Source organism: Sphingomonas faeni (assembly GCF_024273235.1).
GTDB classification, from domain to species: Bacteria; Pseudomonadota; Alphaproteobacteria; order Sphingomonadales; family Sphingomonadaceae; genus Sphingomonas; species Sphingomonas faeni_A.
In genome coordinates this window covers 1-57,671 of the sequence record NZ_JANBVH010000006.1, presented here as the reverse complement: position 1 = coordinate 57,671, position 57,671 = coordinate 1, and the positions used below count along the sequence as shown (strand labels likewise).

The following is a 57,671-nucleotide window of genomic DNA, read 5'->3' as shown; positions in this document are numbered from 1 at the left end:
CAGGGGGAGGTGGCAGGCGTAGCCTGACGGAGGGGGCGGTAAGCGGTAACCTTTGCATCTTATCCTCCCCCTCCGTCTGGCAAGAGCCAGCCACCTCCCCCTGGCGGGGGAGGATCGCGTAGTGCGCGTCTAGCTTATTCCCACTCGATCGTGCCGGGGGGCTTGGACGTGTAGTCGTAGGTCACCCGGTTGATGCCCTTGACCTCGTTGATGATCCGGGTCGCGACGCGCGGCAGGAAATCGCCGGGGAACTGGAACGCCTGCGCGGTCATGCCGTCGGTCGAGGTGACCGCACGCAGCGCCAGCACGTTGTCGTAGGTGCGGCCGTCGCCCATCACGCCGACGCTGCGCACCGGGAGCAGCACCGCGAACGCCTGCCAGATCGTGTCGTAGAGCCCCGCCGCGCGGATCTCCTCGAGATAGATCGCGTCGGCCTTGCGCAGGATGTCGCAGCGTTCCTTGGTCACTTCGCCGGGGATGCGGATCGCGAGGCCGGGTCCGGGGAACGGGTGACGGCCGACGAAGATCTCGGGCAGGCCGAGCTCGCGGCCGAGCACGCGGACCTCGTCCTTGAACAGCTCGCGCAACGGCTCGACGAGCTTCATGTTCATGCGCTCGGGCAGGCCGCCGACATTGTGGTGGCTCTTGATCGTAACCGACGGCCCGCCGGTGAAGCTGACGCTCTCGATCACGTCGGGATACAGCGTGCCCTGCGCGAGGAACTCCGCGCCGCCGAGCTTCTTCGCTTCGGTGTCGAACACATCGATGAAGGTCTTGCCGATGAACTTGCGCTTCAGCTCGGGGTCGGTGATCCCGGCGAGGCCGCTCAGGAACAGCTCCTCGACGTTCACGTGGATCAGCGGGATGTTGTAGGCGCCGCGGAAGAGGCTGACGACCTGCTCGCTCTCGCCGGCGCGCATCAGGCCGTGGTCGACATAGACGCAGGTGAGTTGCTCGCCGATCGCCTCGTGGATCAACACGGCGGCCACCGCCGAGTCGACCCCGCCCGACAGGCCGCAGATGACGCGGCCCTTGCCGACCTGTGCGCGGATCTCGGCGATCTTGTTGTCGCGGAACTCGGCCATCGTCCAGTCGCCGCTGAGTCCGCAGACGTGGCGTGCGAAGTTGGCGATCAGCTTCCCACCATCGGGGGTGTGGACGACCTCGGGGTGGAACTGCACCCCGTAGAAGCGCCGTGCCTCGTCGGCGACGATCGCATAGGGCGCACCGGTCGAGGTGGCGACGGGGGTGAAGCCGGGCGGGATCGCGTCGACCTTGTCGCCGTGGCTCATCCAGACCTGGTGGCGTTCGCCCTCGGCCCAGAGGCCATCGAACAACGCGCATTCGGACTTGATGTCGATGAAGGCGCTGCCGAATTCGCCGCCGTCGCCCGAAACGATCACGTTGCCGCCGAGCTGCGCGGACATGACCTGCTGGCCGTAGCAGATGCCGAGGATCGGGATGCCCGCCTCGAAGAAGCGCTGGGGCACGCGCGGGGAGTTCTCGGTGGTGACCGAGGCTGGGCCGCCGGAGAGGATGATGCCCTTGGGCTGCATCCGGTCGAACGCGGCCTCGGCGGACTGGAAGGGGGCGATCTCGCTATAGACGCCAGCCTCGCGAACGCGGCGGGCGATCAGCTGGGTTACCTGGCTGCCGAAATCGACGATGAGAATGCTGTCTGGGTGCTCCATGTCGGGCGCATAGCCGGATGGAGGCCGTAACGAAAGAGGCCGCGCCCATTGCTGGACGCGGCCCTTACGGTTTCCATGTTCTCCTGCGGACGCAGGAGCCCAGGGTAACGGACGATCACGCTTGTGATCCTGGACTCCTGCGTTCGCAGGAGAACGGATCAGGCGGCGTCGTCATACTCGTTGTCGGTCATCACCGGACCCGAATCCTGGCCCTTTGCCGAGACGTCGCGGTCGACGAACTCGATGACGGCCATCGGCGAGGCGTCCGACATGCGGATGCCGGCCTTGATGACGCGGGTGTAGCCGCCATTGCGATTCGCATAGCGGGTCGCCAGAACGTCGAACAGCTTGATCAACTGCGCATCGTCGAGCAGCTTGCCGTGCGCGAGACGACGGTTGGACAGGCCACCCTTCTTCGCGAGCGTGATCAACTTCTCGACGTACGGACGCAGTTCCTTCGCCTTGGCGACGGTGGTGGTGATCTGCTCGTGCTTGATGAGCGCGGCGCTCATGTTGCGGAACAGAGCAAGACGGTGGGCCGAGGTCCGCTGAAGCTTACGGCCGCCTACGCGATGGCGCATGTTTAATACCTTTTCGTTCGTTCAGGGGCCGTATGAGGTACCCGGGAGCCGGTGGGGACGGTGGCCCACCCGAATATCCGTCATCCCAGCGAAAGCTGGGACCCAGGGTAAAACACGCACCGTCCGTAACTCTGGATCCTGACTTTCGTCAGGATGACGGACGGGATTGCCTTACCCCATTATCTCTTGCTCGAGCTTCTTGGCCATCTCTTCGATGTTCTCAGGTGGCCAGCCGGGGATTTCCATGCCCAGGCGAAGACCCATCGACGACAGCACTTCCTTGATTTCATTCAAGGACTTACGGCCGAAGTTAGGCGTACGCAGCATCTCGGCTTCGGTCTTGCCGACCAGATCGCCGATGTAGATGATGTTGTCGTTCTTGAGGCAGTTCGCCGACCGCACCGACAGTTCCAACTCGTCGACCTTCTTGAGAAGGTAACGGTTGATCTGCTGGGTGTCGCCAGCCGGCTCCGCACCACCGGCAGCGGGTGCTGCCTGGCCGATCGGGGCCGACGAGCGCGTCACCGACGAATCGTCGAAGTGGACGAACAGCGCGAGCTGGTCCTGAAGGATGCGACCGGCATAGCCGACTGCGTCTTCCGGGGTGATCGTGCCGTCGGTTTCGATCGTCAGCGTCAGCTTGTCGTAATCCAGGTCCTGACCGACGCGAGTCGGGTCGACCTTGTACGAAACCTGACGTACCGGCGAGTACAGCGCATCGACCGGGATCAGACCGATCGGCGCGTCGGCCGGGCGGTTTGCGGTCGCGGGCACGTAACCCTTACCGATGTCGGCGGTCAGCTCCATGTTGAGCGTCGCACCCTCATCGAGGTGGCAGATCACGAGATCCTTGTTCATGATCTCGATGTCGCCCGAGACGGCGATGTCGCCAGCCTTGACTTCACCCGGACCCGTTGCCGAAAGCTGGAGGCGCTTGGGCCCCTCGCCCTGCATGCGGATCGCGATCTGCTTCACGTTGAGGACGATGTCGGTCACGTCCTCGCGGACGCCGGCCAAAGACGAGAACTCATGCAGCACGTTCTCGATCTTGATCGAGGTGACGGCCGCGCCCTGCAGCGACGAGAGCAACACGCGACGCAGCGCGTTGCCGAGCGTCAGGCCGAAGCCACGCTCGAGCGGCTCGGCGATGAAGGTCGCCTTGCGCTTGGTGTCGCCACCGGCCTTTTTCTCCAGGCCGCTGGGCTTCTTGAGTTCCTGCCAGTTCTTTGCGTTGACAGACACATGCTTCCCCTAATTTGGGGGCCGACGAAAAGGACTTCCGCCGGCCATTAAAATGCATCCGCGACGCGCGTTCGACCTGATCAGGGTCAACCGTGCGCGGACAACGTCGGAGAAATCAGACGCGACGACGCTTCGAAGGGCGAACGCCGTTGTGCGGGATCGAGGTCACGTCGCGGATCGACGTGATCTGGAAACCGACTGCCTGAAGTGCGCGCAGTGCCGATTCGCGACCCGAGCCGGGGCCCTTGACCTCGACTTCGATCGTGCGGACGCCGTGCTCGGCGGCCTTCTTGCCGGCGTCTTCCGCTGCGACCTGGGCCGCGTACGGAGTCGACTTGCGCGAGCCCTTGAAGCCCATTGCGCCGGCCGACGACCACGAGATCGCGTTGCCCTGGGCATCGGTGATCGTGATCATGGTGTTGTTGAAGCTGGCATTCACGTGAGCGACGCCAGAGGTGATGTTCTTGCGCTCGCGCCGCTTAATGCGCTGAGGTTCGCGTGCCATGGTGTATTTCCTGACCTGTATCTGCGTGACGCCGGGCGGTCGCTAAGGACCAGCGCCGGCGGAGTAATCCGTTGAAAAAGCGGATTACTTCTTCTTGCCGGCGATCGGCTTGGCCTTGCCCTTGCGGGTGCGCGCATTGGTATGCGTGCGCTGGCCGCGGACCGGGAGGCCCTTGCGATGACGCAGGCCGCGATAGCAGGCGAGATCCATCAGGCGCTTGATGTTCATCGAGGTCTGGCGGCGCAGATCGCCCTCGACGGTGTGATCGGCGTCGATCGTCTCGCGGATGTGCAGGACTTCCTGGTCGGTCAGGTCCTGGACGCGGGCGGTGTCGGCGATGCCGAGCTTCGCGACGATTTCCTTGGCCTTGGTCGAACCGATGCCGTGAATGTAAGTCAGCGCGATCACCACGCGCTTGTTGGTCGGGATATTAACACCCGCGATACGTGCCATGAACTTGGTTCTCCTGCTCCACGAGGTCCGGCATGGCTGCACGAACCCCATCTCTTAGCGATGAACCGAAACGCACAATAGCGACGAACGCAAACAAGCGCCGCCGGAACCGTCGTGTCGGGGAGAGTTCGAATAAGCGCGCGCCAACGCGCTGTCAAGCGAGCGGTTCCATGGGCGCGGGCACGGCTCGACGCATCGCCAGCCAGCGGCGGAACGAGACGACCGTCCAGATGATCTCGACCACCCCGAACGGCCACGCGCCTTGGAGGAAGCCGTAGATCGACCCGAGCACGCACCCGAACGCGAAGCCGAGCGTCCACCAGTGCGACCCGGCCTCCTTGGCGTAGCATAGCAGGGTGAAGGAGACCGCGGCTAGGCCGAATAGGGAGAGTGGGTCCATTTGCGGCGTTGTGCCCGGAATGGCACGATAATGCCACATCAGGCCTGACCTTATGCCTACTCCTCATGCCTACTCCGCGCATGCCCACTCTCTACGTGCGACCACGCACACCTAGCCGCCCCCGATTGCACAAACCCATCCGATGGGTTATTTGCAGCAATGGTTGTGGTTCATCGCGCTCTCGGCTTTCGGTTCGTGATCTACACCTTGGATCACGAACCCGCGCACGTTCACATCACCGGCGCAGGACAGGCGAAGATCAATCTGCTCGGTGCCGATGGCAAGCCGGAGATGGTCCAGAGCATCGGCATCAAGCGCACCGACATGCGCCGCCTAATGGCTGAAGCGATGGAGCATCAGGCGCACTTTCTCGCGGCATGGGAGACGATACATGGCTCAAAAGACTGACCCCCAGCTTGAAGCGCAGTTCGACGTGGCGGAAGCGCGCGGGCAGGACTTGATGACAACCGCGGTGCGGGCGGCAGAAGCCCGGTACGATCACGCAACCGGGCGCGTGACGCTCGAACTGACCAACGGCTGCGCCTATGCCTTCCCGGCTCAACTCGTCCAGGATTTGAATGGCGCGACCGACGATCAGCTTGCCGACGTCGAAGTCGATGGCATGGGGTTCAATCTCCATTGGCCGGCTCTCGATGCCGATCTCTACGTACCGGCGCTGGTGTCGGGCCTGTTCGGTACGCGCGACTGGATGACGCGCGAGTTGGCGCGACATGCGGGTCAGGCAACGTCGCCCGCCAAGGCCGCAGCAGCACGGGCGAACGGCGCGAAGGGCGGACGCCCCCGCAAGGCCGCATAAGGCCCCTTCACTTCCGCCCGAACAGCTTCTCGATGTCGCCGTGCGCGAGTTTCACCCAGGTGGGGCGGCCGTGGTTGCATTGGCCGGAATGGGGGGTGACTTCCATTTCGCGGAGGAGCGCGTTCATTTCTGGGACCGACAGGATGCGACCGGCGCGGACGGAGCCGTGGCAGGCCATCGTGCCGGCTACTGCATCGAGGCGCTCTTTTAGGGAGAGGGCTTCGTCGAAGGCGGCGAGTTCGTCGGCCAGATCGGTGACGAGGCCTTTGGGGTCGCTTTGGCCTAGGAGGGCCGGGGTGGCGCGGACCAGCATCGCGTGGGGGCCGAAACGTTCGAGGTCGAGACCGAATTCCGAGAGTTCTTCGGCGCGGGATTCGAGGCGGTCGCATGCCGGTTCGTCGAGTTCTACGACTTCGGGGATCAGGAGGGCCTGGCTTGCGATCGTGCCGCCGATCAGGGCTGCGCGCATGCGTTCGAGGACGAGGCGTTCGTGGGCGGCGTGCTGGTCGACCAGGACGAGACCGTCTTCGGCTTCGGCGACTATGTAGGTCTTGGCGACCTGGCCTCTGGCGACGCCCATCGGGAAAGCCGAGGTTTGCGGTGGGGGTGACCAGGCGGGTTCTGCGCGCGCCTGCGGAGGCGACGCGAAGAAGGTTGGGCGAGAGTCGTTGACCGCGCCGTAGCTTCTGTTCTCGAGCGCTAGTCTTTGGGGCGTGCCCTCGCCTTCCCATCCGCTTTGCGGACGGGCCCCTTCCTCTCCCCTTTCGGGAGAGGAGCTTTCCGGTTGCCACATCGAGAGGGCGGACTCGCTGGCGCGTTGGCTGCGATGGCCGGCGGCGTCGAGGGCGCGGCGCAAGCCCGAGACGATGAGGCCCCTCACCATTGCCGGGTCGCGGAAGCGGACTTCGGTTTTCGCGGGGTGGACGTTGACGTCGACCTGGTCGGTGGGGATGTCGAGGAACAGCGCCACCACCGCGTGGCGATCGCGCGGGAGCATCTCGGCATAGGCACCGCGGATCGCGCCCATCAGCAGGCGGTCCTTTACCGGGCGGCCGTTGACGAAGAGATACTGGTGGTCGGCGATGCCGCGATTGTAGGTCGGCAGGCTGGCGACCCCGCCGAGGACGAGGCCCTCCCTCTCGAGGTCGATCGCGACCGAATTATCGGCGAGCGCGCGGTCGGTGAGCGTCGCCACCCTGCCCGGCCGGTCCTCGACCTGCGTCGCCGACAACGCGCGGCGGCCGTCATGCTCCAGCGTGAAGCCGATATCGGGCCTAGCCATTGCGAGCCGGCGGACGACGTCAAGGCAGGCGGCGTATTCGGCGCGGGGGCTGCGGAGGAACTTGCGGCGAGCGGGGACGCGGGCGAAGAGGTCCTCGACCACTACCCGCGTGCCGGGCGGGAGCGCGGCGGGACCTTCGCGCTCGACCCGGCCATTGTCGACGGTCCGCGCCCAGCCTTCGGCACCGCGAATCCGGCTTTCGATCGTCAGCCTTGCGACGCTCGCAATCGAGGGCAACGCCTCGCCGCGAAAGCCCAACGTCACGACCGATTCGATAAACTCGTCGGGCAGCTTCGAAGTGGCGTGACGTTCAAGCGCGAGCGCCATGTCGGCAGGCGTCATCCCGCAGCCGTCGTCGGCGACTTCGATGCGCGAAGTTCCGCCTTCGACAAGGAGAATTGCGATGCGCCCCGCGCCCGCGTCGATCGCGTTTTCGACTAACTCCTTCAACGCGCTGGCGGGTCTTTCCACCACTTCACCGGCGGCGATGCGATTGACCAGATGCTCGGGGAGACGCCGTATTGACATGGGTTTGCGTCTAGACCAAGCGACGGCATCCCGCGACCCGCAAACGCCATTTAATACAGGCACCCGGTGCTCGACATCACCGGCGGGTCACGCGAGATGATGTGTGCGCAATACGTTTGAAACGATGTGCCGCCCGTCCGGCGGCCAGGATTACGGGACCCTGATTGAATGGCCTTCTACTCGCGTTTCTTCAAGTTCATGTCGCACGACATGGCGATCGACCTCGGCACCGCGAACACCGTCGTCTACGTCCGTGGCCGCGGCATCGTCCTGAACGAGCCGTCGGTGGTCGCGGTCGAGACGATCAACGGGATCAAGCGCGTGAAGGCGGTCGGCGACGACGCCAAGATGATGATGGGCAAGACGCCGGGCAACATCGAGGCGATCCGGCCACTCCGCGACGGCGTGATCGCGGACATCGACGTCGCCGAGCAGATGATCAAGTATTTCATCCAGAAGGTCCACGGTCCGCGCAAGTTCGCACGCTGGCCCGAGATCGTGATCTGCGTGCCCTCGGGCTCCACCAAGGTCGAGCGCCGCGCGATCCGCGATGCCGCGTCGAACGCGGGCGCGTCGCAGGTCTGGCTGATCGAGGAGCCGATGGCGGCGGCGATCGGCGCGGACATGCCCGTCACCGAGCCGATCGGCTCGATGGTGGTCGACATCGGCGGCGGCACGACCGAAGTCGCGGTGCTGTCGCTCCGTGGCCTCGCCTATACCACGTCGGTGCGCGTCGGCGGCGACAAGATGGACGAGGCGATCGTCAGCTATGTGCGCCGCAACCATAACCTGCTGATCGGCGAAGCGACGGCGGAGCGGATCAAGAAGGAGGTCGGCATCGCCAAGCCGCCGGTCGACGGCATCGGCATGATCATCCAGATCAAGGGCCGCGACCTCGTCAACGGCGTGCCCAAGGAGATCCAGATCAACCAGGGCCAGATCGCCGAGGCGCTGAGCGAGCCGGTCGCGACGATCGTCGAGGGCGTCCGCGTCGCGCTCGAGAACACTGCGCCGGAGCTCGCCGCGGACATCGTCGATCAGGGCATCGTGCTGACGGGTGGCGGCGCGCTGCTGCAGGGGCTGGACGAGGTGTTGCGCGACGAGACCGGCTTGCCGGTGACGGTCGCCGAGGATCCGCTGACCTGCGTCGCGCTGGGCACCGGTCGCGCGCTCGAGGACCCGTTGTTCCGCGGCGTGCTGATGAGCGGCTAAGAGGTTGGTTTTGCTTTAAGACACGCGGACACGAAATCGCGTCGTCCGAGTCGCGGGGGATCTGGCCCCTGCGCTTCGGCGGCGCCCGAGACAGGGGGACAGGCGCATGGCGCCAGCCCGCGACCGGCGCACGGGGTTTTCCCGACGTCGGCAATATGGTGTGTTCATGGGCTATGTGCTCGCCGTCGCCGGTGCGGTGGTGGGCCTGGTGCTGCTCGTCGCGTCCACGTTCAATCCGCCGGCGTTCTCGGCGCTGCGCATGGGTGTGGCGGGCGTGACCACGCCGGTCTCGACCGGCCTTGCCACGGTCGGGTCGTCGATCTCGGGCATCCCCGATGCGATCGGCAATTACTTCTTCGTGAAGCAGGAGAACGTCGCGCTGCGGGCGGATCGCGCGCGGACCCGTGCGCTGCTGATGCGGGCGCGGACGATCGCCTATGACAACCGACGACTTCGCTCGTTACTCGCGATCCGCGATCGTTCGCCCGAGCCCGTCGTGACCGCGCGGCTGGTGAGTTCGAGCGCGTCGAGCGGGCGGCGCTTTGCGCTGCTCAATGCGGGCCGGTGGAGCGGTGTGAAGCCCGGCATGCCGGTGCGCGGCCCCGATGGCCTGATCGGCCGCGTGGTCGAGACCGGGCCGAACGCGGCGCGCGTGCTGTTGCTGAGCGACGGCGACAGCATCGTCCCCGTCCGCCGTACCCGCGACGGCCTGCCTGCGATCGCGGCGGGGCGCGGCGACGGGATGATCGACATCCGCTCGGTCAACGCGACCAATGTCCGCTTCAACGCGGGCGACCTGTTCGTGACGACCGGCACCGGCGGCATCTACGGCCCCGGCGTACCGGTCGCCCGGGTGACCAGGGCAGGCTCGGATTCGGTGATGGCGCGTACCTTCGCCGATCCCGACACGCTCGATTTCGCGCTGGTCGAGAAGGTGTTCATGCCGGTCCCGCCGCCGCGCCCGATCGCCCCGCAGTGAGCGTGTCGCGATGAGCCGCCCCCGCGTCGTCGACAGCGTCGACTACAAGCCGTTCGAGACCAAGCTGCCGGCCAGCCGCGCACGGGCGATCCCGTGGGCGACGGTCATGGCGGGATCGCTGGTCACGATCATCCCGGTGGTCGCGACGATTCCGCTGCTGCCGCCATTCGGGTTCGTCATGCTGCTGGCGTGGCGGCTGCTCGCGCGGTTCGCGTTCCGGCCCTGGGCGGCGGCCCCGCTCGGGCTGTTCGACGATCTGGTCAGCGGCCAGCCGCTCGGCAGCGCGGTGCTGATGTGGTCGCTCGCGTTCGTCGGGATCGACATGCTCGAACAGCGCCTGGCGTTTCGCGACTATTGGCAGGACTGGCTGATCGCGAGCGGCCTGATCGCGGCGTGCATCCTGGGCGGGCGGTTCATCGCTGTACCGGTCGGCGCGCATGTCGATACCGTGCTGATCGCGCAGATCGTCGTCACGATGCTCTGCTTCCCGCTCGCCGCGCGGATCGTCGCGTTCATCCAGAACAAGCGGGGCGGCGAGTGAGGAACACCCCGCGGATCGTCACCGAGATGTCGCAGGCGTACACCTTCTCCAGGCGCGCCTGGATGCTGGGCGCGGCGCAGGGCGCGGTCGGGCTCATGCTCGCGGGGCGGATGGCGTGGCTGTCGGTCGCGCAGAACGAGCGCTACACGATGTTGTCGGAGAGCAACCGCGTCAACATGACGCTGTTGCCGCCCCGCCGCGGCTGGATCGTCGACCGCCACGGCGTGCCGATCGCCAACAACCGCACCGATTTTCGCGTCGACATCATCCCCGATCGCCTCCGCGACAAGGAGCGCGTGCTGCCGCTGCTCGGCCGCATCCTCCAGTTGCCGCCGGAGGAAGTCGAACGGATCGCGATCGACCTGGAGCACGCCGCCGGGTTCCAGCCGGTCCAGGTCGCGGAGAATCTCGACTGGGAGCGGTTCGCCGCGGTCAGCGTTCGATTGCCCGAACTGCCCGGCGTCGCCCCCACCCGCGGCTTCGCGCGCAACTATCCGGCGGGCGCCGCGGTCGCGCATCTGACCGGCTATGTCGGCGTGCCCAACGCCGAGCAATACAAGAAGACGCGCGACCCGCTGCTCGTGACGCCCGGCTTCAAGCTCGGCAAGGACGGGCTGGAGAAGATGCTCGAGGCGGAGTTGCGCGGCGTCGCCGGGGCCAAGCGTGTCGAAGTGACCGCGCGCGGCAAGCTGGTCGCCGAACTCGCCACCAAGCCCGACATCCCCGGCAAGACCGCCCGCCTGACGATCGATGTCGGCTTGCAGGAATACGCGGCAAGGCGCCTCGGCACCAACTCCGGATCGGTCGTCGTGATCGACACCCGCACCGGCGAGATGCTCGCGATGGTGTCGATGCCGGCCTATGATCCGAACAGCTTTTCGGACGGGATCAGCCATCTCGAATGGCAGATGCTCAGCGACGACGATCACGTGCCACTGATGAACAAGGTCACGCAGGGGCTGTATCCGCCGGGCTCGACCGTCAAGCCGATGAACGGCCTCGCGCTGATGAACGCGGGCGTCGATCCGTCGGCCCGCGTCAATTGCTCGGGCGCGATGCGGCTGGGGACCAGCGTGTTCCACTGCCACAAGAAAGGCGGCCACGGTCCGCTCGATCTGAAGAATGCGATCATGCAGAGCTGCGACATCTATTTCTACGAGATGGCGCGCCGGGTCGGCTACAACGCGATCGCCCCGGTCGCGCGCGTGCTGGGGCTCGGGCAGAAGTTCGACCTGCCCTTCTCGACGCAGCGTTACGGCACGATGCCCGATCCGGCGTGGAAGCTGAAGAAATATAAGCACGACTGGACCGTCGCGGATTCGCTCAACGCGTCGATCGGCCAGGGCTATGTGCTCGCCAACCCGTTGCAGCTCGCGGTGATGGCGGCGCGGCTCGCGTCGGGACGCGCGTTGCAGCCGAGCATCCTCGCGAACCATGTCCACCGCGACTCCCCTGCCCTCGCGATCGATTCCGAGCACCTCGCGCGCGTCCGCGACGCGATGTTCGGGGTGATCAACCAGGGCGGCACCGGCGGCGCGGCGAAGCTGCTCATTCCCGGCGTCGCGATCGCGGGCAAGACCGGTACCGCGCAGGTCCGCCGTATCACGATGGCGGAGCGGCGCTCGGGCGTGCTGAAGAATGGCCAGCTGCCGTTCAAGATGCGCGACCATGCGCTGTTCATCGGTTTCGCCCCCGCCGACAATCCGCGCTATGCGCTGGCGGTGGTGCTGGAGCATAACGGCCACACCGTGCGCAACCTCGACACACCGATGATCGCCCGCGACATCATGACCTATATGCTCGACCGCGAGCGCGCGCTGAAGTCGCTCGCCGAGGTCGAACCGACCTGGGGCGGCGATATTCGCACGCGCATGGCGGCGACCGCGGAGACGTACCGCAAGGCACAGTCCGCTCCACCCGCGGCGATCGCCACCAAGACCGACGCGATCGTCCCCAGCGACGCCCCGGCGGTGGTCAACGCCACCGATATGGCCAACGCGACGCAGGAAGCGCTCACCACGCCCGGCAGCACGGTTGCCGAGGACGATACGCGGGACCGCCAGCAATGACCCCCAACAGGCGCACGCGATGAACCGTATCGTTCCCGAGCCACTCGCCAAGCTGCCCTGGCTGGTCATCATCCTGGTCGTCGCGATCGGCTGTTTCGGGCAGGTCGTGCTGTATTCTGCGGCGGGCGGCTCGCTGCGGCCCTGGGCGCTGTCGCAGGGCATCCGCTTCTTCGTGCTGCTCGCCGGGGCGATGGGGCTGTCCTATATCCCCGAGCGCACGTGGAAGGCCGCCGCGCTGCCCGCCTATGCGCTGATCGTGCTGTCGCTGATCGCGGTCGAGATCCTCGGCAAGGTTTCGGGCGGGTCGCAGCGCTGGCTCGACCTCGGCTTCATCCGCCTCCAGCCGTCCGAGTTCATGAAGCCCGCGATCGTGCTGGCGGCGGCGAAATTCTACGACATGCTCCCGCCCGGCGAGACTCGCAGGTTCGGCGGAATCTGGCCCGCCGCGTTGCTGATCGCCGTTCCCGCGGCGATCGTGATGAAGCAGCCCGATCTCGGCACCGCGCTCATGATCTGCTCGGGCGGCGCGACCGTCATGTTCCTCGCGGGCGTGCCCCTGCGGCTGTTCGTGGGCGGCGCGATCGCCGCCGCGATCGCGATCCCGCTCTCGATCAACTTCCTGCTGCACGATTATCAGCGCAACCGCATCCTGATCTTCCTCGATCCCGAGAGCGATCCGCTCGGCACCGGCTATCACATCAGCCAGTCGAAGATCGCGATCGGCTCGGGCGGGATCTGGGGCAAGGGCTTCCTCCAGGGCACGCAGAGCCATCTCGACTACCTCCCCGAAGGCCATACCGACTTCGTCTTCGCGACTATGGCGGAGGAATGGGGGCTGGTCGGCGGCTGCCTGCTGATCCTCGCCTTCCTGCTGGTGATCCGCTGGGGGATCGAGGTCGGCCAGCGCGCCAACAGCCGCTTCGCGCGCCTCACCGCGGCGGGCCTCGCCACGACGATCTTCTTCTACGTCGCGATCAACCTGATGATGGTGATGGGCCTTGCGCCGGTCGTCGGCATCCCGTTGCCGCTGGTGAGCTTCGGCAGTTCGGCGCAGATGACCGTGCTGCTGTGCCTCGGCATCCTGATGTCGATCGACCGCCAGAACCGCAAGACGGTCGGCTGGTAGGCCGGATAATTCGGCTTATTTCGCGAAAAAGCGGCTCGATCGACGAAAACGGACTCGGATCGACGAAAAGGGGGTTGCGGCCCCCGATGAGTCTGCTAACAGCGCGCCTCCAGCAGCGGGGTGCCACACCAGGGCGCCACTCAAAACCGCCCCGGAATGGACGCATAGCTCAGTTGGTAGAGCAGCTGACTCTTAATCAGCGGGTCCTTGGTTCGAGCCCAAGTGCGTCCACCATTTTTCCTTGAATTGACTATTGTTGGTCGCCGTTCTCAGGCGCGTGCCCCCATCCCCCGCCACTTCGAAAAGTTCGGCCGGCCCGCGTCGGGCGCCAGATGCTTCGCCACATCGCGCATAGCAACGCGCGATGCTTGCCCGGTTCAGCACGGGCCACGCTCTGTGTGGCCGTCTGGGCGGCAGTTCGACCGAACGCTGGTGGTCGCGTAATCTAGCTATTGTTCCCGCAAGATCGGGTACGTCAGATGCGTGGTTTTGCGGTCGGGGAGGCGATCGATGAGCCAATCGAGCCGTGCTTCCGGGTCTCTGGCGAACGCGGGGTCATCCGCCAGTTTCGCGGCGAACGCGGTCCTGACGGTCTCGTCCGACGCCAGCAGCGCCTCGGCGAGTGGCGCGCGGACGAAGTCTTCCGCGCCCGGTGGAGACGAGAGCATCTCCGGGAAAAAGCCCCAGGCGAGCAGAGAGTCCGGGGCTTCCGGCTCCAGCAACGCGGCGGCGAGCAGGCCGAGCGGCTGATCCGACGGGACGCGGACCGTACCGGCGGGGAGCGTCTCGGTCACGGGCACGTGCTCGAACGATGCCTTGAGCGGCAGCCGCCCGTCCTGCGCGCGTTGCACCACCGCATCGCGCAGGTGGACGCGGTCGAGCGTCAGCGTCCGCGGGGCCGTAATCGGATCGAAGCGTATGCCGTGGAGACGGAGGCGATCGAGCGCCTCGGTCTGTTCCGCCGGCACCCACCATGCGGTCGGCAGGGACACAGTCTCGACCGGATCCTGCCCGATGATCGGCATGCGGACTGTGATCGGCTTGCCCGTCCAGCGCTGTTCCATCCGTCCGCTCGCCGGGGAGCGATAGGTCTCGAAGCCGATGCCCTTGAACCGCTCGATCCAGCCGATCGGCGTCGCGGCCGGCTTCCAGCGCGCGAGCATCGTCGCAGGCCGGCTGGCGCGGTCGGTCGCCTTCGCCGCGACGATCCGGTCCCGGTCGGTCGCCGCCAGTTTCAGCGCCGCTTCGAGCAGGACATAGGTGCCGAGTACCCGCTGCCGATAGGGTTTGAGCATGTGGTTCTCGACCAGCACGGTCGGCACGCCGATGAAGTCGCCATAGCCGGTCGAATAGCGCGGGCCCTCGGGCGCCTGGCGGATTCCCTTGGCGGGGTCGCGCGTGTCGATCGGGCTCGGGTAGAGCGTCGGGACATGCCCGGCGCGTTCCAGCGCCGTCGTCACCGTCGGGCCGAACCGCGCCGTCAGCCAGTCGGCCGTGGCGCGGTGATAGGCGTAGCGGCCCCAGCCGGCATAGGTGAAGGTGATATCGTACTGCATGTCGAAGCCGTCGCTGACATGGCAATCGACATAGAGGATCGGATCGAGCCGCCGCAGCAACGCGATCATCGCGCGCGTTTCCGGCGCGTCGGCCTTGGCATAGTCGCGGTTCAGGTTGATGCCGCGCGCGGTGGCGACATAGCCCTTTTCCGCGGGGCCACGCAGCGCCGGGAAGTTCCAGCGGCTCGACGCCTCATGCCCGTCGATATTGTAGATCGGCACGAACACCAGATCGACCGAATCGAGCAGGCTGTCCTTGCCCCTGAGCGCGATGTCGCGGAGCAGCATCAGCCCTGCGTCCTTGCCGTCGATCTCGCCCGAATGGATGCCGGCCTGGACCAGCACGACGGGTTTGCCTTCGCCTCCCTTACTCGCGCGGACCATCAGCATGTCGCGCCCCTGCGCGGTGCGGCCGAACGTCTCGATCCGGATCAGCGGCGACGCGGCGGCGAGCCGTTCGAGCCAGGCCCGAGTCTCGGCATACCGTGGTGTCGTCGCGAAGCCCGCGCGTTCGGCGGGGGTGATCCACGGATCGTTCGCCGCCACGATCAGGCGCTCGCTCGCGCCGGACCAGGGCTGCACCGGCGGCAGGATCGCGGCCGGCAGCCCCGGTAGCGGCGCGCTCGATTGCCCCCAGGATGCGGACGGGGAGAACAGGGCGATGATCGCGAGGGGGATAACGGGGGGGATAAGACGCATGGGGATCATTACTCAGAAGCTGGCGCGCAGGCCGATCGTGGCGGTGCGCGGGGTGCCCGGCTGTACCCAAACGGGCGAATAGCTGTTCGCGTACCAATGGTCGTCGAACAGGTTGGCGATCGAGCCGAACAGCTGCACCCCGTCGATCAGATCGGCCTGGCCGAACACGCGGAACAGCGTGTGCGAGGGCAGCGTGAAGTCGGTCCCGGTCTCGCCGTTGCGCGACCCCACATGCTGGACGCCGGCCCCGAACAGCATATCGCGCGACCCCGCCTTGAAGCGCTTGGCCGCTTGCATGTTGAGATTGTGCTTCGGGATGTTGATCAGCGGGTCGCCCGGCTCGATCTGGAACGAGAAGTTCGGGTCGAGCACGCGCGACCGCGCCTCGGCATCGGTATAGGCATAGCTCAGCAGCAGCTCGATCCCGCCGGGCAGACGGCCGTTGAGATCGGCCTCGATCCCGCGGCTGCGCGCCTTGCCGATCGCGACCGAGAAACCGGGGTTGGCGGTGTCGGTGGCCAGCACGTTGGATTTCTCGAGCTGATAGGCCGCCAGCGTGCCGGTCAGCCGGCCACCCAGCGCGGTCAGCTTCACCCCGGCCTCGATCGACTTGCTGGTCTCGGGTTCGAACACGTTGCCGTTCGCGTCGGCACCGATATTGGCGCGGTAGCCCTCGCCATACGCGGCATAGAGCGACAGCGGGGTGCTGAGTTCATAGACGATTCCGGCCTGCGGGCTGAATCGGCTCCGCTTGCGCCGACCCAGCATGTTGGTCAGCCGGTTGGCGACGCGGAGCAGAAAGTCGTCGTAGCGGCCGCCGACACGGACCTGCAACCGATCGGTCAGGCTGATCTGGTCCTGCACATAGGCACCCATCGTGCGCTGCACGTCGAGCCGGTTGGTGATCGGCGCGGTCGCGGGCACCGGATAGCGGCCATAGACCGGGTTCTGCAGATCGAGCACATAGCCCGCCTGATCGGTGGTAGTCGCCGTCACCACCGGCCCGCGATAGCGCGTGAACAGCTGGTCGGTATCGAAATAGTCGAAATCCCCGCCGATCAGGACGCGGTGGCGCAGCGACCCCGTGGCGAACTCGCCCGCCAGTTCGGCGCGCAGCACGCTGTGCTCGGAGGTGTACTGCCGGGTGCGCCGCTGCCGCGACAGCGATCGGCCGTCGATATAGAGCTTCTGGCGCGACCGCAGCGTTTCCGCATCCGACGATGCACCGGTCAGCCGCGTATCGCGGTGGCTGGCGCCCACCGACAGCGACCATCTGTCGCTGAAGTCGTGCTGGAGGCGCAGCTGGTGGCCGGTAGCGCGCGCGACGGTGTCGCCGTCGCTCGGTTCGCCCAGGAACCGCGAGCGCGGCACCGTGCCGAAATTCCCATTGAGCACGACGATACCGCGATCGAACGGCACCTCGACGCGCGTCCATTCGAAATCATACGTGACGCGCGTGGCATCGCCCAGCTTCAGGCCGATCGACGGGAGGAAGCCCCAGCGCTTCTGCGCCACCGTGTCGCGGAACGTGCCGCCGCTTTCGGCATAGCCGATCAGCCGCGCCGACAGCGTGTCGGTCAGCGCCAGGTTCGCATCGCCCTCGGCACGGACGGTGTCGAAGCTGCGATATTGCAGCGATGCGGTACCGAACGTCCGGCCGAGCTCCGCCTGTTTGGTCACCAGGTTGATCGAGCCACCGGGTTCGCCGCGGCCCAGCACCGCGGCCGCCGGTCCCTTCAACACCTCGACACGCTCGATCCCCGCCACGTCGCGCTGCCCGCTGAACCCGCGTCCGGCGTTGAACCCGTTGACCAGATAGCCGCTCGGCAGATTCTCGTCGCCGGCAAAGCCGCGCACCGCAAAACTGTCCCACAGCCCGCCCAGCGTGTTCTGCCGCACCACCGATGCGTTCAGGTCGAGCGCGTCGGTCAGGCGTGTGATGGCATTTTCGGCGATCACCGTGTCGTCGATCGTCGTGATCGCCTGCGGGATCTCGCGCAGCGCGAAGTTGCCGCGATACGGCTGCCGAACCCCGGTCACCGTGATTTCCTCGCGCTCATTTTCGGACCGGCCGCGTTCGGACCGGCCTTCCTCGTCCGACTGCGCAACGGCAGGTGCGTAAGACAAGGCCATGGCAAGCGGAATGGCACCGGCCATCGAGGCGGCACGCATGGACAGACGCAAGACAATATCCCCTTCGGCAATTCGGATCGGGAGCGCCGCGACGCTCCGAACTGACCCGTCCATGAAGGTTATGATGTAACATCGTCAATGATATCTTGTTACACAGGCCTCGACCGGGCATTGAGTGTCGATGTTCATTGCCGAGGATTTGACAGGCCCGATGACCGAACCGATCCTGATCGACGATCTGACGTTCGCGTACGATACGCATGACGTCCTCAACGGACTGTCGCTGCGCGTACCGGCGGGCAGCATTACCGCGTTGCTGGGTGGCAATGGCGCCGGCAAGTCGACGACCCTGTCGACATTGCTCGGATTCACGCGGGCGCGATCGGGGAGGGTCGAGGTTTGTGGGATGGATCCGGCGACCGATCCCGACGCGGTGCGACGGCGGATTGCGTATCTGCCGGAGAATGTCGCGCTGTACGAGCATCTGACGGCGGTCGAGAACGCCGATTATCTGCTCGCGCTTTCCGGCGAGCGCCAGGGGCATGATGCCATCACCGCGGCGCTTGCTGCGGCCGGTTTGCAGGATCAGGCGTGGCACCAGCGGCTCGGCGGCTTCTCCAAGGGGATGCGTCAGAAGGTCGCGATCGCGGTGGCGCTGCTGCGGCGGGTGCCGGTGCTGCTGCTGGACGAGCCGACATCGGGGCTCGATCCGCGCGCGACCGCCGACTTCTCCCAGCTTCTCTTGCAGGTGCGGGAACGGGGCACCGCCATATTGATGGTGACGCACGACCTTCTCTCCGCCGCGGACATCGCCGACCGCATCGCCTTTCTGGAAGCGGGACGCGTCGCGCACGAAGTGCGGGCGGACGGCCCCGAGCGGTTCGACGTTCGCGCGCTGCACGCCCGTTTCCAGCTCGGCGGCGATCGGTTGGCGGCATGAGCGCGGTCGGGCTGATCGCACGCGACGAAATCCGGCTGATGACGCGCAACCGCGTCGCCATCATCGCCTTCGTCCTGGTCGTGCTGCTGACATTGGTCGCGGTCGCCAGTTCCTGGGCGCACCAGCGCGAGATCGCCGAGCTGCGCGCGCGTCAGGCCGAGGCGGCAGAGACGGCGTTCAAGGCGCAGCCCGACCGGCACCCTCACCGTGTCGTCCATTACGGCACGTTCATCTTCCGCCCGCTGGGGCCGCTCGCCGCGTTCGATCCCGGCGTCGATGCATTCACGGGCAACAGCATGTTCCTCGAGGGGCATCGCCAGAACAGCGCCAATTTCGGCGATGTGCGGCAAAGCTCGCTGCTGGTGCGCTTCGGCCAGCTGACGCCCGCCTTCGTGCTGCAGGTGGTTGCGCCGCTGCTGCTGATCTTCCTGGGCTATGGCGCGCTGGCGCGGGAGACCGAACGCGGCACGGTGCGCGTGCTGATGCTGCAAGGTGCCGGCCGCGGGCAGATCGTTCGCGGCAAGCTGCTGGCGCTGGGTGCGGCGGCGCTGCTCGCCGGGCTGCCGGCGATGATCGGCCTCGCCGCGATCTCCGGCCAACCCGGTGCGCTGGCTTGGCCGATGCTCGCAATCGCGCTCGGCTATGCCGGCTATCTGGCGTTGTGGACGGTGCTGATCCTGCTCGTATCGGCGTCGGTCCGCCGCAGCCGCGACGCGCTGCTCGCGCTGGTCGCAGTGTGGGCGGTCGCGGTGGTGCTGTTGCCGCGCGTCGCACCCGATCTCGCCAGTGCTGCGGTTCCCCTGACCAACCGGCTCCAGACCGAAGTCGCGGTCGCGCGCGACCTGCGCACGATGGGGGACAGCCACAATCCCGACGATCCCCATTTCGCGCAGTTCAAGCGGGCGCTGCTCGCGCGCTACGGCGTCGCGAAAGTCGAGGATCTGCCGATCAACTACAAGGGTGCGGTCGGCATCGAGGGCGAGCGGCTGACCTCGGCGGTCTATGGCCGCTATGCGACCGCGAACCACGTCGCGCAGGCACGGCAGAACGCGCTGGTCGACGCGATGGGATTGTTGAGCCCGACCATCGCACTGCGGTCCTTGTCGATGGCCGCCGCGGGCACCGATCTTGCCGGGCACCAGCGGTTCCTGGAGCAGGCGGAGGCCTATCGCTACGCGCTCGTCCAGCGGCTGAACCGGATGCAGATGGAGGACGTCAGCTATGCCGACGACGGCGCGACCGATGCCGGCGCGGACCGTCGCAAGCGCGTCTCCGCGCGCAAGTGGCAGGCCATGCCGGACTTCCGGTTCATCGCGCCCGACGGCCGCACACTCGCCGCCGCCGCACTGCCCGGGCTGGCCATCGTGTTCGCCTGGCTGGCGGGGGCGCTGATCCTGCTGATGGTCGCGTCGCGTCGATTGGGAGCACGATGATGGGCCTGTTCCGCTATGAACTCCGGCTGTTGCTGCGCCAGCGCCTGACGGTCGGCGCGCTGGCCCTGCTCGCGCTGCTGACGGTGGCCGCCCTTGCCATGGGGATGGCCGAAGTCGCCCGCCAGCGCGCCGCTATCGCCGCCATCCCGGCCGCTCAGGCCGAGGATATCGGGGCGGTCGCCCACTATGTCGACCACACCAGGGACGCAGGGAGCGCCGCCTATTACAGCTTCCACCCGACCTGGGATGCGCCCGCGCCGCTTGCCTTCGCCGCGCTCGGCATGCGCGACGTGTCGCCGTATATCCTGCGGGTCCGCGCGCTGGGGCTCGAGGCGCAGATCTACGACGGCGACACTTTCAATCCCGAACTCGCCTTGCCCGGCCGGTTCGATTTCGCCTTCGTGCTGGTGTTCCTCGCGCCGTTGTTCGTGATCGCGCTGTTTCACGATCTCAGGTCGGCCGAGCGCGAGGCGGGGCGGCAGCGCATGCTCGACGCGTTGCCGAACGGGGGCCGTGCGCTGTGGCGCCGCCGGACGCTGCTTCGCTTCCTGCTCACATGGAGTGCGATTGGCATACCCTTCGGTATCGCCGCGGCATTCGCGGGGGTCGCCGTCGCACCCATTCTGATCGTCCTTGCGCTGGTCGCCGCCTATCTGCTCTTCTGGATCGCACTCGCAGCGCTGGTCGGTCGATTGCGCTGGAGTTCGGTCGCGAACGCGGCGGCGCTGGCGGCGGCATGGCTCGTGCTGGTGCTGATCGTCCCGACCCTGTGCAACGTCGCGATCAACGCCGCGATCCCCGTCAATCAGGGGGCGGAGATCGCGATGGCGCAGCGTGAAGCGGTGAACGGCGCGTGGGACGTGCCCCGCGAAGCCACGATGCGGCGCTTTTACGCCACCCACCCCGAATGGGCGGATTCAGCGCCGCTCGGCCCCGAATTCCATTACAAATGGTATCTGGCCTTCCACGAGAATGGTGATGAAAGCGTCGCCCCCGCGGTCCGCGCCTATCGCCAAGGTCTGGAGGCACGCGATGCCGCGGCGCGCGCGCTCGGCTGGGTGCTGCCTTCGGTGGGCGTGCAGGCGCTGCTGACCCGGATCGCGCGCACCGACCTGACGGCGCAGCTCGCCTATCAGGACCGTATCCGCGCGTTCCACCACCGTCTGCGCACCTTCTATTACGGCTATCTCTTCCGCGACCGACCGTTCGGCAAAACCGATTTCGACCGCGCGCCCCGCTTCGACGATCGCGATCGTGGCTGACGGCAGGCGCGCGGTCCGCCGCATGGTCCTCGATCGAGCGAAAGCACTATGTCGGTGGGCCCTGCAAGCTGTCAGCGCCCGTACGAATACTCAGCTCAAGATCAGATGCTCAACCAGACGCCAAGCCATTGAACCTCGCAGAAAAGCGCGGTTGGTCCACTGGCGGAATAGCGAAGCGCAGGTTTCGTGCTTCACCCCGGCTGCGGGCCTGGCTGTTGGGGATCCACGACGAATTTCGCCAGCGTCGAGATCGACCCGCCGGGGCGATCGACCTGGTCCATCACCTTTACCTCGGCGAGCCAGTGATCCGGCGTCACGGTGAACAGCTGGTAGCCGCGCTGGTTGTTCAGCAGGGCGACGTTCGGGTTGTTGTCCAGCGTACGGTTTTCGCCCGGATAGTGCAGCCCGCCGGTGCCGCCCGAGGAGATCGAGGTCGCCAGAAACTCCGTGGCGATCGCAGGGCCGCCGACGTCTTCCGCGGTCCGCGGCACCGATCCGATGACGTTCTGGTGAAGATCGCCGCTGCCGATCACGACATTGGTCAGGCCCCGCCGCCCGATGCCGTCGACGAGCCGCTGGCGAGACAGCGGGTAGCCGTTCCAGTTGTCCTTGCCGATAAGGGGCGTCGTGGCGCCGTCCTTGCGGGCATCATAGGGCATAACCATCACCTGCTGCGCGATGAAGTTCCAGCGGGCGCGGTTGGCGAGCCCTTGGTCGAGCCAGCGTTCCTGTGCCGCCCCCAGCATCGTCCGCTCCCGCCGGTCGACGGGAACGCACGCGTCCAGCTGCGCACGCGGCAGACCGGGGCGCTCGCAAAGCTGATCGCTGCGAGACGAGCGCGTGTCGAGAACGTGCATCCGCGCGAGCGTACCGTAATCGAGCCGGCGATAGGCATGCGTGCCGTTTGCCCCAGGCCGCTGCGCGCGACGGACGGGCACATGCTCGTACCAGGCTTGCAGCGCCGCCGCCTTGCGGCGCGCGAAGACCGCGGGCGGGTTGCCGTCCTTGTCGAAGTCTCCCGCCCAATTATCGTCGATCTCGTGATCGTCGAACGACATGATGAAGGCGACCGCGGCATGCGCCGCCTGGAGATCGGGGTCGGCCTTGTACTGGGCGTAGCGGCGACGATAGGCGTCCAGCGTATAGGTCTCGGCGCCGAGATGCTTGCGCGGGCTGGGCTCCGCACGCGCCGCCATTTCGTAGATGTAGTCGCCGTAGTGGAATATAACGTCGAGATCGGGCTCGCGGGCGACGTGCGCATAGGCGGTGAAGAAGCCGGTTTCGAAATCCTGGCAGCCCAGCAGCGCGAGCCGCAGCCGGTCGAGCGATGCCCCCGCCGCCGGCGCGGTCCGGGCGGTGCCGATCGGGCTCGCGCCGGCACCGGCGACGAGGAAACGGTACCAATAGGGGCGATGCGGCCGCAGCCCGTCGACCTCGACATGGACCGAGTGCGCCAGCGCCGCTTCCGCCACCGCCGCGCCGGTGCGGACGATCTTGCGGAAACCGGGGTCCTCGGCGACCTCCCAGCGAACCGGAACGTCATGCGGCGGCATTCCGCCATCGGGGGTCTGGGGCTCGGGTGCCAGCCGCGTCCAGATGACGAACCCGTCCGGCCACGGCTCGCCCGAGGCGATCCCGAGCGTGAACGGATCGCGCGTGAACGTCGCCCGCGCCAGCAGGCGGGGCGCCCCCAATCCTCCGAGCAGCGAGAGGGACAGACCGGCCTTGACCAGATTGCGGCGATCGAACTGAGGCACGGCGGGCATACTCCCTTGCAGCAGGGCGCGGACTGCACGCCGGACCACGCCCGGCATCGCATCGCACCCTGTCATGGTGGGAAGACGGACCAGCCCGACGAAACCCGACACGAAAAGCGGCCGGCAACGACGACTTTACTGGTCTTCCGGGCTCGCCGCAGGGCGAATGGAGATCGTCTTCGGACCATAAGCGACGTCGACATGATAGGCCGCCTGCACCGCCTGTAGCGCCCGATCGGTATCGGCGATGTGGAAGCGTCCGCTGATCGGAAGCGCCTGCAAGCTGCGATCCTGCAACAGGATCGGCCGCGCCGAATAGCGCTGCACCTTGCCGATCAGCACGCCGAGCGGAATATCGGATGCCTCGAACCAGCCGGACTTCCAGTCGGGCGCGCCCTCCGCAATGCGCGGCTGCGCGACGACATGCCCGTCGACGACACGCGCACCGTCTCCCTTGCGCACCACGAGATTGGCCGCGCCGTCCACACCGACCTCCACCGCGCCGCGGTATACTGCCACCGCAGTCCGCGTGGGGCTTTGGCGGTCGACGTTGAACGCGGTACCCAACACGCGCACCGACGTGGTTCCGCTGGTGACCCGGAACGCCCGGACGCCCTCATGCCGAACGTCGAAGAACGCTTCGCCGCGCACCAGCGTCGCGGTGCGTTCCCATGGCAGGATACGGACGCGCAGCTCGGTATCGCTGCTCAGGTCCACCCGCGATCCGTCTGCGAGCACGACCGACCGGATCTTGCCCTCGCTACTACGATAGGTGCTCGTCGACACGATCGGCAGGATCAGCAGGATCGCGAGCAGCATCGCGCAAGCGGCCGCCGCCAACCGGGGGGCCGTGGCCCATGTCCTGCGGAACCGATTGCCCGGTTCCGGCGGTGCGGGGGCGGTGATCGGTGCGCGTCCGGCCTGGCCGAGCGCTTCGACCAGCGCCTCCGATTGCCACAGCGCCTGGAGATCGGCGAAGACCTCGCGGTGGCGCGGCGACGCCGCCATCCACGCGTCGAAGTCGGGCCCGGCCGCCGCATCGAACGCGGGTTGGTTGAGCCGGTCGATCCAGCCGGCCGCCTCCTCCACGATCTGGTTCTCGCGGCTCATCGCTCGCCGCCACGCAGGACCGCATTCCCCGGCATCGCCTTGTGGAGATCGGCAAGGCCGCGGGTGATGTGCTTCTCGACTGCCTTCGGGCTCAACCCCAGATCCCTCGCTATCGCAGCACAGCTTTGGCCCTGCAATCGGCGGCGGACAAGTACGTCGCGGCGCAGCGGTGGCATCGCCGCCAGCGCATCGTTGAGGATCGCAAGCTCCTGCCGGCCGACGAGGACGCGATCGGGCAAGGGCGCCTGGCTGGCGGGCTCCTCCTCGCGTTCGGCGACGTACCTCTTGTCGCGGCGGTGATGATCGACCAGCAGGTTCGCGGCGATCCGAAAGCCCAGCGCATAGATGCTGACCAGCTTTTGCATGCGGCTTTGGTGCACCAGCCTCGACAACGTCTCCTGCACGACATCCTCGGCGACGTCGGCGCGGTTCGTGCGCGCCCGGACATACCGGCCGAGCGTGGCGGCAATCGCGCGCCAGTCTTCGGCCGGGGGTTCGCCCGCGAGGCTCTCGATCTGATGCGGCGACGCGGGCATGGGATATCCGGGTTATTCGTCCCGGCGCTCTAGGCCCCGTTTGTGACAATCTCGGAGAGCGTCATGAAGAGCCTGCGAAACAAGTATATGCGAGGTTTCGGCGGGCTTGTTTCAGACGATAATGGCCATGCAGCCATGTCACATAACTGAAACCAAATACTTTGTCGGGTTTCGCGCATCTTTGCCGTCTCCCCCTCAAGCCATTCGGGGGAAAACATGTTCAACACGATCCGACTATCGCATCTTCTATTAGGATCTGCTGCATCGCTCGCCTGCGTTGCCACGCCGGCAGCAGCACAGAGCGCGCAGTCTGCGCCGCGCCAGTTCACCTTCGACGTGCCGGCGCAGGGCCTCGGCGACGCGCTGCTGGCGTTTTCGCGGCGGACGGGACTGCAACTGGCGTCCTCGCCAGCGCTGTTGAAAGGCGCGCGCAGCCAGCGCCTGCGTGGGCGGATGACCGCCGAGCAAGCGCTCGCGCGGCTCACCGCGGGTAGCGATCTCGACGGCAGGATCGTCGGTGGCACGGTGACGGTCGTCCGGCGCATGTCCTATGCCACGGCGGGGGCGAACATCCCCGCCGTGGCACTTGGCGGCGCTGAAGCGCAGATAGCGACCGCACCGGTATCGCTGGCTGATCAATCGGCCGATGGCAGTACCGATATCGTCGTCACGGGATATCGCGAGAGCGTTGCGAAGGCGCAGCAGCTCAAGAAGGCCGCGACCGGTTCGCAGGACGTGATCCTGGCGCAGGACATCGCGGCGTTTCCCGACCAGAACCTCGCCGAAGCGCTGCAACGCATCCCCGGCGTCGCGATCACGCGCGACAGCGGCGAAGGTCGTCAGATCTCGCTGCGTGGCCTGGGCGCGGATTTCACGCGTACCCAGCTGAACGGCATGGAGGTGCTTACCAACACCTCGTCGGGGCTCGACAGCCGATCGTCGGTGAGCCGTTCGCGTTCGTTCGACTACAGCATCTTCGCGTCGGAACTGTTCAACAAGGTCGTCGTCGAGAAATCCTATGCGGCCGAGCAGGACGAGGGCGGCATCGGCGGCACCGTCGGGCTGCACACGGCCAAGCCGTTCGATTTCAAAGGCCTGACCGTCGTGGCATCCGCCAAGGGGCAGTCGAACCAATATACCAAGACGGTCACGCCGCGGCTGGTCGGCCTGATCTCGGACCGGTGGGGCGATTTCGGGTTCCTCGCATCGGTGGCCTACAGCACGGCCGATACGGTCGAATTCGGCTATCGCAACTGGAACTGGTCGCAGCTCAATTTCGGTGCCGCCAATGTCGGTCCCAGCGTTTCGGCGGCGGACCGGGCGGTGCTGGTCGGCGCGACCGGCGCCAACCGCGCATGGAACAGCCGCGCGCAGACCTATGCGACCTTCTTCAACAAGCGCGAACGCCTGGGTCTCACCACCGCGCTGCAATATCATCCCGACGACCGCACCGACCTGACCCTCGACGTGCTGTACGGCAAGTTGACCAACGATCGCCGGTCCGGTGTGATCGGCGCTGCGGGAACCAATGGTGTCGCCGCCAACAACGTCACCGGAACGCAGGTGCTGACCGGTGTAACCTTCGACGAATATAACGACATCGTCGGTGCGTCGTTCGATCACGTCGACATGCGCACCGAGTCGAAGGTCACGCAGGATCAGACGACCTTCTAGCAGGCCGCGCTGAACGGGCATACCGATCTGAGCAGCAACCTGACGGTCAATTTTCTCGGCGGCTGGTCCCGGTCGACGTTCAATTCCGCCTATGCCCAAGTGTATCTGGAGGCCGTCGACAAGAGCTACGCGTTCAGCGGCCTGAACACGGGATCGCCGCGAACCAGCTACGGCTTCGACATCGCCGACGCGTCGCAATGGGACCTGCAAGGCCTGGAAACGCGCGCCGATCGTATCCGCAGCGAATTCTACAACAGCAAGGCGGAACTCGCCTGGACGGTCGGCTCGGGCTCGACGATCAAGGCGGGGGGCGGGTTCAAGCGCTTCACCAACAGCGGCTGGCAGCGCAAGGTCGCACCAAGCTACGAGGGCAAACCCGGCGTGCCCGACGTGCCGACCAGCGTGTTGTCGGACAGCAGCCTCGCCCCCTATGTCATCGGCGACGTGGCGGCCACCTACGCGCTGCTGGGCCAGAGCATGACCGTCGATGCGAGCAACACCGTCGCGGGGACCGCCTACGACCTCGTCGAGAAGACCTATGGCGCGTATCTGCAATACGACCTGAAGACGCAGCTCGGCGGCATCGGCCTGCGCGCCAATCTGGGCGTGCGCTATTATCATACCGATCTCGGCTCGTCGGGGACGGCGCTGGTCGGCAGCGCGCTGGTCCCGGTCAACGTGACCAACAGTTACGACGGCTTCCTGCCTACGGCGAACCTGGCGTTCGACCTTAGCCGGTCGCTGGTCTTTCGGATCAGCGGCAACCGCAACCTGAGCCGCCCCGCGCTGAGCGACATGCGCGCGGCGGGCACGCTGAACCTCGCTTCGTTCGGTGGCACGATCGCCGCGGGCAATCCCAACCTCGCGCCGTTCATCGCCGATTCCGTCGAGGGTTCGCTCGAATATTATGACGGGAAGCGCGGTTCGCTGGCGATCGGTGCATTCTACAAGCACATGGACTCCTACATCACGTCGGAGACGCGGTTGGTCGCGTACAACAGCACGGGGTATCCGTCGTCGCTGCTGCCCGTCGGCGTCGATCCGTCGGTGCTGGTGAACTATACGCGGCCGGTCAACGGCCCAGGCGCATCGATCAAGGGCGTCGAAATCGCGGCCAAGCGGGACTTCGACTTCCTCCCCGCGCCGTTCGACAAGCTCGGCGTGCTCGGCAACGTCACGTTCGCCGAAGGATCGACCGACGTCTTCTATTCGGACGTTGCGGTTCGTTTGCCGTTGCCGACGCTCTCGAAATTCTCGTCCAACGCGACGCTGTATTACGACACCGATCGCTGGGGCGTGCGAGGCTCCGTGGCGACCCGCTCGCGCTATCGCTGGGGCAATGGTGGCAACGGCAATATCGGCGAATACATCAAGGGTACGACGAACCTCGACGCGTCCGCCTATGTCAACGTCACGCGCCAGTTCAAGCTGTCGCTGGACGTGATCAACATCACCGACGAGCCGATCGTCCAATATGCCGACGGCACTGCCAAGCGGGTGATGACCAACACGGTGAGCGGACGGACGGTGGCATTCGGCGGGACGATGCGGTTCTAGCGGTGCGGTTCTAGCGGTGCGGTTCTGACGGTGCGGTGCCAGGGCCCGCCGACGTTCCGTTTGAACCGCCAATCCGTTCGCTTCCCGTCATGTCGGACCGGTTCCGGCATTCACGGTGTCGCAAAACCGGTGGAATTCGGCTTGCGGGACCGTGGACCGTGGAACCTGTCCGGGGTGACGGAAGAACTTCAGGACTGCGCGACCCAAACATGTTGCCAGACACGGTGAACGTCGATCGGTCCCAGCCGTGAGACGTTTGCAACGAGGACAAGCCCGGCAATGGACCGGCTTGTCGGATCGCTGGTGATTGCCCGCTGCGATCCATGCTACCGCCAACGCGATGATGGACGGAATAGACGATATCGAGCTTCGGCACGGCATCCGACGCGCCAGCGCCTATGCGCGGGCGGAACCGGTCATCCGGTGTATCGAGGAGGCGATCCGTGATCATCGTCGGCGCACCGGCGACCTCGACGCCATGCCGCCGATCGGCAGGCTGACCGCCCTTTGCACGGAACGAGGTTTGTCGGCTGCTCGTGGCGGGCCGATCTCTCACAATACCGTGGCGCGGGCCATGAAGCTGATGGGCTTGCGGTAGCCTCGGGAAGCACAGGCGCAGAAACGTACGGTCGGCTTATCCTGTTCGTCCATTCTCCGGTTATCGACATGATGCAGCGCCGTAGCGACCGAGTACAGCTTCGGCGCCGGTGCGTTCGAGCCGGTCGAGATTGGCGACCAGCACGCTGCGCAGGTCCGGATCTGGGCGAAAGGCGAGCAGGCCGAGCAACGCGTCGACGCGCTCGGTCGAAATCCTCGCGCCGGCCACCGCTGCGCGTAGCCGGTCGGCGATCGGGTCGTCGATCGCGAACGTCTCGCCTGCGTCGGTCACCCCCGATTGCCAGCGCATCCAGGCCGCGACGGCCAGGGCCAAGGCATCGACCGACTGCCGTTTCGAGCGACGGTCCGCGATCGGCGCGAGCAGGCGCTGCGGGAGTTTCTGCGAACCGTCCATCGCGATCTGGCGGGTGCGGTGCTGGAGCGCGGGGTTGGCGAAGCGTGCCATCAACGCCGCCCGATATTGCGCGATGTCGAGCGCGGCGGGGGGATCGAGCGTGGTGGCGCTCTCGTCCCACAGCGCCTCGACGAACGCGCGCGCCTCGGGCTGCGCGACGACCTCATGGACGAAGTCGAACCCGGCCAGTCCGCCTAGGTACGCGATCGCCGAATGCGCGCCGTTGAGCAGCCGCAGCTTCGCGTCCTCCCACGGCGCCACCGCGTCGGTCAGTTGCACGCCGAACGCCGCCAGATCGGGGCGTTCGCCGGCGAAGCGATCCTCGATCACCCACTGGGTGAACGGCTCCGCCTTCACCATCGCGTGATCCTCGACCCCCAGCGTGTCCGCCAACGCGGCGATATCGGCGGGCGTGGTCGCTGGCACGATCCGGTCGACCATCGTCTGCGGGAACGTCACGGTGGCCGCGATCCAGTCGCGCAGGTCCGCATCGTGCGCCGCCGCCATCGCCAGCACCGCGTCGCGCAACAGCGTGCCGTTATGCGGCAGATTGTCGCACGAGAGGATCGTCAGAGGGCCGGTGCCCGCCGCATGGCGCGCCGCGAGGCCTGCAACGAGGAACCCGGGTGCGGTCCGCGGCGCGTCGAGCGAGGCCAGATCGTGCGCGACATCGGTATCGCCGGCCTGCAATGTGCCTGTCGCGCGATCGAGCTTGTAGCCTTTTTCGGTGATCGTCAGCGTGACGATATGCGTCTCGGCCGACGCCAGCGCTGCGACGACGGCCGCCGGATCCTCGGGTGCGACGAGCATGTCCATGACCGCACCGATGACCTGCAAGCGCTCGCCCTCGCCGTCACGGACGACGAGCGTGTAGAGACCGTCCTGCGACACCAACTGGTCGCGGACGCCGGCGGATCGCAGCGATACGCCGGTAATGCCCCAGCGCAGGTCGCCCGCCGCCAGCGCCTGTTCGAAGACTGCGGCTTGATGGGCGCGGTGGAATGCTCCGATGCCGAGATGCACCACGCCGCGCGTCACGCGCGACCGGTCGTAGCTTGGTCGCGCGACGGCGGCGGGCAATCGGTCGAGCGTGGCGGTCGACAGCCTCACAGCCGGTACGCCTGTTTGACCAGATCATAGGCGAGCGCGCGGGCGACGTCGTGCGCTTCGTCCTCTTCGAGCCGGTGCTCGGCGACGAGCTTGGCGAGGAACGCGCAGTCCATCCGGCGCGCGACGTCGTGGCGCGCGGGGATCGACAAGAAGGCGCGGGTGTCGTCGTTGAAACCGACCGTGTTGTAGAATCCGGCGGTCTCGGTCGCGCGCTCGCGGAAGCGGCGCATCCCCTCCGGGCTGTCGTGGAACCACCAGGGCGGGCCGAGCCGGAGCGACGGGTAATGGCCGGCGAGCGGGGCGAGTTCGCGGGAATAGGTGTCCTCGTCGAGCGTGAAGAGGATCAGCGTCAGGCGGGGATCGTTGCCGAACCGGTCGAGCAGGGGCTTCAGCGCGCGGACGAACTCGCCGGGGAGCGGGATGTCGCCGCCCTTGTCGCGGCCGAAGCGTGCGAGCACCGAGGCGTTGTGGCTGCGCGCGACACCGGGGTGAAGCTGCATCACCATGCCGTCCTCGACCGACATCGCCGCCATCTCGGTCAGCATCTGTGCGCGGAAGAGTTCGGCCTCCGCCGCGGTCGGCTGCGCCATGACGCGCGCATAGAGTGCCTCGGCTTCGGCGGGCGTCAGGTCCGCGGTTGCCGCCGACGGGTGGCCGTGATCGGTCGAGGTGGCGCCGGCATCGCGGAAGCGGGCGCGGTGGAAACGGTGTGCCGCGAGATAGCCCGCATAGCTGCCGACGTCTTCGTTCGCGGTCTCGCCGAAGCGGCGGACGTTGGCGGCGAAGCCCGGGGTCTCAGGATCGACGACCGGGTCGGGGCGATAGGCGGTGACGACGCGGCCGTTCCAGTCGCTCGCGCGGATCGCGGCGTGGTGCTCGAGCGGGTCGAGCGGGCTTTCGGTGGTCGCGATCAGTTCGATGCCGAACCGGTCGAACAGCGCGCGCGGGCGAAACTCTGGCGTCTTCAGCGCGGCGTCGATCGTGTCGTAATACAGGTCGGCGGTCGCGGGTTCGAGGCGCACGTCGATCCCGAACGCCTCGGCGAACACCCAGTCGAGCCACATCCGCGACGGCGTGCCGCGGAACAGGGGGTAGTTCTCCGCGAAGATGCGCCAGATCTTTCGCGGGTCGGTTTCCGTGATGCTGCCGTCGACCGTCGGCACGCCGAGCGCGTCGAGCGGAACACCCTGGCTGTAGAGCATCCGGAACACGTAGTGATCGGGGACGATCAGCAGCGAGGCGGGATCGCTGAACGCTTCGTTCCGCGCGAACCAGACTGGATCGGTATGGCCGTGCGGACTGACGATCGGCAGGTCCTTCACGCCCGCATGCAGCGCGCGGGCGATGTCCCGGATACGGCCGTCGCTGGGGAACAGGCGGTCGGGGTGAAGGCGTAGCGGATGGGTCATGCGAGGCGTTCCGGATCGACGGGGGTATAGTGCGGGACGAGCAGGTGGATAACCAGCAAGGCGACGAAATAGGCGCATCCGGCGACCACGAAGATCGGTCCATAGCTGCCGACGCCGGCCAGGATGGTCCCTGCGAACTTGGCCATCAGCATGCCGCCGAATGCGCCCGCCAGCCCGCCGAGACCGATCACCGATCCGCCCATGCCACGCGGGAACAGGTCGCCGGGGATCGCATAGACGTTGGCGGAGAAGCCTTGGTGACAGGCGCACGCTAGCCCGATCGCCGCGACGGCCCACCAGAGTCCGGGCGCCTGCGCGGCGAAGATGATCGGCAGGGCGAACAGCGCGCAGGCGAACAACGCGGTTTTCCGTGCGCGGTTGGGCGTCTGGCCGCGTGCCAGCAGCCGCGACGAGAACCAGCCGCCCGCGACCGATCCGACATCGGCCAGCACATACACGGCGACCAGCGGCGGCCCGAAATCGAGCATCTTCACGCCGTATTGCCGGTTGAAGAAATCGGGCAGCCAGAACAGGAACGTCCACCACACCGGATCGATCAGGAACCGTCCGAGCATGTACGCCCAGGTCTGCCGCAACCGTAGCAGCGTCCGCCAGCGGACCGGCTTGGCGGCGGGCACGGGATCGGCCTCGATCCAGGCCAGTTCCTCAGGCGTGACGCGCGGGTGCTTGCGCGGCGACCGGTAGAAGGCGAGCCAGGCGACCAGCCAGATCACGGTCAGCGCGCCGGTCGCGATGAACGCCATCCGCCAGCCGAACGTCACCGCGATCACCGGCACGATCAACGGCGTGAGGATCGCCCCGACGTTCGAGCCCGCGTTGAAGATGCCGATCGCCAGCGCTCGCTCGCGTTGCGGAAACCATTCGTTCGCGGCCGCCAGCGCGGCGGGGAACGCCCCGGCCTCGCCGATCGCGAGCGGGATACGCGCGAAGATCATCATGCCGGCGCTGGTGAACAGCGCATGCGCGACATGACCGATCGTCCACAGCGTCACCGCGACCGCATAGCCGATCTTCGCGCCGACCCGGTCGACGAACCGGCCGAACAGGACATAGGCGATGCCGTAGGCGGCCTGGAACGCGATCGCGAGATCGGCATAGCCCTGCTCGCTCCAATTATAGCGCGCCTGCAATTCGGGTTTCAGCACCGGCAGCACGAGCCGGTCGATATAGCTGAGCGCCACCGCCGCGAAGAGCAGCGCGCAGACGATCCAGCGGACTTTGCCGCGCGGCTTCTCGGTCGCGGCGGCGGCGGTCACCAGTTGCACAGCGTGCCATCCTCGAGACGCGCGACCGGCAGATAGGCACGCTTATAGTCGTAGGTCGCGGCAAGATCCTCGTCGATGTCGACGCCGAGCCCCGGTGCCTCGCCCGGATGCATCATGCCGTCGTCGAAGCTGTACGCGTGCGGGAAGACCGCATCGGTCTCGTCGGTGTGCGGCATATGCTCCTGCACGCCGAAATTGGGCACCGACAGCCCGAAATGCAGCGCCGCCGCCATCGCCACCGGCGACAGGTCGGTCGCGCCGTGGCAGCCGGTCCGCACCTGATACAGATCGGCAAGCGACGCGATCCGGCGCAGGTGCGTGATGCCGCCGGCATGCACGACGGTCGCGCGGATATAGTCGATCAGTTGGTTCTGGATCAGGTCCTTCGCGTCCCAGATCGAATTGAACACCTCGCCAACCGCGATCGGCGTCGTCGTGTGGTGGCGGATCAGCTTGAACGCCTCCTGGTTCTCGGCCGGCGTCGGGTCCTCGATCCAGAAAAGGTTATACGGCTCAAGTGCCTTGCCGAGCCGCCCCGCCTCGATCGGGGTCAGCCGGTGGTGGATGTCGTGCAAAAGATGCACGTCCCAGCCCATCGCCTCGCGCGCGGCCTTGAACAGTTCGGGGACGACGCGGAGGTATTTCTCGGTCGACCACACGCTTTCGCTCGGCAGGTCGGCATCGGCGGGCTCGTAGCGTGCGCCGTGCTTGGCGACGCCGTAGGTCGAGGCGAGCCCCGGCACGCCGCATTGCAGCCGGATCGCCTTGTAGCCCTTGGCCTGCTCGGCCTTGGCGACCGCGATCGTATCCTCGATCGTCGTGCCGTTGGCGTGCGCATAGACCATGCACGCATCGCGCGCCGCGCCGCCGAGCAACTGATAGACCGGCATGCCTGCGAGCTTGCCCTTGATGTCCCACAGCGCGGTGTCGACCGCGGCGATCGCCGCCATCGTCACCGGGCCGCGCCGCCAGTACGCGCCCTTGTAGAGATACTGCCAGACATCCTCGATCCGGTGCGCATCGCGGCCGATCAGGCACGGCACGACGTGATCGGTCAGGTAGCTCGCCACGCTCAACTCGCGGCCGTTGAGCGTGGCGTCGCCAAGCCCGGTAGTGCCATCGTCGCACTCGATCTTCAGCGTGACGAAATTGCGCCCCGGACAGGTGACGATGACGCGGGCGGAGACGATTCTGGGCATCGCGGATCCTTCAGCAGATTTCGCACGGAATGGCTTTTGGTTGCGGCGCGGCTTCGCCCGTGGCGCTGTCGCGAAGCGCGGCGCTCAGCACGGTGTCTTGCCGGCGCGTCATTCGGGCCATGTCACGACAGCGAGGGCAATTGCCGGAAGCGGCTTGAACGGCGCGCGAACCGATGTGATACATGCCGTCGGACTGCCGGGCATCGGCCATCTCCTGAGGTGAACGCGGCACTCTGTCGAGCCGTCGATTTGATAGCGATACCATGAAGGATCGCGCGCAACCGTGTCAAACCAAAAGCCGTAGGCTGCCAGCAAGCGGTCTTATCAATATTCCAGACCGTCGCGGTTGCCGGTCGGTTCCGATGCGAGGCCGACGCCGCCATATCTCCGTCGTGTCGTCGCGAACGCGCGCCGCGCCTGTTCCATCGCCATTTCCTCGGTTCGGAAGAGGAGATGATCCATCACCGATGTCAGGTGCGCGCGCATTGCGGCGCGTGCGGCCGCCGGATCACGCGCGCGCAGGGCATCGACGATCGCGGCATGTTCGGCCACGACGGGCCTGACCTTGGCGTTGCGCGCCTTTGCGTGAAGCAGCGCGCATTCGGGCGACCTCGAGCGGAGATGCCATAAATCCTCGATCGTCCGCACGACGCCGGCGTTCCGTGTCGCCCTGGCAATGGCCATATGGAAATCGCGATCGGCAACCTCCGTCACTTCGGCGAGGAGGTTCTCGGTTTGCATCGCTTCGACAAGTTCATCGAGCAGCGCCACCTCGCCGTCCGTGATATGGACCGCAGCCAGCGCCGCGGCTTCGCCTTCGAACATGATGCGCGCCTCGGTGAGTTCGAACGCGGTGATGGCGAAACCCGGCTCCTCCCCCTGCCCCGGCAGCCGGCAGACATACGCACCCGAGCCGACGCGAACCTCGACGAACCCCTGAACTTCGAGCGCGATGAGTGCCTCGCGCACCGCCGGACGGCTCGCACCATATTCCAACGCAAGCTCGCGCTCGGCGGGAAGGCGGTCACCGATGCCGTAGGTCCCGGCGAGCAGTTCCTCGATCAGTTTGCGCGCCAGTCGCTGGTACAGACGATCGTTGGTCGGAGCATCGTATTTTCCAACCGCGAACAGCGCGTGCGATGCTGGAGCCTTTGGCATTGGATTACCGATCTTCCTCTTTGCGTCGATGCGGACGAGGCATGCCGTCGAGCGGAACGCCTAATATGATGTGCAATCGCATCATGTAGGGTCAAGCATCGGGGACGCCGCCGAGATAGGAAGGCGGAACGGGGACGGTACTCAGCACGAGTTTTTCGAGGACCATATTGTCGTCCAGCCTCCAGACCTTGAGGGTATGCCGTCCGACCCCGACGCTGCCCAGGCTCGTCGACAATTGCACGATGTTGTCCTTCACGGCCGCCGCCCACCGCTCCTTGTCCGCGGTGTCCGTGCCACCGCCGGTCGGTTCGAGCACGGCACGAAGGACCTGAACCGACCCGCCGTCGATCGACACGCCGATGCGCGATCCGTCACGGCCGAAGGTATCGAGGGTCGGTGCGAGATAGAGCGTCAGCGTTGCGGGGCCGGCCTTGCGCACGGTGATGTCGTATTCCAGGCACACGCCGTCTTCCGGCCGGGTCGCGGGTCGCCCCTGCGGCACGGCGATCACCGCGCCTGCCGTCCGGCCGAGGTTCGGGATCGCAGTCCAGCGCAGGCCCTTGCCGTCACGCGCCCGACTGAAGGCCGGCGCTTCTACGGAAACGATTCCGGCGTCAATGGCGGGCGACCGGACGAACACCGGTTGCCGCCGGCGCTCTGCCTCGGGCGTGTCGGCGCCGACGCGCATGATGCTCGGCATCGTCTGCCGGGTGGGATCGTTCCAGATGACGTAGCTCATATGGACCTGCGCCATCATGCCGTCCCACTTGCCGCCGTTGATGCCGTGGTATCGCTGCGTCAATTCGCCGTCACGGCGGAAGGCGGCCTCCACCTGATCGGCGAAGTAGTTCGCGCGCGGGTCGTTTCGTGCCGCCAACAGACGGTTCCAGGCGGTGTCGTAATAGAGCCGGTACAGGTTCGCGACCGCCGCGACGGGGAATTCGACAAGCTGGTAATAGGCGTCGTGCCGGTCGGGTTGCAGCGTCGCGCGGACCGCCAGCATGCGCGCCTCCAGCGCGTCCCATTCGCCGACCATCGCGCCGAACTCGCCGCCGTCGAGGCCCCCGGGCGTGACGCCGCCGATCGGGAAACTGCTTTGGTCGATCAGCTCGGGCTTACGACGCGCCACATATTTGCTGTATTTCGTGACGATCTCGCCGATCGCGTCGGCCTGGGCCGAGCCGAACGTCGCCGCCGCCCACGTGCGTGGATAGTCGGCGACCGCGGCTGGGGTCATCGCATCGGGGTTCCAGGCCTGCGCGAGGAAGAAACCGAGCGGATATTCCATCGGCTTGATGTCGCCGACATTGGCGATCCAGATCTGCGCTGCGCCGCGCCGATACGCCAGGTCCATCTGCTGCCAGACCTTCTCGATCTGGTTGGTGTTGAGCCATTTGTAGTTGCGCGGCGCGCCGACGTAATCGAAGTGGTAGTAGATGCCGTAGCCGCCCTTGCGCGGCGGTGCGGCGGGATCGGGCAGGCGGCGGATCTGGCCCCAATTGTCGTCCGAGAACAACAGCGTGACGTCGTCGGGCACCTTCATGCCGTGGTCGTAATAATCCTGCACTTCCTTGTAGAGCGCCCAGACCTGCGGCGTCTCGCTGGCGGGCTTGCCGGTGACGTCGGCGATGATCCTGCGCTGGTCGGCGACGACGCGTTCGAGCAGCCCGGTCGCGGTGCCCTCGGCCATCGCCTCGTCGCCATCGCCGCGCATGCCGACGGTTACCACGGAGTCGTAATGCTGGCCGCCGCCCTTGGCCATCATGCGCTCGATGCCGCCGCGCCAGAATTTTCGCAGATTGGCGCCGTTCCTGTCATAGTCCCATGCGCCGCCGGTGACGCCCTGATCCTCGTGCCGGTGCCATTCGGCCTGCGCGCGCAACATCGGCTCGTGGTGCGAATTGCCCATCACGACGCCCATCGCATCGGCGAGCACCATGCTTTTGGGATCGTCGTCGGCGAACGCCTTGCCCCACATGGCGGGCCACAGATAATTGCCCTTCATCCGCAGCAACAGTTCGAAGACGTGCGCGTACATGCCTGAATTGACGCCGCCGAACGCCTTTCTGGCCCAGCCGCTGAGGCACGGATCCTCGTCGTTGATGAAGAACCCGCGGTAACGGACCTTGGGCTGGTCGCGCCTGGAGCCGGCAGGGATCAGCACGTCGCGCTGGCGGCGGACCGGCACGTCGGCGAACCAGTGCCAGGGCGAAACGCCGATCCGCTCGGACACGTCATAGGTGCCGAACACCGCGCCGCGCCGGTCCGACCCGACGATGACCAGCGCGCGCGCCACGCCCGGCATCGGATCGTCGACCACGATCTGGCGAAAGGCTTCCCATTCGCCACGGATATCCGCAGCCGCGATTCTGCCGGCCGCGACCAGGCGATCGATCACGGCGCTGTGTCCGAGCACGCCGATGATTACCGCAGGCCCCCGCACCGATCCGCTAGCGCCGTCGACCAGCCGCGCCGCAGTGCCGCTGACTCGCTCCAGATCCTTGGCGAAATCGGTCGCGACGTGGCGGACCGCGCTGTCGGCGTCGGCATCGATCAGGATCGCCGCCGGCATGCCCTTGGCGATCAGTGGAAACGCGGTGCGCGGGTCGGGTGCCGGATCCTGTGCTCCCGCGCCGAACACGGGTGCGGGCAGCGCTGCGAGCGCAGCGCTGAACGCGGCGCCGCCCATCGCCGCGCCCATCATGGTGCGGCGTGATACGGCCTGTGTCATCGGACGAGCACGGGCACCACGCCCCCGTGCGCTTGCGTGATGTCGAACCCGCGCATGCGCCGATCGAACCGCACTGCGGCGGCCAGCGGAGAGGGCAACAGCCCGGCGGCGACCGCGCCGCCCCTCATGTTGCCCCATATGTCGCGGCGCATGATCATCAATTCGTCTCCGCGATCTTGGGGCGAGCCGGGTATGACCTGTCGCCCAGACGGGGCGGTCGCATCACGACCGCCCCGAACTTGCCACCTAGAACGTGCCGCGCAGACCGATCAGGAACTGGCGACCCGGCTTGTACTGCGTGAAGGTCGCGTTCTCGAACTGGAAGTACGACCGCAGCGTCGCATCGGTGAAGTTCGCGACGTTGATCGTAAGCTGTGGCGCACCCGCGAGACCGAAGATCTTGTCCAGATCGAACGACGACGAGAAATCATACGTCGTATAGTCGGTGCCGAACAACGCCGCCGCCGGGATGCCGTTCTGCGCCGCACCGCTGTTCTGCGAGCCTTCGCGCGACGTCGTCGACACGCGCAGCATCACGCCGTTCTTCTCGTAATAGCCGGTGATGTTGTAGGTGAACGGTGCCACGCCGAACGCCTGGGCCGGACCGTCGCTGCGCTGATCGACGACCGTCGCGTTGGCGTTGAAGCCGAAGCCGGTGACGCCGATGTGCTTGGTGATGAAGTCGAGCGGCTGGACCCACTGGAATTCGAGGCCGTTGATCGTCAGCTTGTTGGGCACGTTGACCTGCGACGTGACCTGCACCTGCGCGGCGCTGGGGCCACCACGCGAGTTCAGCGCGATCTGCTGTGTCGGGTTCAGCGTATCGTAGGTGATGCCATATTGCGCCAGATCGGCGAACGGCACCGTGCTGATGAACGTGTTGGTGAAGCCCTCGATCGACTTGCGGAAGGCGTTGAAGCTGACCACGCCCTCGCGGCCGGTGTAATATTCGAAGCCCAGATCGAGGTTGGTCGAGAGATAGGGCTTCAGCGCGGGGTTGCCGATCGTGGCCTGGTCCGCCGAGGGGGCGCCGAAATTGACGCCCGGCAGCTGCGCGGACGGATCGGGGCGGGTCATCGTCCGCGAACCGGCCACGCGAACCACGGCGTGCTCGCTGACGTCGTAGGCGAAGGTCGCGGCCGGCAGCCATTTCGCATAGACGTTGCGCGTCGAGACGTTGCTGACGAGGTTCGGATAGCGGCTGCCGTCGGGCAGTGAGGCCCCGGTCGATGTCGTGTTGCGCGGATCGGGCAGCGACACGCGCCCGGTGATCGTCTGGATCGTGTTGACGTAGCGCACGCCGACGTTGAACCGCAGCATGTTGCCGCCCAGTTCCTGCTCGCCGTTCACCGTCGCGAATGCCGATTTGACGACTTCGCGGATCGCACCGCCGCTGGCACCCGTGTTGGCAGCACCGGTTTCCGGGGCGTTGTCGTGATAGAAATCATAGTTGCTGGCGGCCGCGAACTTCGGCCAGTCGACCGTCACGAACCCTGCCGGACCGGGCGTCAGATAGGTGGGCGCGGCCGAAGTCGGGATCAGCGACCCCCCATAGCTCACCGGCCCGGTCATGCCCGCGGTCGATCCGGTGCCATAGCCAGGATAGGTCGGATAGCCGGCCGGAGCTGCGCCGGGCGCGTTCAGGCCTTCGCAGGGCGGTTGCGAATTCGGCGAGCCAACAAAGACGTTGGGATTGTTGCCGCAGACCGCGTTCTGCCATGCCTGGCTGTTGTCGTAGCCGCGGATTCGACGGAACACGTCGTCGAACGCACCGCCGACCTTCAAATTAAGGGCCTTGCTGCCCCAGGTAAGATCGCCGCGCGCACCCTTGCTCGTGTTCAGCCGCCGCTCGTCCTGGATATTGACGCGGCTGCCTGCGTTCCAGCCGAAATTGGCCGGATCATTGAGGTCCAGCCCGCTCTGGATGGTCGGGATACCGCCGTCGTTAGTGTAGGTGACCGTGTTACCAACACCCAGCGGCGTCGTCAGGCCGACCGACGGGCTTTCGCGGTGGAACGTCGAGCGCGCATAATTGCCTTGGAGGTTGAGCTTCAGCGTGTCCGAAATCTCCCATTCGCCGCCGGGATTGATGCTGAAGAGCTTCGTCGTCTCGGTATAGGGGCGGAATTCGTTGAAGAACTGCGCGTTGGCGAAGGTGCCGCCGGTGACGACGCAGCCGACCGTGCAATCCGCCTTGTCGAACGTCAGGTTCGTCGGAATGATCGCGCTGTTGCGGACGATCCACGCGACATTCTCGCGGATCAGCTCGTTCTTCTTGTACCCGTACAGGCCGTCGATGTAGAAATGCAGCGTATCGGTCGGCTGCCATTCCGCGCTCATGATCGCATTGATGCGATCGCGGGGACCGCGGATGCTGGTCGAGCGCCCGAGCCGCGGCAGCAGCGCGTTGTCGATCTGCTGGATCGTCGCACCGGGGTTGTTCGCGAGCAGGAACGCGCTGGTGATCGGCGTGCCGGCGACCAGGCCCGCGCCAGCGCCGACGGGCACCGTCGCCGGGATCGTCCAGTTGCCGCCGGCGGTCGAGTTGCAGCCCGTCGCCGCACCGCATTGCGCCGCGGTCAGGGCCGGATTGGTATAGCCGATCGTCTCGAAGCCGCGCGTGTCGGTGAACAGGCGCTGTGCCGAGACGCCTGCGAGGATGCCGAACGTATCGTTGCGCCAGCTGCCGATCAGCGAGCCACGCGCGCCGATCCGGTCCTCGGGCGACTGCTTGGTCCCCTGTACGTTATAGGCGAGGAACGAGGTCGCACGATCGAACGGCCGCGCCGACCGCAGATCGATATTGCCCGCCGCGCCACCTTCGAGAAGATCGGCCGTATAGCTCTTGTTGACGGTGAGCTTGGTGAACAGGTCGGTCGGGAAGAAGCTCAGGTCGACCGAGCGATCGGTGCCCTGCGCATCGGTCGCGCCCGAGGATGCCACCGCGATCGTCGCGCCGTTGAGCGTCACGTTGGTGAAGTTCGAGCCAAGCCCGCGGATCGCGACGTTCGTCCCCTCACCCGTCACGTCGCGCGTGATCGTGATGCCGGGAATGCGGTTGAAGGATTCGGCGATGTTCGTGTCGGGGAACTTGCCGATGTCTTCGGCGAAGATCGAGTCGGTGAAGCCCGTCGCGGCACGCTTTGCATTGGTCGACTTGGCGAGACTGGAGCGATAGCCGGTGACGACGATGTCGGCACTGTCCGTCGCGTCGACGGTGCCCGGAACCTGATCGGCGCTGGGCAAGCTCGCGGCGGGTGGCGTCGCGGCGGTGGGTGCAGCAGGCTCCGCTGCGGCAGGCGCGGCGTCCTGGGCTACGGGCGGTGACGGATCCTGCGTCGGCGGTATGGTCTGCGCCGTCGCCATGGTCGCACACAGCGCTGCCATCGTCGTCGCGCACAACAACGCCGCGCGCGTCAAACGAGGTACCGTTTTATAAGGTGTCATGAACAGGATCCTCTCTGAACCTCACCAGCGTTGCGGCGAGAAAGCTTTTTTTGGTCGTTGGGAGTTCGGACGGACGTCAGGCGTCGAGAAGCACGAGGTGCCCCGGCATGGTGTTTGCAAAAAAATGACGCGCCAAGACCATCCGACTCCCGATCACGCCTGTCTTAAGCAGGCCGTTGATAGCGGTACCTTAGGCAGGTTGGTGACCAAGTCAAAGCCTTTCGGCATGGCCAATTTTGGTCAGCGATCGGATCGCGTGCGGGCGCCGAGCAGATACCCCGATTTTAGTCTGTATTACCAATTACGCTATGCTAAATACGTGGTGCCTTTGCGGCATACCCTCATCCTCAGGCTGGCCTCGCGCCGGCCTTTTTTTTTTGAATCGCAACGAGTCTTCGCGGCATGCGAATCAGGTGCGACGGATGTCAGAACCGGTAGCGTTATGAGACCGCTCTCACGCGCGCTGCGTGTCCACTCGTTTCGCGCCGCTGGAGCCGATCGTCACGCGTGCCGCTCGGTGCCGGATGGCATGCTCCGGCGGGTGCAGGCGATCAGGTATCCGAGCCTTCGGTCAACTCGACGACTTCGAAGGCGTATTTGGCCCAGCCGCGCTGCCTGGCGGCCTCGGCCGCTGCGGCCTGCTTGCCGATCGCTTCCTTGTGCGAAGCGCAATGCCCCCAGAAAACGTCCGTCTTCCCATTCTGGAGAACGGCGACGATGCGCCAGAAATGCGTGAACGGCGCGGCGGTGGGACCGATCGTCTTCACATAGCCGTCGGGCATCACCGCGGTCAGGTAGCGCTTCTTTCTCGCCATCGCGTTCCGATAGCCGCGTCGTCACCGGTTGGCATCCGTTTTTACGATACGCTCGCCACCAGTCGACATCGCCGACATTGGCGTTCGGAAGGCTGGCGGACGTTTTGCGACCACGCCGCAACGGATCGGTATCGATGTGCCCGATATCCACGTTGGTACGTTCTCGCATCAACGGTGACAGCCAAGGACCATATATGACGACCTATCCTTTGAGTGAACCGGCGACGATCTACGCCGACGAAGCGGCTGGCGACGCGACGTCGGACGTGGTCGGCCAGGGAACGCTGGAAGAGTGCGTCGATATCGTTGCCGCGCTGTCGGCAGACCAGCAGAAGTCGGTTTCGATCCGCATGGATGCTCTCGACCTGAAGTTCGGACCGCTGGAAATCGGCGAACTCCTGCGCTTTCTGCGCGAGGAAAGCGGGGGTCTGTCGAATAAGGCGATCACGGAAATCAAGACCTCAGGTTCGTGACGGCCGAGCGCGTGGCAACATCCGGGTCACCCGGACTGGATACGGCCTTGTTCCTTTTACAAGGCTGACGGTCGTTCAGGTCCGCGTCGACATGCCAGCGGCTCAAGCAGACTGCCCCCTGCCCCGAAGCTCTCGGCACTTATTCACGTCAAACGTACAATCGTCATTCCTGCGCAGGCGGGAACTCCCATTGGCAAACCCCGCAACCTAATCGCGACCTACTGAGCATCTGGGTCCCCGCCTCCGCGGGGATGACGGAGTTTACACGTCGTTCCGAAGACCCGCGCGCGTCAATGCAGCTTGAGCCGCGGCCGGACGATCTTGTTGACGTGGCCGACGACGATCAGCGCGCTGCCCTTGAGCCAGCCGTGGATCGCGACGAGATGCATCCGGTACAGCGACAGGTACACGAACCGCGCGAGCCGCCCCTCGACCGCCAGCTTGCCGCCGACGAGGTTGCCCATCAGCGTACCGACCGTCGAGAACCGGCTGAGCGACACCAGCGACCCGTGATCCTTGTAGACGAAGGCGCGCGGCGGCTTGTCGGCCATCATCCGGTTGAGATTGTCGAACACCGCCGACGCCATCTGGTGCGCGGCCTGTGCGCGTGGCGGCACGGGACGATCGCGACCGGGCAGCACGCACGACGCGCAATCGCCCATCGCGAAGACCCGGTCGTCAATCGCGGTCTGGAGGGTCGGGGTCACGACGATCTGGCCACCGCGCGACAGTTCGAGGCCATCGAGCCCGCCGGGAATCGCCGCCGCCTTCACGCCCGCCGCCCAGACCTGGAGATCGGCGTCGATCCGGTCGCCCTTGCCGGTCGTCATGCCGGTGCGATCCGATGCCGTGACGGGCGTGTCGGTGAGAACGCGCACCCCGAGCACCTCGAGTTCGCGCTGCGCCGCCGCCGCCAGCCGCTCGGGGAGCGCCGGCAGGATGCGCGGCCCCGCCTCGATCAGCGTCACGTCGAGGCGGCTGCCGTCGAACACCTCCAGGCCGTAATAGCCGAGTGCGGCGGCGGCGTTGAAGAGTTCAGCGGAGAGTTCGACGCCGGTCGCGCCGCCGCCGACGATCGCGACGCGGACGCGCGCGTTGCTGGCGGGATCGGTGGTCATGGTGCGCGACACGCGGAGGCACTGGTCGAGCAGGCGATCGCGGAACCGGTCGGCCTGCGCACGGCTGTCGAGGAAGGTGCAGTGCTCCGCGACGCCGGGCGTGCCGAAATCATTGGTCACCGAGCCGTAGGCCAGCACCAGGTAATCGTAGCGGATCGCGTGCGCGGCGATCACCTCGCGGCCATCCTCGTCGAGCACCGGCGCGAGATGGACCTGCCGCGCGGTGCGGTCGATCGCGGCCAGCGCGCCATAGAAGAAGCGATAGCCCCAGCGGTGGCAATGGCTGCGATAGCCGACCTCGTCCATGTTGGCGTCGAGCGAGCCGGTCGCGACCTCGTGCAGCAACGGCTTCCAGATGTGCGTGCGGTTGCGATCGACGACGATGATGTCATGCCGCTTGCGCCCGTAGCGTGCGCCGAGCCGGGTCGCGAGTTCGAGCCCCGCCGCACCGCCGCCGACGATGACGATCTGGATCTTGTTGCCGGTCATGATGCGATACCTTGCGAAATGCGGCCAGCGAACCCGCCGGCCGGTCGTGCGTGCGTGCGTGCGTGCGTGGCAAGCGCGACCGGGACCGCCAAGACCTCGCCGTGCCAGGCAGTGTTGCCAGACGCAGCGAGGCCTTCTCAACGCGGCTATAGCCGAAGCGCGCGACGAACGCGCCCTGTCGAGTTCGCTCCGATCTACCGGACGATCAGAGCGCGCCGGTGAACAGCAGTTTCCGGGCGTCGGGCGCGATCTGGTTGGCGGCACCGAGGCGTTCGATCAGCTGCGCCGGACGGCTGCCGCGCAGGCCGGCGGTCGTCAGCGTCTTGTCGCGGACATAGGTGTAGACGCCGCTGACGGCGAACGCCGCGACATGGCCGACATGTGCCTTCTGATCCTCGATCGTGCTCTGGAACAGTTCCGATGCGAAGAACTGGCGACGGGTCATCGGCGTCTCGAAGGCGAGTTCGAGGATCGCGACGTGCGCGCGTTCGGGCGGTACTTCGTGGCCGACGTTCGGCGCTGGCGGTGCGGGGTTGGCGTTGTCGTAGCGGTCGGGCTGGTGGAGCCGGACCTTGAGCACCGCCGGATCGCCGGCCAGCGTCTCAGCGAACCCCCGCATGAACTTCGCGAAGTCGGCGGGGTCGGTTTCCCCCGCGCCGAAATGGACGTGGATCCGGTCGAGCCCGTCATCCTCGTTCGGGATCGGGTCCGCGACGCGATCGACGAGCGTGGTCGAGCCCGTTGGCAAGGCATAGGCGATCGTCGCCGCGAACATGTTCTGTTCGTCGGCGAACAGGATCGGGCACGCATCGTTGAACGCATCCTGGTCGGCCTGCGTCGCGAAGCCGATCTCCACGCCGCCGTCGAGCACATAGTCGTCGAACGGTGCGATGCCGTCGATCGCGGGCCAGAGATGCGCGTCCTGCTCGCGGTTGAAGTGGTTCTGAACGTACCAGCCGAGCCCTGGAATGCGCGAGCAGAGCGGCCCGTGGACGTCGCGCCAATAGGTCGCGAACACCGCGTGCGGGACGCTCGGGCGACGCAGGACGGTGGTGTAGGAATTGATCGCGATGCTGGCGTCGCGTTCCGCATAGTCGTCGGTGATCGCGATCTTGGTCATGGGATGATCCTTGGATGCGTGTCGGTAACGGCCGAAGCCGGGGCTATGTTCAGGAAAGCGGGGTTCAGGCTTGCCCGCGCGGCGGGACGATCGTCGGGAAATGCGGCAGGACATGCGTTGCGAGTTCGTCGGCGACCTCCGCGAACGGCCGCTGCAACGGCTTGGGATTGAGCGCGACATGGTTCACGCCCTCGTCCCGCTGGCGTTTCCACATCTCGATCAGCGCGTTGCGGCCGCTGCGGATGCCGCCGCGCGCGAACTGCAGCGGCGCGGTCGGGTCCGCGAGCAGATCGAACATCGCGCCATAGCCATAGGGCTTGAACGCCTGTGTCGCGGTCGCCTGCCGCCACCGGGAAATCACATCGGGTAGGCGCGCGGGATCGCTCAGATGCCAGATCCAGCCGTCGGCATTCTCCCCGATCCAGTCGAGCGTCTGCCCGGCCCGGCCGATTGCCAGGATCGGCAGTCGCGGACCGACCGGCTTGGGTATCAGGTCGAGCGAGCCGTCGAGTTCGCCGTGCTGCGTCGAGCGATGCGTCGCGAACGCCTGTTCGGTCGACGCCTTGATGATCGCCAGCGCATCGCGGTACCGCTCGGCGCGTGTATCGATATCGCGACCGAACGCCTTGAACTCGGACGGACGATCGCCGGTCGACAGGCCGAGCAGGAAGCGCCCGCCGGACAGCTGGTCGATGCTCGTCGCCTGCTTGGCGACCGCCAGCGAATCGCGCAGTGGCAGGACGATGCCGGCGGTGCCGATCGCGACGTTGCGCGTCTTGCCGGCAAGCCAGCCCGCATACACCATCGGATCGATGATCTGGCCGACGTCGCCGAAACCGGGATCGTAGAACGGCACGTCGCGCAGCCAGATCGCGGCGAACCCGGCCGCATCGACCAAAGCGACCATCTCCTCATGCCCCGCCAGCGTCGGCCAGGGTGCGGTCGGATATCCCTCCAGCGGGGCGATGAAGCCGATCGTCAGCTGCCCCGGCTGGAACACCCGCGCATAGGCAGGGTGCCCGGCCAGATCGGGGGCGATGGCAGTCTGCGCGGTCATGCGTCCGCCCCCTTCGCTTTCAGGCGCGCGACGAACGGGATCATCGACGCGCCGACCAGCGCGATAAAGGCGGCGACGTAGCCGATCGTGGCGAGCCCCCAATGCTGGATCACCGCGCCGCCGATCACCGCGCCGAGGCCGATCCCCGCATTCGCCATCGAGACGTTGAGCGTGCCCGCAAGCGCCTGCGCATGCGTCGCCGACTGCATCACGCGCACCTGGCAGATCGGATACAGCGCGGTGTTGGCGAGACCCCAGACCGCCAGCGCGACGACCAGCCAGCCGTGATGGAGCGCCAGCGGCGTGGTCGCGGCGATGCCGAGGGCGAGCACCAGCAGCGCGATCAGCGTCACGTTCAGCGGATTGCGCGCGACGAAATACCCGCCCAGCCAATTACCCGCGAGACCGACGACCCCGAAGCCCATCAGCCACCAGCCGACCTGACCCACCGAGATCAGCGCGATGTGCTCGAGCGTGTCGGCGAGATAGGTGTAGGCGGTGAACATCGCGGTGAACACGACCACCGACAGCACGACGTTGCCGAGGAAGAACGGATCCTTGAGGATGCGGGCTTGGTCCGCGAGGCGGACGCGCTTCGGCCGTGCGAGCGTCGGCATGACCGCGAGCAGCAGCACCGCCATCACCAGCGACAAGCCGGACAGCCCCCAGAACGTCCCGCGCCAGCCGAACGCGTTCGACGCGAGCGTGCCGAGCGGAATGCCGAACACCATTGCTCCGGAAATGCCGAGATAGACGTTGGCGACCGCCTTGCCGGCCTTTTCGGGTCCGGCCAGCTCGCCTGCGGTCTCGCTCGCGGTGCCCCAGAATACCGGCAGCGCTAGCGCGGGCAGGAAGCGCCCGAGCCCCAGCACCCAAATATCGGGCGCGGCAGCCGCCAGCGCATTGGACGCGGCGAAGATCAGCAGGATCACGACGAACAACCGCTTGCGCTCGAAATGCGAGAGCATCGCGGTCAGGACCGGACCGAACAGCATCACCGTGAAGGCGAACAGCGTCACCAGTTGTCCCGCGGCGGAGATCGAGATCCCGAGATCGCGCGACAGGCTGGGCAACAGGCCGACGATGATGAATTCGGTCGTGACGATCACGAACGCGGATACCGCCAGCAACAGGACGGCCAGGCCATTGCCCGGCGCGGTGGCCTCCATCGATCGGGTGGGTGGGTGCTGGACGGAAACGGGCATCGGCGGAACTCCTGTTGAAGCTCGCCTACATAAGAGCGATCGAAATTCACGCTTGCGGCATTAATTCCGCATTGTCGCGACGGATATTCCGCAATACGCTTACCGCATGATCCCATCCGAACGCCTGAAGGGCATCGAGGCGTTCGTCGTCTCCGCCGATACCGGTAGCTTCACCGCCGCCGCGGAACGCCTGAACCTGACCAGTTCGGCGATCAGCAAGGGCGTCGCCCGGCTCGAGGCGCGGCTCGGCAGCCGGCTGTTCGAGCGGACCACGCGCCGGCTTGCGCTCACCGACCAGGGCGCGGCGTTCTATTCCACCTGCGTGCGCGTGCTGGCCGAGCTGGGCGACGCGGAGGCGGTGCTCGCCGCGCACAAGACCGAGCCCGTCGGCCGGTTGAAGATCAACGTGCCGGTCGCGTTCGGGCGAATCCAGGTGATGCCGGTGCTGCTGGATTTCTGCCGCCGCCACCCGAACCTTCGCCCGGAGATCAGCTTCAACGACCGGTTCGTCGATCTGATCGAGGAAGGCGTCGACGTCGCCGTCCGGATCAGCGCGTCGGACGTCGGCGGTAACGGCCTAGGACGCCGCGCGCTCGGTCACGAGCACCTCGTCTTCTGCGCCGCACCCGCCTATCTCGCGCGCTGTGGTACGCCCATGTCGGTCGAGGCGCTCGCCGAGCACGACTGCATCCTGTACGGTCGCGGGGACGGCAGCACGATCGACTGGCGCTTCGGCTATGACGGCGGCACCGTCGAGCAGCGGACGATGACCGGCCGGATGACCCTGGGCAGCGCCGAGGCGCAGGTCGGCGCGATCCGGGCCGGGTTCGGTATCGCCCAGCTCGCGACATGGCTGATCCGGGACGAACTCCGCCGCGGCGAGCTGGTCGAGATATTGCCCGGGCACGCGACTGCGGGACTGCCGCTGCACCTCGTCTGGCCGCGAAGTCGCCAGCTCAACCCCAAGGTCGACGCGTTCGTCGAGGCGCTGGCGGACGGTCTGCGGATCGACTGAAATTGGGCCCGCGTTGCATCCGCTTGCCTATGCCTGTTGTTCCGGTGGCCGACAGCACGAAAGTCGGGTCGTTGGACGGGGTTACTGCGATCGCGTCGTTTCAGGACGGCGGATGACGGCGGGGGCATAGCGTTTGCCGTGACGCGGATGAGGAAGCGGACGAAGCGCGGGGGGCGTTGATGCCTTCGACCTCGAACCTTGGAGGATCTGGTGGCGCGTTGCTCGACGATCCTTCGATTTGGACGGGCCTGTACGGGCGAATGCTGGAGGCGTGGTGGGCTTAGGATGGTCGGCCTGGGATAGGGTGCAAGCATCCGAATTCCCCCCTCCCTGGAAGGGAGGGGCCGGGGGTGGGTCGGCTCGGGGCTGGCCGAACGTTCCCTCGAAACCGACCCACCCCCTGCCCCTCCCTTCCAGGGAGGGGAGTTTGGACGGCGCGCACCTTTTAGCGAGGAAGTTTCGACGACGCCCCCTTTCGGAAACGGGGCCGACAGACTCCCTCGTCCGTTCAGAGACGAGCGTTTCGATGGAAATCGCCTCCGCCAGGGACAGGTTTCGGCGGAGCATTCGTGACGGTGCCGGCCTGCGACAACCCGCGTTGTATAAAGTCCCCGGGGCGCTCGCATCGCCGAACGCCGGGGTGAAGCTGCGCGAACTGACGGCAGGGTCTGGTAGCGGGGTCTGGCAGTCGGCGGACGGGGGTTTGCCCGTCCGCCGGCCGGTTCAGCTACGGATGAACGCCAGGATATCCGGGTTCAGCACGTCGGCGTGGATCGTCGCCATGCCGTGGGGATAGCCGGGATAGGTCTTGATCGAGCCGTTCTTGAGCAGCTTGACCGCCATCCGCCCGGTCGTGTCGATCGGACAGACCTGATCGTCCTCGCCGTGCAGGATCAGCACGGGCTGGTCGATCGATTGCAGGTCGGCAGTGAAGTCGGTGTCGGCGAAGGCGGTGATGCAATCATATTGCGCCTTGATGTCGCCGACCATCGCCTGCCGCATCCAGTTTGCGGAGACCGCGGGCAGCACCTTCGCGCCGGGGCGGTTGAACCCGTAGAACGGCCCGGTCGCAAAGCCGTTGTAGAAGTCCGCGCGGTTGGTGGCGGTGCCGGTGCGAATACCCTCGATCGCCTCGGGCGGGACGCCGTTGGGATTGTTCGGCGAGCGCGTCAGGCGCGGCGGGATCGCGCCGATCAGCACGGCCTTGGCGACGCGGCCGTTGCTGCCGTATTTCGCGACGTAGCGGATCGCCTCGCCGCCGCCGGTCGAGTGACCGATATGGATCGCGTTGCGCAGGCCCAGATGCGCGGTGACCGCGGCAACGTCGGCGGCATAGGTATCCATGTCGTTGCCCTTGGAGGCGGGACTCGACCGACCATGCCCGCGACGGTCGTGCGCGACAACGCGGTAGCCCTGCTGCGAGAAGAACATCATCTGCGCGTCCCAGTCGTCGCCGCTGAGCGGCCAGCCGTGATGGAACACGATCGGCTGACCCGCGCCCCACTCCTTGTAGAAAATTTCGGTGCCATCCTTGACGGTTATCGTGCTCATGGTCGCATCTCCAGCGGCAGGTTGAACATGTTTCAGCGGACCGGCCATGCTTTCGCCAGCAATCGCGAGCGCGGATACGATCGCGGTTCCCAAAAGAATATCGCGTCGCGAACCACTGATAAGTGGCTGTATTTCGGAATGCTTGGGCTCCGGCATGGTCTGATCCCCGAATAGTGTCGGCGTTGTTGCCGTCGGGGGTGTATTAACTTGGATCTAGCAGCGGCGTGATCGGTCGAACCGACAAAATGCGGGGGAAAATTGACACATGGCGACCGAACCCATTCCCGCATCCCGTCCGATCGAGATCGCGATCGTCCTGCGCGCGAAGGTCATGCTCGGCATCGTCCACGGCCTGACCGACCTGTTCCGCATCACCGACGACCTGAGCCGGTTGCGCCTCGGCGTGGATGCGCCCGTCGTCCGGCTCAGCCATTTCGCGGATACCGGCGCCGGCGGGATCATGCGCACCTTCGACACGGTTTCGGACGCGACCGGTGGATCGTCATCCGACGTGCCGGACGTGATCATCATTCCGCCCTGCGAAACCGCGGCACTCGGCATCGAGACGGATCGCAGATGGTCGGATTGGCTGACGGCGCGTCATGCCGAGGGAGCCGTGCTCGGATCGATCTGTGGCGGGACGTTCCTCCTCGCGCAGACCGGACTGCTCGATGGCCGCCGCGCCACCACGCACCTGATCTGCGCACCCGACCTGGCGAGCATGTTCCCCGCCGTGCACGTCGATTTCGACGCGCTGCTGACCGAGGAGGACGATTTGATCACCGTCGGCGGCGTGATGGCATGGACCGATCTCGGGCTGGTGATCGTGCGGCGCTTGCTGGGGGCCGTCGCGATGATGGAGACGGCGCGGTTCATGATGATCGATCCGCCGGGTCGGGAACAGCGTTTCTACAAGATTTTCGCGCCGGACATGACGCACGGCGATGCAGCGATCCTGAAGTCGCAACGGCAATTGCACGCGCACGGACCGCTCAATGCCAATGTCACCGACATGGCCGGCTGGGCAGGCTTGGAACTGCGGACGTTTGCGCGCCGGTTTCACGGCGCCACCGGTCTGCGGCCGAACGAATATCACCAGCGCCTGCGGATCGAGAAGGCGCGCGACCTGCTGGAAAACACGCGGGCATCGATCAGTCAGGTGGCGAACGACGTCGGGTACGGCGATCCGGCGTCGTTCCGCACGACCTTCGCAAAACTGACGGGTCTCAGCCCGAGCGACTATCGCAAACGGTTCGGGCATGGCGGCGTGGCACACAAACGGTAACGGCTTTCCGCATTGACGCAGTGCAGCATAAAACCTACCTGCCCGCGCTCAGGACGCTAAGCCCTACCAGGCGCAGCTTTAGCTCAGCGCTGGAGGCGCCGCGTGACAATGACCATGACTTTCGCCGATCTCTCGCTCGCGCCCACCTTGATGCAGGCGCTCGCCGAGCAAGGCTATACCCACCCGACGCCGATCCAGGCGCAGTCGATCCCGATGCTGCTGGACGGTCGCGACATGCTCGGCATGGCGCAGACCGGCACCGGCAAGACCGCCGCCTTCGCGCTGCCGCTGCTCCACCGCCTTGCCGCCAACCCTCGCCCGGCGCCGAAGGGTGGCGCGCGCGTGCTGGTGCTCGCGCCGACGCGTGAACTGGTGTCGCAGATCGCCGCCGGCTTCGAGAGCTTCGGCCGGCACATCAAGCCGAGCGTGATGACGATCTTCGGCGGCGTCAGCCAGTTCCATCAGGTCAAGGCGCTCGAGGGCGGTGTCGACATCATCGTCGCCGCGCCGGGCCGCCTGCTCGATCTGGTCGAGCAGGGCCTTTGCGACCTGTCGCAGCTCGAGGCGCTGGTGCTCGACGAGGCCGACCAGATGCTCGACATGGGGTTTGCCAAGCCGATCGAGCGGATCGTCGCGACGCTGCCGACGGATCGCCACACGCTGCTGTTCTCGGCGACCATGCCGAAGTCGATCGCCGCGCTGGCCGAGAGCCTGTTGCGCGATCCGGCGAAGGTCGAGATCGCCCCGCCTTCGACCACGGTCGACCGGATCGACCAGTCGGTGATGTTCCTCGACGCCGCCGACAAGAAGGCGGCGCTGCTGGCATTGTTGCAGACGCCGAACATGGGCCAGGCGGTCGTCTTCACGCTCCAGAAGAACATCGCGAACGACGTCTGCGCGTTCATCGGCGAGGCGGGCATCACCGCCGAGGCGCTGCACGGCAACAAGTCGCAGGGCCAGCGCGAGCGGGCGCTAGACGCGTTCCGCGCCGGGACCGTCCAGGTGCTGGTCGCGACCGATATCGCAGCGCGCGGCATCGACGTGGACACGGTGACGCACGTGTTCAACCACGACCTGCCGAGCCTGCCGGAAAGCTATGTCCACCGGATCGGCCGCACCGGTCGCGCCGGGCGCAGCGGTTTCGCGGTCACCTTGTGCGATGCCGAGCAGCGCGCGTGGCTGCACGACGTCGAGCGCGAGATCGGTCGCACGTTGACCGTGCAGGACGATCACGAATGGCATTGCGAAGTCGCGCGCCACTCGACCAAGCGCGCGCCGGTACTGGGCGGTGGCCCGGTCAAGCAGGTCAAGCCGGCGAAGCCCGCGCGCGAGCGGAAGGTCTGGACCGAGGAAGAGAAGCTCGCCGCGCGGATGGCCGCCAAAGCGGCCTGACAGGAATTTGGATAGCGGTGCTCCTGTCGCTAGAGACGACGGCACGAGCATCGCAGATACAGCCGGGATCCGTACGCATGGCGCGCAAGCATTCGAAGCATGGTCCCTATGAGGACGTACGGAGCGAGGACGAGGCTCCGCCGCCGGTCGTCGCCTGCTGGCTGTGTGGGCGTCCCACCGGCCAGACGATCGTCTGGCATCACCCCGTGCCGAAGAGCCGGGGCGGTCGCGATGTCGTACCGATGCACCCGATCTGCCAGCAGACGCTGACGGCCAATTTCACCAACTCCGAATTGCAGCGCCACGGAATGGACGTGGAGGGACTGCTCGCGCATCCCGCGGTGCGCAAGTTCGTCGACTGGGTCGCGAACAAGGACCCGGACTTCACCGCCACGACGACGAAGAAACAGCGCTAGCGGGTCGGCTTCGGCGACGCGGCGGCGTCCCGGATGCGGGAGTTCAGAGGCAGCGCCCCGAGCGCCTCGATAGTTCGATCGACCAGCGCCCGGACATCCCCGACCTCGGCGAACAACGCGTCATAGGCAGCGTCGATCAGGGCGCTGCAGGCCTCGAACTTCGCGAGTTGCTCGCGCCCCTCGTCGGTAAGCCGGAATATCCGCCGGCGTGCGTCCTGATCGTCATCGCCCTGCCGGATAAGGCCGAGACTGACGAGCTTTGGTATCTTCTGCATCACCAGCTGATGCGAGTGGCCGAGTTCCCGAGCCAGATCCGAAGCGGATGCCGTTTCGAGCTTTGCCAGGACGGTCATCAACGAGCAGGAGCGAACCGGGATGACGATCCCCCTGTCGTCGAAAACAGCCTTGGATTGGTCCGCGATTAGGACGCTCAGCCGTTCGACCGTGCGGCCGAGAAACGCGCTGTCGTCGATCGCCGCGGGCTTTCGCGTTCGCTCAGTCAAGGCGCTGATACGTCTGGATTGTGCCGTCCTTGTTCAGTCGCTCCAGCGTGACGGATTTGCCGCGCCCGGAGGTCAGCCGATATCGGAAATCGGAGACGCCCTCTACTGCAAACAGGTTCGGACCGATTGGTTGCAGGGCAACGCGTAGACGCTTGCGCCACACGTAGAAGAGCGTGCCGTTCTCGAGGGTGAGTTCGCGCCCCTCGTATTTTCCGACAGCCTTTCGGACGAGAGCGGCATCAGCCTGCGGATGCTCGATCGCCGCGGTCAGCGTCGGCAACAGCCAGGTATAGTCGGCAGCCTTTGCGGCATCGGTCTTGGACAGGTTTTCTAACGCCAGCTTGTGCGCGAGGGGCAGCGCCTGGATCGAGGAGCTCGGCAGGTCCGGCGCCACGCCGACGCCCTCGAAATCGCCATGATCGACAGGGTCGCGGATCTGGCCGATCGGTACCTGCACGAAAAAATCGTCGTCGATCGGTTTCCGCGCGACGGGGTGCGCGCCGCCCGCGGTCCGCTCGCCGATCAGCGTCGCGCGGCCGAGCTTTTTCATCGCGTAGGAAAACCATTCCGCCGACGAGAACGATGCCGATCCCGTCAGGATATACAGCGGCTTGTCGACCATGCGCTTACCCGGCAGTCCGGGTAGCACCCACTGCCCGCGCGCGATGCGTTTGCCATCCTCGTTGTAATTGTAATCGAAGAGCAGCTGGTCCTTGTCGCTGGGGAAGAAATAACTCGCCAGCAACTGCGCCATCTCCAGGTATCCGCCATTATTGTAGCGCAGATCGATGATCACGGCGTCGCTGTTCTCGACGAAGCGCATCGCCGCCGCTGCCGCATCATAGGCAAGCTCCGGATTCGCGAAGTAGCTGAAGCGGACATAGCCGATATTGCCGCTCAGATGGCCGACCTCGTCGAAGCCGAAATTGCTTTTCTCCAGTTCGGCCAATTCCTCCTGCCGGAGTTTGGCCTTCGCCGCCGGCAGAGCCTTGGTGCGATAGTCGGCGACCCATTTCGGATCGACGCCGACGAAGAAGTGCAGATCGCCGGTGAGAGCCAGGAGATCGTCGGTCAGCCGCTTCGCGAACGCCTCCTTGGTCGTGATCGAAGCGTAATCGCCCTTCGCGAGATGCTCGCGGAGCGCCGGTTCGATCTTCCGCGCGACGTCCGGAAACACGTAGTTCGCATCCAGGGTTGTCGAGAGCGACGCGACGATCGCGGCCTTTTCGGCCTGCGATACGGTGGGACCGCTCGCGAACGCGCTCGTGCCGCACAGGAGCGAGGCGGTGACGAACATTGGAAGCATTGATAATCGGCCGCGCATTTCGGTGTGTCCTCGATCTGGAGCGACATATACAACATGTTGCGCAACATATAGCAACAGGCCCTCCGACGGAGAAGATAATTGAGGACCGGACGCCGCCGTGGCCATTATTGCAAACCTGCTACGATCGCGATTGCCCGGGCGCACCGGTTGCGCGTAGCTTCGCGGCAACATTTCCGGAAAGCGCCCCCATGAACCTGAAATTCGCCCTGCTCGCCCCCATCGCGCTCGCGACGATCGCGTCCGCCCAGGACAGGACTGCGCCGGTCGGCGGTGACATTCCCGCCAAGTTCGTGCCGCCCACTGCCGCGCAGGACTATGTGAAGCGCGAGGTCATGGTGCCGATGCGCGACGGGACGAAGCTGTACACGGTCATCGTCTATCCCAAGGGCGTCACCAATGCGCCGATCGTGCTGACCCGCACGCCGTACAACGCCAAGGGGCGCGCGAACCGGTCGGACAGTTCGAGCATCCTCGCCACCCTGCCGCTCGCCGACGAGATGTTCGTGAAGGCGGGCTATATCCGCGTCTATCAGGACATCCGCGGCAAATACGGGTCGGAGGGCGACTATGTCGTCACGCGTCCGGTCATCGGCCCGCTGAACCCGACCAAGGTCGATCACGTCACCGACGCCTACGACACGATCGACTGGCTGGTGAACAAGGCGAACCTGCCCGAGAGCAACGGCCGGGTCGGGATGATCGGCTCTTCGTACGAGGGCTTCACCGTGGTCATGGCGCTGCTCAATCCGCATCCCGCGCTGAAGGTCGCGGCGCCGCAGAGCCCGATGATCGATGGCTGGATGGGCGACGACTGGTTCCATTACGGCGCGTTCCGCCTCGCCAACATCGCCTGGCTCGGCAGCCAGACCGGCTACAAGGGCGCGGGCAAGGCCCCGCCGACCGGCGGCTATGACGATTACGAGAATTTCCGCGAGGTCGGCTCGGCGGGCGATTGGGCGAAGAAATCCGGCTATGACCAGCTTCCCTATTGGCAGCGGATGGTGTCGCACCCCGCCTATGACGGGTTCTGGCAGGGCCAGGCGCTCGACAAGTTGCTTGCCGCCAACCCGTCGAACGTGCCGACGATCTGGGAACAGGGCCTGTGGGACCAAGAGGACATGTACGGTGCGATCACCGCGTGGGAAGCGCTGAAAGCCAAGGGCAAGATCGGCAACAACCACCTCGTTATGGGCCCGTGGCGCCATAGCCAGGTCAATCGCGAAGGCCGCAGCCTCGGGCCGTTCCAGTGGAATGGCGATACGGCGCAGCAATATCGCGAGAGCATGATCCTTCCCTATTTCAACCAGTATCTGAAAGATGGCCCAGCCACCGCCCTGCCCGCCGCCCTGCCCGCCGCCGCGATCTACAACACCGGCGAGAACCATTGGGATAACCTCGCCACCTGGCCGCTCGCCTGCGAGACCGGGTGCGCGTCGCCGCTGAAGCCGATCTACCTCCAGGCTGGCGGCGGGCTAGGCTTCGGCAAGGCGGCGACCGGCGGCGACAGCTATGTGTCCGATCCCGCCAAGCCTGTCCCGCATCTGCCGCGTCCAGTGAACTTCGGTGACGGGCGCTGGGGCGACTGGCTGGTCAGCGACCAGCGCGGCGTCGATGGCCGTCCCGACGTCATGACCTACACGACCGAAGTGCTGACCGCACCGGTCCGCGTATCGGGCGCGCCGATCGCGGACATCTTCGCCAAGACGACCGGCACCGACGGTGATTTCGTCGTGAAGGTTATCGACGTGTATCCGGCCGAGAACGCGACCGATCCGAAGATGGGCGGCTATGAACTGCCGATCAGCCTCGACATCTTCCGTGGGCGCTATCGCCAGAGCTTCGCCAAGCCGACCGCGATCCCGGCGGGCAAGGTGCAGGAATACAAGTTCCGCCTGCCGACGGTGAACCACGTCTTCCAGCCTGGCCACAAGATCATGATCCAGGTGCAGTCGAGCCTGTTCCCGCTTTACGACCGCAACCCGCAGACCTTCGTGCCCAACATCTTCCTCGCCAAGAAGGCCGATTACCAGAAGGCGACGGTGACGATCGTTCGCGGCGATGGCGGAGCGAGCGCGGTGTGGCTGCCGGTCGTGCCGGTCGACCAATCGGCGGCCATGGCGAAGTAACTGCGCCGAAGTCACGGCGCCGAAGTCACTGCGCCGAAGTCACTGCGCGGAGCGGGGATGCGATCGGGGAACGGTGCCGCGCCGGTTGGCGTGGCCTGGATCGCCGTCGCTTGATCGCGACGGGCGGCCGGAAAGCTCGACGTTGGACTTCCGGGACGTCTTTCCGGCCGACAATGCCCCCGCCTACCCATGTGACAAACATGAGTTAGAATGAGTAATGATAACCTATATTATCCGATTGTAAGAAAAATCATCGGAATTCTGCGAACATTCCGACCCATCAATTCTTCAATTTGCTTGGCACGCATTGCAATTCCGGCCACCTGTTTGAAATTACGCGCCAT

49 protein-coding genes and 1 tRNA gene (1 of these 50 running past the window's edge) are annotated in these 57,671 nt (G+C 66.2%); 20 read left to right on the top strand and 30 right to left on the bottom strand.

Features of this window, described 5'->3' with window-relative positions; genetic code table 11:
- The 7 genes from bla to NLI89_RS04555 form a co-directional block, all read right to left on the bottom strand.
- A protein-coding gene (gene bla, locus NLI89_RS04585; RefSeq protein ID WP_254685943.1) for a subclass B3 metallo-beta-lactamase crosses the window boundary here: on the bottom strand, positions 1-58 show its 5' end (the start). 872 nt of this gene lie to the left of the window's left edge; only the first 58 of its 930 coding nucleotides appear in the window; it begins with the start codon at positions 56-58; its stop codon lies beyond the left edge, outside the window.
- A 76-nt stretch (positions 59-134) separates the two neighbouring features.
- A complete protein-coding gene (gene guaA, locus NLI89_RS04580) occupies positions 135-1,691 on the bottom strand; it encodes a glutamine-hydrolyzing GMP synthase (RefSeq protein WP_254685942.1) in 1,557 nt (518 codons plus the stop codon).
- A 158-nt stretch (positions 1,692-1,849) separates the two neighbouring features.
- Positions 1,850-2,272, bottom strand: a complete 423-nt coding sequence (gene rplQ / locus NLI89_RS04575; RefSeq protein WP_254685941.1) for a 50S ribosomal protein L17 — start codon at positions 2,270-2,272, stop codon at positions 1,850-1,852.
- A 171-nt stretch (positions 2,273-2,443) separates the two neighbouring features.
- Positions 2,444-3,514: a DNA-directed RNA polymerase subunit alpha gene (locus tag NLI89_RS04570; RefSeq protein ID WP_031395236.1), complete on the bottom strand. Its 1,071-nt coding sequence runs from the start codon at positions 3,512-3,514 to the stop codon at positions 2,444-2,446.
- 115 nt (positions 3,515-3,629) lie between these two features.
- Positions 3,630-4,019: a 30S ribosomal protein S11 gene (rpsK, locus tag NLI89_RS04565; RefSeq protein ID WP_031395237.1), complete on the bottom strand. Its 390-nt coding sequence runs from the start codon at positions 4,017-4,019 to the stop codon at positions 3,630-3,632.
- 84 nt (positions 4,020-4,103) lie between these two features.
- Entirely contained in the window at positions 4,104-4,472 is a 369-nt protein-coding gene (rpsM, locus tag NLI89_RS04560; protein WP_056015521.1) for a 30S ribosomal protein S13, read from the bottom strand.
- A gap of 154 nt (positions 4,473-4,626) precedes the next feature.
- Entirely contained in the window at positions 4,627-4,872 is a 246-nt protein-coding gene (locus NLI89_RS04555) for a hypothetical protein (RefSeq protein WP_254685940.1), read from the bottom strand.
- A gap of 159 nt (positions 4,873-5,031) precedes the next feature.
- Between NLI89_RS04555 and NLI89_RS04550 the strand changes: the two genes are divergently transcribed.
- A complete protein-coding gene (locus NLI89_RS04550) occupies positions 5,032-5,280 on the top strand; it encodes a DUF4160 domain-containing protein (RefSeq protein ID WP_254685939.1) in 249 nt (82 codons plus the stop codon).
- On the top strand, positions 5,264-5,689 hold the full coding sequence (locus NLI89_RS04545; RefSeq protein WP_254685938.1) for a DUF2442 domain-containing protein: 426 nt from the start codon (positions 5,264-5,266) through the stop codon (positions 5,687-5,689). Before NLI89_RS04550 ends, NLI89_RS04545 begins: the two co-directional genes overlap by 17 nt.
- A gap of 7 nt (positions 5,690-5,696) precedes the next feature.
- Here the strand turns inward: NLI89_RS04545 and mutL are convergent, their stop codons facing one another.
- The gene (gene mutL, locus NLI89_RS04540) at positions 5,697-7,499 is read right to left on the bottom strand and encodes a DNA mismatch repair endonuclease MutL (RefSeq protein WP_254685937.1); all 1,803 of its coding nucleotides are present in this window, start codon (positions 7,497-7,499) and stop codon (positions 5,697-5,699) included.
- 168 nt (positions 7,500-7,667) lie between these two features.
- Here mutL and NLI89_RS04535 point away from each other — a divergent pair, with 168 nt between their 5' ends.
- From NLI89_RS04535 to NLI89_RS04510, 6 genes are all read left to right on the top strand, one after another.
- Positions 7,668-8,711, top strand: a complete 1,044-nt coding sequence (locus tag NLI89_RS04535) for a rod shape-determining protein (RefSeq protein WP_055878614.1) — start codon at positions 7,668-7,670, stop codon at positions 8,709-8,711.
- Positions 8,712-8,817: 106 nt separating this feature from the next.
- Entirely contained in the window at positions 8,818-9,690 is an 873-nt protein-coding gene (gene mreC, locus NLI89_RS04530; protein ID WP_254685936.1) for a rod shape-determining protein MreC, read from the top strand.
- A gap of 10 nt (positions 9,691-9,700) precedes the next feature.
- Entirely contained in the window at positions 9,701-10,231 is a 531-nt protein-coding gene (mreD, locus tag NLI89_RS04525; RefSeq protein ID WP_187503120.1) for a rod shape-determining protein MreD, read from the top strand.
- Between the two features lie 26 nt (positions 10,232-10,257).
- Positions 10,258-12,300 (top strand): penicillin-binding protein 2, encoded by a 2,043-nt coding sequence (gene mrdA / locus NLI89_RS04520; RefSeq protein ID WP_254686021.1) that lies wholly within the window; start codon positions 10,258-10,260, stop codon positions 12,298-12,300.
- Positions 12,301-12,319: 19 nt separating this feature from the next.
- Entirely contained in the window at positions 12,320-13,426 is a 1,107-nt protein-coding gene (gene rodA / locus NLI89_RS04515; RefSeq protein ID WP_254685935.1) for a rod shape-determining protein RodA, read from the top strand.
- A gap of 158 nt (positions 13,427-13,584) precedes the next feature.
- Positions 13,585-13,660 (top strand) — tRNA-Lys (locus NLI89_RS04510).
- Positions 13,661-13,875: 215 nt separating this feature from the next.
- Here the strand turns inward: NLI89_RS04510 and NLI89_RS04505 are convergent.
- Entirely contained in the window at positions 13,876-15,681 is a 1,806-nt protein-coding gene (locus NLI89_RS04505) for a M14 family metallopeptidase (RefSeq protein ID WP_254685934.1), read from the bottom strand.
- 12 nt (positions 15,682-15,693) lie between these two features.
- Positions 15,694-17,853 (bottom strand): TonB-dependent siderophore receptor, encoded by a 2,160-nt coding sequence (locus tag NLI89_RS04500; RefSeq protein WP_254686020.1) that lies wholly within the window; start codon positions 17,851-17,853, stop codon positions 15,694-15,696.
- A gap of 172 nt (positions 17,854-18,025) precedes the next feature.
- Here NLI89_RS04500 and NLI89_RS04495 point away from each other — a divergent pair, with 172 nt between their 5' ends.
- From NLI89_RS04495 to NLI89_RS04485, 3 genes are read left to right on the top strand one after another with little or no spacing between them, the layout of a single operon-like run.
- Positions 18,026-18,754, top strand: coding sequence for an ABC transporter ATP-binding protein (locus NLI89_RS04495; protein ID WP_254685933.1), 729 nt, complete (start codon positions 18,026-18,028; stop codon positions 18,752-18,754).
- Positions 18,751-20,187: an ABC transporter permease gene (locus NLI89_RS04490; RefSeq protein ID WP_254685932.1), complete on the top strand. Its 1,437-nt coding sequence runs from the start codon at positions 18,751-18,753 to the stop codon at positions 20,185-20,187. Before NLI89_RS04495 ends, NLI89_RS04490 begins: the two co-directional genes overlap by 4 nt.
- Entirely contained in the window at positions 20,187-21,449 is a 1,263-nt protein-coding gene (locus tag NLI89_RS04485; protein ID WP_254686019.1) for a DUF3526 domain-containing protein, read from the top strand. Before NLI89_RS04490 ends, NLI89_RS04485 begins: the two co-directional genes overlap by 1 nt.
- A gap of 191 nt (positions 21,450-21,640) precedes the next feature.
- Here the strand turns inward: NLI89_RS04485 and NLI89_RS04480 are convergent, their stop codons facing one another.
- The 3 genes from NLI89_RS04480 to NLI89_RS04470 form a co-directional block, all read right to left on the bottom strand.
- Positions 21,641-23,215: an alkaline phosphatase D family protein gene (locus NLI89_RS04480; RefSeq protein ID WP_254685931.1), complete on the bottom strand. Its 1,575-nt coding sequence runs from the start codon at positions 23,213-23,215 to the stop codon at positions 21,641-21,643.
- A gap of 126 nt (positions 23,216-23,341) precedes the next feature.
- Positions 23,342-24,316: a FecR family protein gene (locus tag NLI89_RS04475; RefSeq protein ID WP_254685930.1), complete on the bottom strand. Its 975-nt coding sequence runs from the start codon at positions 24,314-24,316 to the stop codon at positions 23,342-23,344.
- Complete coding sequence (locus tag NLI89_RS04470) at positions 24,313-24,852, bottom strand: RNA polymerase sigma factor (protein ID WP_254685929.1); 540 nt, start codon at positions 24,850-24,852, stop codon at positions 24,313-24,315. The genes NLI89_RS04475 and NLI89_RS04470 overlap by 4 nt, the downstream gene beginning before the upstream one ends.
- Before the next feature lie 216 nt (positions 24,853-25,068).
- On the opposite strand from NLI89_RS04470, the gene NLI89_RS04465 reads away from it, so the two are divergent.
- The 3 genes from NLI89_RS04465 to NLI89_RS04455 all read left to right on the top strand — a co-directional run bounded on the left by NLI89_RS04465 (position 25,069) and on the right by NLI89_RS04455 (position 28,681).
- Entirely contained in the window at positions 25,069-26,526 is a 1,458-nt protein-coding gene (locus NLI89_RS04465) for a TonB-dependent receptor (protein ID WP_254685928.1), read from the top strand.
- 9 nt (positions 26,527-26,535) lie between these two features.
- Positions 26,536-28,083 carry a TonB-dependent receptor domain-containing protein gene (locus tag NLI89_RS04460; RefSeq protein WP_368077243.1) on the top strand — a complete coding sequence of 516 codons (1,548 nt, stop codon included), beginning with the start codon at positions 26,536-26,538 and terminating at the stop codon, positions 28,081-28,083.
- 343 nt (positions 28,084-28,426) lie between these two features.
- Complete coding sequence (locus NLI89_RS04455; RefSeq protein WP_254685927.1) at positions 28,427-28,681, top strand: hypothetical protein; 255 nt, start codon at positions 28,427-28,429, stop codon at positions 28,679-28,681.
- Between the two features lie 60 nt (positions 28,682-28,741).
- On the opposite strand, the gene NLI89_RS04450 is transcribed toward NLI89_RS04455, so the two are convergent.
- The 10 genes from NLI89_RS04450 to NLI89_RS04405 all read right to left on the bottom strand — a co-directional run bounded on the left by NLI89_RS04450 (position 28,742) and on the right by NLI89_RS04405 (position 42,250).
- The gene (locus NLI89_RS04450; RefSeq protein ID WP_254685926.1) at positions 28,742-30,205 is read right to left on the bottom strand and encodes a mannitol dehydrogenase family protein; all 1,464 of its coding nucleotides are present in this window, start codon (positions 30,203-30,205) and stop codon (positions 28,742-28,744) included.
- Complete coding sequence (gene uxaC / locus NLI89_RS04445; protein WP_254685925.1) at positions 30,202-31,614, bottom strand: glucuronate isomerase; 1,413 nt, start codon at positions 31,612-31,614, stop codon at positions 30,202-30,204. The genes NLI89_RS04450 and uxaC overlap by 4 nt, the downstream gene beginning before the upstream one ends.
- Complete coding sequence (locus NLI89_RS04440; protein WP_254685924.1) at positions 31,611-32,900, bottom strand: MFS transporter; 1,290 nt, start codon at positions 32,898-32,900, stop codon at positions 31,611-31,613. Before NLI89_RS04440 ends, uxaC begins: the two co-directional genes overlap by 4 nt.
- Entirely contained in the window at positions 32,888-34,099 is a 1,212-nt protein-coding gene (gene manD / locus NLI89_RS04435) for a D-mannonate dehydratase ManD (RefSeq protein ID WP_254685923.1), read from the bottom strand. Before manD ends, NLI89_RS04440 begins: the two co-directional genes overlap by 13 nt.
- A gap of 10 nt (positions 34,100-34,109) precedes the next feature.
- On the bottom strand, positions 34,110-34,310 hold the full coding sequence (locus NLI89_RS04430; RefSeq protein ID WP_254685922.1) for a hypothetical protein: 201 nt from the start codon (positions 34,308-34,310) through the stop codon (positions 34,110-34,112).
- 113 nt (positions 34,311-34,423) lie between these two features.
- A complete protein-coding gene (locus tag NLI89_RS04425; RefSeq protein ID WP_254685921.1) occupies positions 34,424-35,257 on the bottom strand; it encodes a FadR/GntR family transcriptional regulator in 834 nt (277 codons plus the stop codon).
- A gap of 91 nt (positions 35,258-35,348) precedes the next feature.
- Entirely contained in the window at positions 35,349-37,988 is a 2,640-nt protein-coding gene (locus NLI89_RS04420) for a glycosyl hydrolase 115 family protein (protein ID WP_254685920.1), read from the bottom strand.
- Positions 37,985-38,146 (bottom strand): hypothetical protein, encoded by a 162-nt coding sequence (locus tag NLI89_RS04415; RefSeq protein WP_254685919.1) that lies wholly within the window; start codon positions 38,144-38,146, stop codon positions 37,985-37,987. The genes NLI89_RS04420 and NLI89_RS04415 overlap by 4 nt, the downstream gene beginning before the upstream one ends.
- 88 nt (positions 38,147-38,234) lie before the next feature.
- Positions 38,235-41,435 (bottom strand): TonB-dependent receptor, encoded by a 3,201-nt coding sequence (locus tag NLI89_RS04410; protein ID WP_254685918.1) that lies wholly within the window; start codon positions 41,433-41,435, stop codon positions 38,235-38,237.
- 551 nt (positions 41,436-41,986) lie between these two features.
- The gene (locus NLI89_RS04405; RefSeq protein WP_254685917.1) at positions 41,987-42,250 is read right to left on the bottom strand and encodes a hypothetical protein; all 264 of its coding nucleotides are present in this window, start codon (positions 42,248-42,250) and stop codon (positions 41,987-41,989) included.
- A 194-nt stretch (positions 42,251-42,444) separates the two neighbouring features.
- Here NLI89_RS04405 and NLI89_RS04400 point away from each other — a divergent pair, with 194 nt between their 5' ends.
- Entirely contained in the window at positions 42,445-42,723 is a 279-nt protein-coding gene (locus NLI89_RS04400; protein WP_254685916.1) for a hypothetical protein, read from the top strand.
- 290 nt (positions 42,724-43,013) lie between these two features.
- Here NLI89_RS04400 and NLI89_RS04395 read toward each other — a convergent pair whose 3' ends face one another.
- The 4 genes from NLI89_RS04395 to NLI89_RS04380 form a co-directional block, all read right to left on the bottom strand.
- Entirely contained in the window at positions 43,014-44,330 is a 1,317-nt protein-coding gene (locus tag NLI89_RS04395) for an NAD(P)/FAD-dependent oxidoreductase (protein ID WP_254685915.1), read from the bottom strand.
- Between the two features lie 205 nt (positions 44,331-44,535).
- Positions 44,536-45,450, bottom strand: coding sequence for a hypothetical protein (locus NLI89_RS04390; protein ID WP_254685914.1), 915 nt, complete (start codon positions 45,448-45,450; stop codon positions 44,536-44,538).
- Between the two features lie 64 nt (positions 45,451-45,514).
- A complete protein-coding gene (locus tag NLI89_RS04385; RefSeq protein ID WP_254685913.1) occupies positions 45,515-46,507 on the bottom strand; it encodes an LLM class oxidoreductase in 993 nt (330 codons plus the stop codon).
- On the bottom strand, positions 46,504-47,712 hold the full coding sequence (locus tag NLI89_RS04380; RefSeq protein WP_254685912.1) for an MFS transporter: 1,209 nt from the start codon (positions 47,710-47,712) through the stop codon (positions 46,504-46,506). Before NLI89_RS04380 ends, NLI89_RS04385 begins: the two co-directional genes overlap by 4 nt.
- Before the next feature lie 106 nt (positions 47,713-47,818).
- Here NLI89_RS04380 and NLI89_RS04375 point away from each other — a divergent pair, with 106 nt between their 5' ends.
- Complete coding sequence (locus NLI89_RS04375) at positions 47,819-48,727, top strand: LysR family transcriptional regulator (RefSeq protein ID WP_254685911.1); 909 nt, start codon at positions 47,819-47,821, stop codon at positions 48,725-48,727.
- A gap of 723 nt (positions 48,728-49,450) precedes the next feature.
- On the opposite strand, the gene NLI89_RS04370 is transcribed toward NLI89_RS04375, so the two are convergent.
- Positions 49,451-50,278: an alpha/beta fold hydrolase gene (locus tag NLI89_RS04370; RefSeq protein ID WP_254685910.1), complete on the bottom strand. Its 828-nt coding sequence runs from the start codon at positions 50,276-50,278 to the stop codon at positions 49,451-49,453.
- A gap of 265 nt (positions 50,279-50,543) precedes the next feature.
- Between NLI89_RS04370 and NLI89_RS04365 the strand changes: the two genes are divergently transcribed.
- The 3 genes from NLI89_RS04365 to NLI89_RS04355 all read left to right on the top strand — a co-directional run bounded on the left by NLI89_RS04365 (position 50,544) and on the right by NLI89_RS04355 (position 53,371).
- A complete protein-coding gene (locus tag NLI89_RS04365; protein ID WP_254685909.1) occupies positions 50,544-51,563 on the top strand; it encodes a GlxA family transcriptional regulator in 1,020 nt (339 codons plus the stop codon).
- Positions 51,564-51,671: 108 nt separating this feature from the next.
- Positions 51,672-52,955, top strand: a complete 1,284-nt coding sequence (locus NLI89_RS04360; RefSeq protein ID WP_254685908.1) for a DEAD/DEAH box helicase — start codon at positions 51,672-51,674, stop codon at positions 52,953-52,955.
- Positions 52,956-53,032: 77 nt separating this feature from the next.
- On the top strand, positions 53,033-53,371 hold the full coding sequence (locus NLI89_RS04355; RefSeq protein ID WP_254685907.1) for a hypothetical protein: 339 nt from the start codon (positions 53,033-53,035) through the stop codon (positions 53,369-53,371).
- On the opposite strand, the gene NLI89_RS04350 is transcribed toward NLI89_RS04355, so the two are convergent.
- A complete protein-coding gene (locus tag NLI89_RS04350; RefSeq protein ID WP_254685906.1) occupies positions 53,368-53,724 on the bottom strand; it encodes a MarR family winged helix-turn-helix transcriptional regulator in 357 nt (118 codons plus the stop codon). The two genes, NLI89_RS04355 and NLI89_RS04350, sit on opposite strands and share 4 nt — an antisense overlap.
- Positions 53,725-53,866: 142 nt before the next feature.
- Positions 53,867-55,180: a S41 family peptidase gene (locus tag NLI89_RS04345; protein ID WP_254685905.1), complete on the bottom strand. Its 1,314-nt coding sequence runs from the start codon at positions 55,178-55,180 to the stop codon at positions 53,867-53,869.
- Positions 55,181-55,389: 209 nt separating this feature from the next.
- On the opposite strand from NLI89_RS04345, the gene NLI89_RS04340 reads away from it, so the two are divergent.
- Entirely contained in the window at positions 55,390-57,327 is a 1,938-nt protein-coding gene (locus NLI89_RS04340) for a CocE/NonD family hydrolase (RefSeq protein WP_254685904.1), read from the top strand.
- Positions 57,328-57,671: the final 344 nt, after the last annotated feature.

Excerpts from the sequence above, each read along its gene's own strand:
- guaA (WP_254685942.1), bottom strand. The coding sequence starts at position 1,691 with ATGGAGCACCCAGACAGCATTCTCATCGTCGATTTCGGCAGCCAGGTA.
- NLI89_RS04475 (WP_254685930.1), bottom strand. The coding sequence starts at position 24,316 with ATGAGCCGCGAGAACCAGATCGTGGAGGAGGCGGCCGGCTGGATCGAC.
- NLI89_RS04485 (WP_254686019.1), top strand. The coding sequence starts at position 20,187 with ATGGGCCTGTTCCGCTATGAACTCCGGCTGTTGCTGCGCCAGCGCCTG.
- rodA (WP_254685935.1), top strand. The coding sequence starts at position 12,320 with ATGAACCGTATCGTTCCCGAGCCACTCGCCAAGCTGCCCTGGCTGGTC.
- rpsK (WP_031395237.1), bottom strand. The coding sequence starts at position 4,019 with ATGGCACGCGAACCTCAGCGCATTAAGCGGCGCGAGCGCAAGAACATC.
- NLI89_RS04350 (WP_254685906.1), bottom strand. The coding sequence starts at position 53,724 with ATGACCGTCCTGGCAAAGCTCGAAACGGCATCCGCTTCGGATCTGGCT.
- NLI89_RS04340 (WP_254685904.1), top strand. The coding sequence starts at position 55,390 with ATGAACCTGAAATTCGCCCTGCTCGCCCCCATCGCGCTCGCGACGATC.
- rpsM (WP_056015521.1), bottom strand. The coding sequence starts at position 4,472 with ATGGCACGTATCGCGGGTGTTAATATCCCGACCAACAAGCGCGTGGTG.
- NLI89_RS04505 (WP_254685934.1), bottom strand. The coding sequence starts at position 15,681 with ATGCGTCTTATCCCCCCCGTTATCCCCCTCGCGATCATCGCCCTGTTC.
- NLI89_RS04500 (WP_254686020.1), bottom strand. The coding sequence starts at position 17,853 with ATGCGTGCCGCCTCGATGGCCGGTGCCATTCCGCTTGCCATGGCCTTG.
- mutL (WP_254685937.1), bottom strand. The coding sequence starts at position 7,499 with ATGTCAATACGGCGTCTCCCCGAGCATCTGGTCAATCGCATCGCCGCC.
- NLI89_RS04480 (WP_254685931.1), bottom strand. The coding sequence starts at position 23,215 with ATGCCCGCCGTGCCTCAGTTCGATCGCCGCAATCTGGTCAAGGCCGGT.
- NLI89_RS04550 (WP_254685939.1), top strand. The coding sequence starts at position 5,032 with ATGGTTGTGGTTCATCGCGCTCTCGGCTTTCGGTTCGTGATCTACACC.
- NLI89_RS04365 (WP_254685909.1), top strand. The coding sequence starts at position 50,544 with ATGGCGACCGAACCCATTCCCGCATCCCGTCCGATCGAGATCGCGATC.
- mreC (WP_254685936.1), top strand. The coding sequence starts at position 8,818 with ATGGCGCCAGCCCGCGACCGGCGCACGGGGTTTTCCCGACGTCGGCAA.
- mreD (WP_187503120.1), top strand. The coding sequence starts at position 9,701 with ATGAGCCGCCCCCGCGTCGTCGACAGCGTCGACTACAAGCCGTTCGAG.
- NLI89_RS04355 (WP_254685907.1), top strand. The coding sequence starts at position 53,033 with ATGGCGCGCAAGCATTCGAAGCATGGTCCCTATGAGGACGTACGGAGC.
- NLI89_RS04405 (WP_254685917.1), bottom strand. The coding sequence starts at position 42,250 with ATGGCGAGAAAGAAGCGCTACCTGACCGCGGTGATGCCCGACGGCTAT.
- NLI89_RS04545 (WP_254685938.1), top strand. The coding sequence starts at position 5,264 with ATGGCTCAAAAGACTGACCCCCAGCTTGAAGCGCAGTTCGACGTGGCG.
- NLI89_RS04385 (WP_254685913.1), bottom strand. The coding sequence starts at position 46,507 with ATGACCGCGCAGACTGCCATCGCCCCCGATCTGGCCGGGCACCCTGCC.
- NLI89_RS04360 (WP_254685908.1), top strand. The coding sequence starts at position 51,672 with ATGACCATGACTTTCGCCGATCTCTCGCTCGCGCCCACCTTGATGCAG.
- NLI89_RS04470 (WP_254685929.1), bottom strand. The coding sequence starts at position 24,852 with ATGCCCGCGTCGCCGCATCAGATCGAGAGCCTCGCGGGCGAACCCCCG.
- NLI89_RS04465 (WP_254685928.1), top strand. The coding sequence starts at position 25,069 with ATGTTCAACACGATCCGACTATCGCATCTTCTATTAGGATCTGCTGCA.
- NLI89_RS04555 (WP_254685940.1), bottom strand. The coding sequence starts at position 4,872 with ATGGACCCACTCTCCCTATTCGGCCTAGCCGCGGTCTCCTTCACCCTG.
- NLI89_RS04410 (WP_254685918.1), bottom strand. The coding sequence starts at position 41,435 with ATGACACCTTATAAAACGGTACCTCGTTTGACGCGCGCGGCGTTGTTG.
- NLI89_RS04425 (WP_254685921.1), bottom strand. The coding sequence starts at position 35,257 with ATGCCAAAGGCTCCAGCATCGCACGCGCTGTTCGCGGTTGGAAAATAC.
- NLI89_RS04490 (WP_254685932.1), top strand. The coding sequence starts at position 18,751 with ATGAGCGCGGTCGGGCTGATCGCACGCGACGAAATCCGGCTGATGACG.
- NLI89_RS04395 (WP_254685915.1), bottom strand. The coding sequence starts at position 44,330 with ATGACCGGCAACAAGATCCAGATCGTCATCGTCGGCGGCGGTGCGGCG.
- NLI89_RS04380 (WP_254685912.1), bottom strand. The coding sequence starts at position 47,712 with ATGCCCGTTTCCGTCCAGCACCCACCCACCCGATCGATGGAGGCCACC.
- NLI89_RS04370 (WP_254685910.1), bottom strand. The coding sequence starts at position 50,278 with ATGAGCACGATAACCGTCAAGGATGGCACCGAAATTTTCTACAAGGAG.
- NLI89_RS04495 (WP_254685933.1), top strand. The coding sequence starts at position 18,026 with ATGACCGAACCGATCCTGATCGACGATCTGACGTTCGCGTACGATACG.
- manD (WP_254685923.1), bottom strand. The coding sequence starts at position 34,099 with ATGCCCAGAATCGTCTCCGCCCGCGTCATCGTCACCTGTCCGGGGCGC.
- NLI89_RS04455 (WP_254685927.1), top strand. The coding sequence starts at position 28,427 with ATGGACGGAATAGACGATATCGAGCTTCGGCACGGCATCCGACGCGCC.
- NLI89_RS04420 (WP_254685920.1), bottom strand. The coding sequence starts at position 37,988 with ATGACACAGGCCGTATCACGCCGCACCATGATGGGCGCGGCGATGGGC.
- NLI89_RS04345 (WP_254685905.1), bottom strand. The coding sequence starts at position 55,180 with ATGCTTCCAATGTTCGTCACCGCCTCGCTCCTGTGCGGCACGAGCGCG.
- NLI89_RS04375 (WP_254685911.1), top strand. The coding sequence starts at position 47,819 with ATGATCCCATCCGAACGCCTGAAGGGCATCGAGGCGTTCGTCGTCTCC.
- NLI89_RS04390 (WP_254685914.1), bottom strand. The coding sequence starts at position 45,450 with ATGACCAAGATCGCGATCACCGACGACTATGCGGAACGCGACGCCAGC.
- mrdA (WP_254686021.1), top strand. The coding sequence starts at position 10,258 with ATGTCGCAGGCGTACACCTTCTCCAGGCGCGCCTGGATGCTGGGCGCG.
- NLI89_RS04415 (WP_254685919.1), bottom strand. The coding sequence starts at position 38,146 with ATGATCATGCGCCGCGACATATGGGGCAACATGAGGGGCGGCGCGGTC.
- uxaC (WP_254685925.1), bottom strand. The coding sequence starts at position 31,614 with ATGACCCATCCGCTACGCCTTCACCCCGACCGCCTGTTCCCCAGCGAC.
- NLI89_RS04400 (WP_254685916.1), top strand. The coding sequence starts at position 42,445 with ATGACGACCTATCCTTTGAGTGAACCGGCGACGATCTACGCCGACGAA.
- NLI89_RS04430 (WP_254685922.1), bottom strand. The coding sequence starts at position 34,310 with ATGGCCGATGCCCGGCAGTCCGACGGCATGTATCACATCGGTTCGCGC.
- rplQ (WP_254685941.1), bottom strand. The coding sequence starts at position 2,272 with ATGCGCCATCGCGTAGGCGGCCGTAAGCTTCAGCGGACCTCGGCCCAC.
- NLI89_RS04535 (WP_055878614.1), top strand. The coding sequence starts at position 7,668 with ATGGCCTTCTACTCGCGTTTCTTCAAGTTCATGTCGCACGACATGGCG.